Raw genomic sequence first — 54,595 nt, 5'->3', positions numbered from 1 at the left:
GGCAAGGCTCTCGGCGTCGCGCGCCTTCAACCCAACGCGGGCAACGCTGACCGGGGTGGTGGCGGCAAAAGGCAGTTCACTCATCAGATGCTCCGTTCGACCGGCCTGCGATGAAACTCCCAAGGCCAGAAGCCCCGCGCCGCCAATCATTGTACGTCGTGTCAGTTCCAAAGTCAGGGTTCCCGCACACGGCTGTTTCTTTTCCTGACCACAAATCGTCCATCGGCATCGTTCACACAAGACGCGAAGAAGCGAACATCGTGTTCACTATTGTGATCACGAACGCTGTTCATGCCCGTTGCACGAAGCGACGCCGCTCGCTATCTCAGCGCCATGAAGGTCAAGGAAGCAGATATTCTCATCGTGCCGGGTTACACCAATTCCGGCCCCGACCATTGGCAGAGCCGCTGGCAGTCGAAGCTGTCGACGGCACGCCGCGTCGAGCAGACGGAATGGTCGAAGCCGGTGCGCGAGGACTGGACGGCGAGCGTGGCCAAGGCGGTCAACGAAGCCGAGCGGCCGGTCGTCATCGTCGCGCATTCGCTCGGCGTCGCCGCGGCGGTGCAGGCCATTCCACAGTTCCGGATGCCGGTTGCCGGGGCCTTCTTCGTAGCGCCGCCCGATGTCGCCAATCCCGAGATCAGGCCCAGACACCTGATGACCTTCGGCCCCTATCCGCGTGAACCGCTGCCCTTTCCCTCGATCGTGATCGCCAGCCGCAACGATCCGTTCTGCGCCTTCAATGTCGCCGAGGATATTGCCGGAGCATGGGGTTCGCGGTTCATCGACGCCGGCGAGACCGGTCATCTCAGCGAGGATTCGGGCTTCGGACCATGGCCCGAAGGCTCGATGACCTTCGCCAAATTCCTGACGGATCTGAAACCCTGAGCGTCCTCAGGAGCCGATCGAATCCCTGACGCTCTTGATCAGGGTTTTGGCGCCGAGCCCGATCAGCGCGTGTTCCGATCCCATGGCCAGCAGGCGATAGCCCATCGACACGACCCGCCCGGCAATTGCTGGCTCGACAACATAGATCGCCGCATGTTTTCCAGCCTTGCGGGTGCGCTCGGCGACCGACGCCACTGTCTCCATCATGCTTTCCAGCGTCGAATTGATCGTCGTGCCGTTGCTCCAAGCAATCGAGAAATCCGACGGGCCTAGGAAGATGCCGTCGATGCCCGGCGTGTCGAGAATGCCGTCGAGCGCATCGAGGGCCGCGCGCGTCTCGACCATGGCGAAAGCCATGGTGCGCTGATTGGTGTCGCGCAGCCACTCGGCCTGGTCGCCCTTGCCGTGACGCGGAAAGGCATAGGTCGGACCCCAGGAGCGCTCGCCGAGCGGCGGGTATTTCATGGCGGCTGCGAACAGTTTGGCGTCCGCCACCGAATTCACCATCGGCGCTATGACCGCCTCGGCGCCGAAGTCAAGCGCGCGGCTTGCCATGTCGAAACGGCCGACGGGAATGCGCACCAGCGCCGGCTTGCCGGCAGCGAGAACCGGCACCAGGCCTCGCAAAACGCTGTCTTCGTGATGTCCGCCATGCTGCATGTCGAGCGTAACGGCATCAAACCCCTGCTTGGCGACGATTTCGACAGTCAGGGCATCCGGCACGCCGGACCATGCGGTGAGCAGCGTTTCATCGGCCGCCAGGCGGGACTTCAGGGACATGGACTCTTTCCTTGTTAACGATCGCAGTTTCAGCCGGAAACCGCGGCAAAGGCAAAGAAAAACCGCCCGGATGGGTCGGGCGGTCGATTGGTCCAGTCATTCTTTTGTCTGTCGCAGGTTCCGTGTCGTAAAACCGTGGGACACTTTTGCGGAACCTGCTTCGGCCCGGATCAGGTGTTCTTGATCTGCTCGATCGCCTGCGCCATCAGCTCGTCCATGGTGCGGCGGATCTGGTGGTCCGACTGCTCGACGCCGGCCGCATCGAAATCCTTGCGGATCTTGCGGAACACGTCGTGATCGCCGGCTTCCTCGATATCGGAAACAACCACTTCCCTGGCATAGGCGTCGGCGTCAGTGCCGGATTTTCCAAGCTTTTCGGCGGCCCACAGGCCGAGCGCCTTGTTGCGGCGTGCCGATGCCTTGAACCGAAGCTCCTCGTCGAATGCGAATTTGCGCTCGAAGCCTTCTTCGCGGTCTTTCATGCTGCTCATAGGCGTCCCTCCGGTCAAATTCGATTCGCTGGTTGTGAATATGTGTGTTGCCGAAGCACAAACCAAAAGGTCGCGGGCCGGTCAATACGCTTCGTCGCATGCTGCGCTGCGGCATTTCAGTCCCGAAAGCGGTTGATTGGAAGGATTTGCGGATTGAGCAAACGATGTGATTGGGATAGACCCGGCATTGAACCCTACCGTAGCCGCACTATTTCAGGCAGACGGACAGGAAATGGTCGCTTGCCGCCTGTCCGGAACCCCAGAGAAAAAATCAGATGAAAAATCGCCGCCGCATTTATGAAGGCAAGGCCAAGATCCTCTATGAGGGACCCGAGCCGGGTACGCTCATTCAGTTCTTCAAGGACGACGCAACCGCGTTCAACAAGAAGAAACATGAAGTCGTCGACGGCAAGGGCGTGCTCAACAATCGTATTTCCGAGCACATCTTCAACCACCTCAACCGCATGGGCATTCCGACCCACTTCATCCGCCGGCTCAACATGCGCGAGCAGCTGATCAAGGAAGTCGAGATCATTCCGCTCGAAATCGTGGTGCGCAATGTCGCCGCCGGTTCGCTGTCCAAGCGCCTCGGCATCGAGGAAGGCACCGTTCTGCCGCGCTCGATCATCGAATTCTATTACAAGGCCGACGCGCTCGACGATCCGATGGTGTCGGAAGAGCACATCACCGCGTTCGGCTGGGCGAGCCCGCAGGAGATCGACGACGTCATGGCGCTGGCCATCCGCGTCAACGACTTCCTCTCCGGCCTTTTCATGGGCGTCGGCATCCAGCTCGTCGACTTCAAGATCGAATGCGGCCGCCTGTTCGAGGGCGACATGATGCGCATCGTCGTCGCCGACGAGATTTCGCCGGATTCCTGCCGCCTGTGGGACGTGGCTACGCACGACAAGCTCGACAAGGACCGTTTCCGCCGCGACATGGGCGGCCTCGTCGAAGCCTATCAGGAAGTTGCCCGCCGCCTCGGCATCATGAACGAGAACGAGCCGCCGCGCCCGACCGGCCCGGTGCTCGTCGCCTCGACCGACGGCCTCAAAGGCAAGCCGCACTGACAGCGGCTTGCACCTCGATATTCAGAACAGGAGCATGTCCAGCGTGATCAAGGCCCGCATTACCGTCACCCTCAAGAACGGCGTGCTCGACCCGCAAGGCAAGGCAATCGAACACGCGCTGTCCGGCCTAGGCTTCGGCGGTGTCGGCGCAGTGCGGCAGGGCAAGGTGTTCGACGTAGAGCTGGCGGAAAGCGACAAGGCCAAGGCCGAGGCTGATCTCAAGGCCATGTGCGACAAGCTGCTGGCGAATACGGTGATTGAGAATTATAGTGTGACACTTACCTGAGGTTGTGTCGGAGGCACGATGCCGGAAGTCACGAATGAGCTGATGTTCGAGCTTCTGAAGCGCGTGCATCATGAAATCGGTGAGCTCGGTCAGGACGTTTCCGAGACGAAACGGGAACTGAACGTGATGCGGGGTCACACGGTGGCAACGCAAAGCGACATTCATAACATCTATGGCGTTCTCGCCCGACAGGACGAACGCCTTGAACGTATAGACAGACGTCTCGACCTGCGAGAACTCGCCGAAGCCCAGAGGCCTTACGAACCAAAATGAAATCAGCCGTCGTCCTTCTGCCCGGCCTCAACCGTGACCGCGACATGATCGCCGCACTGACCAAGATTTCCGGAACACCGCCGGTCACCGTCTGGCAGACCGACACCGAAATCCCCGATGTCGACCTGATCGCCATTCCGGGCGGCTTCTCCTTCGGCGACTATCTGCGCTGCGGCGCGATCGCGGCGCGCATGCCGGTCATGCGGGCGGTTGCCGAAAAGGCAGCCCAGGGCGTGACGGTCATCGGTGTCTGCAACGGCTTCCAGATCCTGGTCGAGGCCGGCCTGCTGCCGGGCGCCTTGATGCGCAACACCTCGCTGAAATTCGTCTGCCGGCAGGTGAAGCTCGAAATCACCAATGCCAACACCATGTTCACCCGCCGCTATCAGCCGGGCCAGATCATCCGCTCGCCGGTGGCGCATCACGACGGCAATTATTTCGCCGACGCCGATACACTTGCCCGTATCGAGGGCGAAGGCCAGGTGGTGTTCCGCTATGCGGACGGCACCAACCCCAATGGCTCGATCAACGACATTGCCGGCATCATCAACGAGCGCGGCAATGTGCTCGGCCTGATGCCGCACCCGGAAAACCTGATCGAAGCAGCCCATGGCGGCACCGATGGCCGTGGACTGTTCGAAAGTGCCCTCGGCATCGCTGCCTGAAATCACCGAAGCGAACAGCTTGAAAACAGCCGGACATTCCTGTCTCTTTACAGGGGCAAGTCCGATTCATTGGGGAGAGAGACGGTCATGAAACTCTATTCGCGGCCGTTGTCGCCCTACTCGTCGATCGTGCGCGCACTGGCCTACATCAAGGACGTGCCGCTCAAGATCATCGCGCCGCCACCTGGTTTTCCGATCCCGGAAGCGTTTCGCGCCATCTCGCCGATGAACCGGGTTCCTGTGCTGATCACCGGTTCGGGCGAAACGATCGTCGAATCGGTGGTTATCGCGGAATATCTCGAGGAACGGTTTCCGGACCCGGCGCTGCTGCCGGCCGATTCCAAAGATCGTGCGCTGGTGCGCATGTTTGCCCGCATCACCGATCTCGATGTGCTGACCCCGACGATGAAGCTTTTCGAGCTTCATTTCGTGCCGAAGCGAAACATTGCCGAGATCGACGCACAATTCGTCCGCCTACACCACGGATTGGCAGCGATCGAGGCGCGCATGGCGCAAGGCCCCTTCGCACTCGGTGACGACATCAGTTTCGCCGATGCCTGGCTGACGCCGACGCGGTTCATCTTCAACAATTTCCGGGCCATGACAGGACGCCACGACCTGCTCGATGCCTATCCAAAGTTCGACGCCTACGAACAAATCGCCTCGCAGCACCCGGCATTGTCGCGGGTGTGGGGCGAAATGACCGACGGCCTGAAGATCTTTCTGTCCGAGCTTGAGATGGGTGCCGCTTGATCAAGGACAAGACGATCGCGCTGGTCGCCGCGGCGGGCTTTGTGCTGGCATCCTGCCAGTCGACCCCGAAGAGCACGCCCGTGCCCTCGGGCAAAAGTGCATCGCTGCTGGCCATGGAACAGGTGGCGATCGCTGCCCATAAATGCTGGATCGCCAGCAAGGACCCGGCCTTCAAACAGTATCAGATGGCCAATGAACTGAACTCGTTCAGCGGCACGCCGCGTTTCCTGCTGGTGCCGGCCAAGCACTATGGCGGCAAACCGCTGCTGGTCGTGCAGGCGCAAGGCAATTCAAGCCGCGTCGAAATGTTTGGACCGCTGATGAACGACCCGCTCGGCGCCCGCATCGGCTCCGACATTGCCCGCTGGCAAGCCGGCAATCCGGCCTGCGCCGCAACGGCCTAGACCATGGGCCGCTTTCTGCAGATAGCGGGGCTGGTCATCGGTCTGGCCGGGCTTGTGCTGCAGTTCTGCATCAGCATTCCGGCGTCGATGGAAGCTGGCCGCAGCCTGCTCGGCTCGATCATTTTCGTTCTCAGCTTCTTCACCATCCTGACCAACATCGGCGTGGTGCTGGTCCACACCTCGCTGCTGTCGTCGACCGGCTATGCGTGGCTGCCGGCCTTCGCCGGGCCACGGATGCGGGCCGGCGTTGCCGCTTCGATCGCGCTGGTTTTTATCATCTATGCCACGGTCCTGGCACAGCTTTGGCAGCCGCAGGGACTGTTCCTGCTCTGCGACGTCCTGCTGCACTATGTGACGCCGGTGCTGTTCGTACTGTGGTGGCTGATATCAGGCGCCGACGGCCGGACGCGCTGGAGCGACATTTCCTGGTGGATGCTCTATCCCGTCGCCTATCTGATCTATGCGATGGCGCGAGCACCGCTTGCCGGCGAGGTGCCCTACCCCTTCCTGGACGTCGCCAAGAATGGCGCGATCAGCGTCGCCATCTCGGCGGCGGCCATCACCGGACTTTTTCTCGTGCTGTGCGTGGTCGCCGTCCTTGCGGACCATGCTATTGCACGCAGCAGGGCATCGAGCGTCCGTTAGCTTTCAGTCCCAGAAAGGCCTGATGCCCTCGCGGTGGGCATTGCAGCGCGAGACGCCGATATCCTTGAGCTGATCATCGGTCATTTCCAGCAGCGCCAGCCGGCTGCGGCGGCGCTCCAACAGATGGTCGATCCATCTCGCCAGCGACTTGACCACGTGCACCAGACGGCTGACAAAGCCGCTCCGGCCCGATGGACGTGTCGATTGGCCTGATAACTCGGCTCTCGAATGACGGATTGTCGCGATTGTATTCATTTTCTTTCTACCAGAATTCCAAATTGTACCCTTTTTGGCACGCTCCTGATATGTATTGACTCATATAAGGGTGCAATATACAAAATTGTCACCATGACAAATTGGCTTCCCGATCTCACTGCCGGCTCCGGCCCGCTGTATCAGCGCCTGGCGGATTCCATCGAAACGGACATCGATCGGGGCGTGATCGACGCCGGCGCAAAACTGCCGCCGCAACGCGACCTCGCCTACGACATCGGCACCACCGTCGGCACGGTCGGCCGGGCCTATCAATTGCTGCGCGAGCGCGGGCTGGTGAGCGGCGAAGTCGGGCGTGGAACCTATGTGCTCGGCCAGCGCGCCGATGGCGCGAAACCGGACTTGCTGGCTCCGGACGTCAGCGCGGAAGGCACTCGCCATATCGATGCGCCCAGGGGCAAACTGCGTTTCGACAGCACCGCAGCACCTGATATCGGCCAGGGCGACATTGTCGCCGGTGTCCTGTCGCGCACCGCACAGGACCATCCGCATGAGATTTCAAGCTACACGCGGGATTTCCCCGACCGCTGGTACGAAGCCGGCGCCCGCTGGCTGTCACGCAATTCGTTTCGACCAGCCGCTGACGCCATTGTCCCCACGCTCGGCACCCATGCCGCGGTGATGGCGGCGATCGCGGCACTCACCACCCCTGGCGATTACGTTGCCTTCGAGCACCTCACCTATTCGCAGATTTCGCGCAGCGCCGGCCTTATCGGCCGGCGCACCGCGCTGGTGGCGTCGGACAACGAAGGCATCGATCCCCAGGATTTCGAGCGCGTCTGCGCGCAAAAACATCCGAAGATGATCTTCCTGATGCCGACGGCGCAGAATCCCACGCTGGTGACCTTGTCGGCGGCGCGCCGCGAGGCGATCGCGCGTGTCGCACGCGAATACAATGTCATCCTCATCGAGGACGATCTCTATGGTCATCTGACCGATGATCCGACGCCGTTGCTGGCCGAATATGCCCCCGAACGCACCATTGTCGCAGGCGGCCTGTCGAAGTCGGTCGCGGCCGGTGTGCGCGGCGGCTGGCTTTCCTGCCCGCCCGCCTACCGCCATCGCATCCGCGTCGCCCACAAGATGATGACCGGCGGCATGCCCTTCCTGCTGGCGGAGGTGAATACAAGGCTGGTTTTGTCTGGTCAGGCGGATGAGATACGCAAGCGCAGTATCGCCGAAATCAACGCCCGCATCGCCATCGTGCGCGAGACTTTGGCCGGCTTCGCGTTCAAGTCACATGACAGGGTGCCCTTTGTCTGGCTGACCCTGCCCGACCCCTGGCTTTCCGGCACCTTCAAGAACGCCTGCCTTGAGCATGGCGTGCTGATCGACGATGAGGACGAGTTCAAGGCCGGACGTTCCGAGCAGGTTTTCCATGGCGTCCGCTTCGGCGTTTCACAGCCAAGACAGCGCAAGGACATCGCCGAAGGCGTTGCGGTGATCCGGCGACTTCTCGATGAAGGCCGCGCCGGCTACGACAGCTTCTCCTGAGCCAGCTCGCGACTGACAGGCCCAAGCGTTGGTTTGGCGCAGAGCAGCCCCTATAAAAACCTGGCTCTCAGATCAGCCCTCTGCCTTGAAGTTCTTGGCTTCCTTCTCGGCCTTGTCTTTCCCGTGCTTCTCAGCCAGTTCTTTGGCTTGCCCAGGCGAAACGTCGGTGGTCTCCGCGATATGCATAGCCTCCTTGTCCGAGAGCCGATTGTCTTTCTTGCCTTGCTTGGTGGCCATGGTCCAAATCTCCTGATTGGTTGCAGACCTAACGGCCGGGATGTCATCCCGTTCCCAATGGCGGTACAGAAGCCCTTCCTTGTAGCTTTCCGTTGTTTTTCAGCATCCGATGGGGTGTATTGGCTCCCAAGCTTGCGATAAGACGGGACTCAACTCCCAACGCCCCGGATACAAATCGCCGCCCATGACCATTTCCAATTCCGTGCCGATCACCCCCGAGCTCATTGCCTCACACGGGCTGAAGCCCGACGAGTATCAGCGTATTCTCGACCTTGTCGGGCGCGAGCCGAGCTTTACCGAGCTCGGCATTTTTTCGGCGATGTGGAATGAGCACTGCTCCTACAAATCCTCGAAGAAATGGCTGCGCACGCTGCCGACCACCGGGCCGCAGGTCATCCAGGGTCCAGGCGAGAATGCCGGCGTGGTCGACATTGGCGACGGCGACTGCGTGGTCTTCAAGATGGAGAGCCACAACCACCCCTCCTACATCGAGCCCTACCAGGGTGCGGCGACCGGCGTCGGCGGCATCCTGCGCGACGTCTTCACCATGGGCGCGCGGCCGATCGCGGCAATGAATGCGCTGCGATTTGGTGCGCCCGATCATCCCAAGACCAGGCACCTCGTTTCAGGCGTGGTTTCCGGCGTCGGCGGCTATGGCAACGCCTTCGGCGTGCCGACGGTCGGCGGCGAGGTGAATTTCGACGCCCGCTACAATGGCAACATCCTGGTCAACGCTTTTGCAGCGGGGATTGCCAAGACCGACGCGATCTTCCTGTCGGAAGCCAAGGGCGTCGGCCTGCCGGTCGTCTATCTCGGCGCCAAGACCGGCCGCGACGGCGTCGGCGGCGCCACCATGGCCTCGGCCGAATTCGACGACAAGATCGACGAGAAGCGCCCGACGGTCCAGGTCGGCGACCCCTTCACCGAAAAGTGCTTGCTGGAAGCCTGCCTCGAACTGATGGCCTCGGGCGCCGTCATCGCCATCCAGGACATGGGTGCGGCCGGCCTCACCTGCTCGGCGGTCGAGATGGGCGCCAAGGGCGACCTCGGCATCGAACTCGATCTCGACAAGGTGCCGGTGCGCGAAGAGCGCATGAGCGCCTACGAAATGATGCTGTCGGAAAGCCAGGAACGCATGCTGATGGTGCTGCGCCCGGAAAAGGAAAAGGAAGCCGAGGCGATCTTCCACAAATGGGGGCTCGACTTCGCCATCGTCGGCAAGACCACCGACGATCTGCGCTTCCGCGTGCTGCACCAGGGCGACGAGGTTGCCAACCTGCCGATCAAGGATCTTGGCGACAAGGCGCCCGAATATGACCGGCCGTGGGTCGAGCCGAAGAAGCCGGCGCCGCTGGCCGCCGATGATGTTCCGCAGGCCGATGTTGCCGACGCGCTGCTGAAGCTGCTCGGCGGCCCCGATCTGTCCTCGCGCCGCTGGGTCTGGGAGCAGTATGACACGCTGATCCAGGGCAATTCGCTGCAACTTCCCGGCGGCGATGCCGGTGTGGTCCGGGTCGAAGGCCATGCCACCAAGGCGCTCGCCTTCTCCTCCGACGTGACGCCGCGCTATTGCGAGGCCGACCCCTACGAAGGCGGCAAGCAGGCGGTAGCCGAATGCTGGCGCAATTTGACCGCCACCGGCGCCTTGCCGCTGGCCGCCACCGACAACCTCAATTTCGGCAATCCGGAACGGCCCGAGATCATGGGTCAGCTGGTTGGCGCGGTGAAAGGCATCGGCGATGCCTGCCGCGCGCTTGGCTTCCCGATCGTCTCGGGCAATGTCTCGCTCTACAACGAAACCAACGGCCAGGGCATTCTGCCGACCCCGGCCATCGGCGGCGTCGGCCTGATCGCCGACTGGTCGAAGATGGTGCGGACCGGCTTTGCGGCGCAAGGCCAGATGATCCTGCTGGTCGGCGCGCCCGCGTCCTGGGGAACCCATCTTGGCCAGTCGGTCTATTTCAGAGACATCCACGGCCGCACGGATGGCCCGCCGCCGCCGGTCGATCTAGACCATGAAAAACGCGTCGGCGACCATGTGCGCGCTCTCATCGCATCCGGCATCGTCACGGCGGCGCATGACGTTTCCGATGGTGGCATCGCCGTGGCTTTGGCCGAAATGGCGATGGCGTCCGGCATCGGCGCGACCGTTCCCGGGCTTGTCGGCACCGATCCGATCCCGGTCTGGTTCGGTGAGGATCAGGGCCGTTATCTGCTGACGCTGTCGATCGACCCGCACGGCGATGAATGGGACGCCATTCGCAAGCAGCAGAGCGAACTAGGCATTTTCGCGCCGTGGATCGGCTCGACCGGCGGCAGCGCGCTGAAGCTTGGCGAGGCGCGGGCAATCCCGGTCAGCGAATTGACCGGGGCTCACGAAGGTTGGTTCCCCCGCTTCATGGATCAGGCCAGTTGACCACACTGGCTGCCCGAGCACTGCTTGCAGTCGTTTTCTGGCCGTCGCTGTTCTTCTTCTGGTTCCTCGGGCCGTTCGTCTTTTTCCTGCTGTCGACGACCTCAAGCGAGGTTTGCGCCCAGCTGGAAACGCGCGCGCAGTTTCTTGCAGCGGCCAATGGCGCCGTCCCGATGCTCGTCGCGCAAAACCTCATCTACGCGGTCCCGATCATCTGCCTGGTGCTCTGGGGCCGCCTTTTCCCGGATCCGGAACGGGCAAGGCACATCGTCACCTGCATTAAGCTTTTCGCCGCTGCGGTCATCATAGGGGCGCTGTGGGAATACGGTTCGTCGCTTGTCTGCGACGGCTACGGACAACCGTTCTTCTCGCCGGTCTGGCAAATGACGAGTTATCTCCCCATTGTCAGCCTCGTGCTCAACGCGCCGCTCTATGTGCTGGCCTTCAGCCTTGGCCGCGCTTTCTCGACCCGCGAGGACGCTGTAGAGGATGAAGCTAGCCCACCGGCCTAGGTCTTCCCCGAGGTTTCCGGACCGTCTGGCCCTTGGCGGGACAGAACGGCTTCAATCCGAACCGGAAAGGCTTTAGGCTCGCCCGACTCTCATCTTATGGCCGGCTACCCGGCCGCTCGAAACAGGATTTTGCAATGGCAATGGATGCCCACGACATCGAAAAACTAATCAAGGACGGCATTCCGGACGCCAAGGTGACGATTCGCGATCTCGCCGGTGACGGCGACCATTATGCGGCCGAGGTGGTGGCCGAGAGCTTCCGGGGAAAAAGCCGCGTGCAGCAGCACCAGATGGTCTACGACGCGCTGAAGGGCAATATGGGCGGCGTATTGCACGCACTGGCGCTGCAGACCAGCGTTCCCGACTGAACCTCAAGACCGGCGCTGTTCAGATTTTGACCAGCATCGCCGTGAGGTACATGAAGCCAACTCCGGCTGCCAAACCAGCCATTGCGCTCGGTGCAAACAATGCGCGTGTGCCGTCTCCCCGCTGGCGAAACTGCATCGAAACAAGCTCGACGATCACCTGCAGGATTGCCCCTGCGCCGACAGCCAGCGCCAGCGCCGACCATTGCGGGGCGTAGGCGAGGCTGCCTATCCACAGGCCGACGACGGCGGGCCCGCCCGCGAGCAGCGTCAGTCCGGCGAAAGTCCGCAATGACGGGCGCTGCTTCAGGATCGGGGCAGCGATGCCGATGCCCTCGGTAATGTTGTGCAATGTAAAGCCGAGCACGAGGAAGGTACCCAGCCCCGCCGCGCCCGAGGCGAAGGCGGCGCCGATCGCCAGCCCTTCGCCGAGATTGTGCAGGCCGATGCCGAGCGCGATGAAGGTGGCGAGCGCCAGACTGGTCGGCGTCCCGCTCCGCCGGCCTGCAGCCATCAGCAGGAGGAAACTGGCGGCGGCGGCAAGCACAACCATCGTTGGACCCTGGAACAGGGCTGCGGCTTGCCCGGCCAGTTCGAAAGCATCCTCCAGGGCGTCGACGAAAAGGAAGGCGAGCAGCCCAACGGTCAGCGACAGAAGAAAGTCCATGCCGTCCCTTCCGACACCGCGGAGCGCGGGATAGAACATAAGGCCGATCGCCACCGGCAGGATGCCGACGAAGGCGCCAAGCACCGCCTGCGCGGCGAAGCTCAGCGAATCGCGTGTCGGCGTGGGCACGGCTACGGCAATCTCGTGCCCGAACGTCGTCCCGGTGCTGGTTACGACGTTGATCGCATGCGCCTCCCCCACCACCCAGGGATATGGCAGGCTGATCCACGCCGTGGCGCCGCGCGCGATCGGGCCCGGCGGATCCTGGGTGAACTGCCAGTAAGCATCGTCGACCTGGACCTGCGCAACGGTCATCGCTTCCGATCCGCCGCCCCGGACAAGGACCCGGATGCCGTCGGCCCCCAGGATCGTCCGCTCGAAGGTGAGGTTCTCGACCGGCGGCGCGCCATTGCGGAAGCTCGACAGCGGATCCGAGGAGGCCAGCCAGGCGATCGCCAGCCCGAGCACGGCGAGCGGCAGCGCGATCCAGAACAGATAGGTCCACCTTGGGCGGTCGGCACGTGTGTCGGCAAGGGGCTGGCTCAGATCGCTCACGACACGGCCTCCACGACGTCGAACATTCCGGACCAGCCGAGTTCGGTAAATTCCGACTGATGGGGATGGAACATATAGAGGCCCGGTTCGTGGTCCCGGAAATGGAACTCGAGGATGCCGCGCTCGGCCTGGCATTGGGTGATCAGGTCCACGGTCTTGAGCGTGGGAGTGAGCGTCGTGCCCTGATTGTAGTAGTCGAAGAAATTGGCATGCAGGTGGAAGGAATTGATCGGATCGAACTCGACGACATTGACGAGATAGATACGGACGGGCTTGTCCTTCAGCACCCGGATCGGCTTTTTCGCATAGGCGTGGGCGACCGTGTTGACGGCGTAGACCTCGTTCTCGTTGTCGAAGTTGGTGTCGAAGGCATTCATCACCATGACGAACTCCTGCCAGCCGGCATTCTCCGGCGTGCCGAGCAGGCGCGATCGGGCGACCGCTTCGTGCTCCGGATGCCGGGCCGGATCGGGGTCAATAACGAAGGCGCCGTACATGCCCTTCTGGATGTGCCGCTTCAGTGGCAGGGCGTGGCAGTGATACAGGTGACAGCCGAACGGCCTCGCATCGAACTCGTAGACGAACTCCTCGCCCGGGCCGATCAGGCCGGCGCCCGGAACACCGTCCATGCGTGCGGCATGGATACCGTGAAAATGCATCGAATGCGGATGCGAGCCTTGGTTGCGGAAGACGATCCTCAGCCGCTCGCCTTCGGTCGCACGCAGCGTCGGTCCTGGCACACGGCCATTGTAGGTCCAGGCCGGGAACATGATGCCGGGCGCGATCTCGATCTCCTTGTCCTCGGCCGTGACCTCGAAGGTACGAAGCGTCCGCCCTTCCGGCAGCATTGACACCGTTCCGGTGTACCAGTCGCTCAGCAGCTTCGACGGATCGAAGCCGTTGCGTGCGTCGTCTACCTCGCCAACCGTGATCATGGCGCCATGGGCTGAGAGATGCGCCGGCGGCCTTTCAGCGGCAGCAACCGCCGGCATCTCGTGACCGGCGTGGCTTGTCTGACCGCGGGCGGCATTCGCCGCAACCACGGTGCCGCCGGCAGCCGCAAGGCCACCGGCCAGAAGCAGCCTTCGATCGAACTTTCGCTCCAGCCAGAGTTTCCCCTCGCCCATGCCAGCATCCTCCATGCAAATCAGACTTGCGCTCACAATAGCGCAAGCTTCAAGAGTTAGCTACAGCTATATTTCGGCTTTGTCGTCACCCGGCAGCAGGCGTCTTCGCCGACACCGCGATGATCGTCCTCGCCGGATAGTTACCGCCGACGAGCATCCTCTGGCCATTCGACAGTGCCGAAACCGCCCCGTCGAGGAACAGCGCATTGGGATAATTGAGTGCGTCGCGGAACGGGCACGCGAAGCTGCCGAGACTGACCTGCGACCGCGAGATCGCCAGCACGACGATGTCGCCATCACGCACACCGACTCCGTTGCGGGTGTAGCGCGAGGTGCCGCTTTTCTCGAAGCGAGGATGGGATTGTCCGTCGATCACCGGCATCGGGCCGGACTGGTTGGCGAATGCCACATCCGGCCTGGCGGCGGCGTAGGCGTTCTTTTCCATGATGCTGGGCGGGCGCTGCGGCTGCCTGAACCACCAGATCACGGCCGCTGCCGCGAGCAGAATGCCTACAAGGACCGCCGCACCATACCGCCTTTTCATCGCGCCCCGGGGCGAGGAAGCCCACCTGTTTGGCCCAATATCAGGCGATCCTTTGCGCCATTTCCGCGGCGGCGGCGCAAACATCTTGTTTCGGGCAACCTATGGGTTTATTTGATGGCTATGTTTCCAGCCTGACTCCCACAGGCGTGAAAGGATCGTCCATGAGCGGTATCAACGACTACATCGACAACGAAGTGAAGGGCAACGACGTCGTCCTTTTCATGAAGGGCACGCCCGGTTTTCCGCAATGCGGATTTTCCGGCCAGGTCGTCCAGATCCTCGACTATATCGGCGCCGACTACAAAGGCGTGGATGTGCTGACCTCTGCTGAACTGCGCCAAGGCATCAAGGAATATTCCAACTGGCCGACGATTCCGCAGCTCTACGTCAAGGGTGAATTCGTCGGCGGTTGCGACATCATCCGTGAAATGTTCCAGGCAGGCGAACTGCAGACGTTCCTCGTCGAAAAGGGCGTCAGCGTCAAAGGCGCCGCCTGATTTCTGTTTTTCTGCATGTCGTCCTTTCAAAACTGCCGCACAGTTTTGGGCGACATGCACTAAGGCGCCAGGGCAGCCCCACCTCGGCAATCTTTATGTCCTGAACTCAGGACCCAAGACGAGCCAATGCGCCGGCCCGCCGGCGCATTTTCGTTTGAAAGATCGGACTTGCCGTGGACCAGCCAAAATCAGCGCCGCAACCGGCAAGCAAACTGCCCATTCCACGCTGGGAGTTCATCGCGCTGTGCGCCGCGCTGATGGCGCTGAACTCGCTGGCCATCGACATCATGCTGCCGGCTCTGCAGCAGATCGGCGCCTCGCTCGGCGTCGAAAACGAAAATCACCGGCAGTACGTCATAACGGCCTACATCCTGGGCTTCGGCGGCGGCCAGCTGTTCTTCGGGCCGATCTCGGATCGCTTCGGACGTCGTGCACCGCTGGTCGCCGGACTGGTGATCTATGTCGCCGCGGCCGCGGCGGCCGCCATTGCACCAAGCTTTGAAACACTTCTGCTGTGCCGGGCCGTGCAAGGCATCGGTGCGGCCGCCACCCGCGTCATCGCCGTCTCGATCGTGCGCGATACATTCGACGGGCGGCGCATGGCCGAGGTGATGTCGCTGATCTTCATGGTGTTCATGGCGATACCAGTCATTGCTCCCGGCATCGGCCAGTTCATCATGCTGTTTGCGACTTGGCATTGGATCTTCGTCACCATGGCCGTCGGTGCGCTCATTGTCTCGGCCTGGTCGCTGCTGCGCCTGCCTGAAACATTGCATCCCGAACATCGCCGGCCGCTGACCGTCAACTCCATTGTCGGCGGGTTTCGCATCGTGCTCACCAACCGCATTGCGATCTGCTATGCCTTCGCCAGCACCTTCATTTTCGGCGCCATGTTCGGCTTCATCGCCTCGGCGCAGCAGATCTATGTCGACATCTTCAACGTCGGCGAGATGTTCCCGGTCATCTTCGCCGGGGTTGCGGGCGTACTTGCCTTCTCCAACTTCCTGAACTCGCGCCTTGTCGGCCGTATCGGCATGCGCCGCTTGTCGCAGAGCGCGCTGCTGCTGTTCCTGGTCATCAGCCTTGCCTGGCTGGTCGTCTCGCTGGAAATGAAGATGCCGCTCTGGCTGTTCATCACCTTCTTTGCCAGCGCCATGCTTCCGTTCGGTGCGCTCGGCGCGAATTTCAACGCCTTGGCCATGGAGCCGCTCGGCCAACTGGCGGGCACGGCGTCGTCCATCCTGGGTTTCATGCAGACGTTTCTCGGCGGCATTCTCGGCACGCTGATCGGTCAGGCTTTCAACGGCACGGTGACGCCGCTGGCCGCCGGCTTCTGCAGCGTCTCGGTCGCAGCGCTGCTGATGATCTTCATCGCCGAGCGCGGCAAGATGTTCCAGCCGCAGAACCCGCCCGTTCTAGGGCACATCACCGACTTGCACTGAATTGGTGTTTTTGCGCATGTCGCTCTTCCAAAACCGGGGCCACTTTTGGGCGACCTGCATCAGGACGCGCCTTCAAGAGCCGCGGTGAAGCGAGGGGCAAGCATACGCCCCGCGATTGCTCCTCCCATGCTGTCCGAAAAGGGCAATGGCAGAGCGTCATCGAGTGCCCTGAGGATAGAAGCCACGAACGCCCGGCTGAGCTGGGCATCGGTCCCCAGGTCGGAATACGTGGCGCGAGGCTTGCCAATCAGTGTACCGTTGCGGCGAAGCGAGAACCGCAGCGTCAGGGACATGCCCGCGGTTCCGGGCGGCGGCTTCCAACAAGCATAGATAGCGTCCGACATCTCCTTTATCGTGTCGACAGGATCTGGACTGCGACAGCTGCGCTCTTGCGATCTTGCTTCGTGGGAGCCGGCAAACAAGGCGGCAGCAAGAGCCGCCGCGACAATTGCGAACCGAGGTTTCATCGAGAGCCTCCGGATTTGCGTCAGATTGCATAGCTCTTTCAGCTGGCCGCAGGAATTGATCCTATTGCGCCCAGAGCTCGCGGTGCAATTCGTGCCAGCTTTCCCGATCGGGCGCGACAAGCAGGCCGCCGCCGAGATGCGAGGGCAGATAGGCGCTGCCGTCGAAGCGCGCGGCATGGCCTCCGGCCTCGGCATGGATCAGCACGCCGGCCAGATGGTCCCACGGCATCAGCTTGTTGTAGACGACGAAGTGGGCATGGCCGCTCGCCAACAGGCGATATTCGTGCGCCGCGCAGCGATAGGCGAATTGCGACAGGATCTTCGTCTGGTTGCGCGCCAGCCGCGACCGCTCCGGCTCGGGCATATATTGCCAGGAGACCGAGCCGGTCATTTCCGTGATCGGCGCGGGTGCCGCGACATGCACCCTCTCGATGCTGCCATGCGCATGCCGGATATGGCTGCCGGCGCCCTTGGCGCCGATCAGCCAGTCCTTGCCGACCGGATCGTGGATGATGCCGGCGACGGTCTCGCCCTTGACCACGACCGCCAGCATGACGCCGAACAAGGGCACACCGGAGGCGAAGTTGAACGTGCCGTCCACCGGGTCGATGACGAAAGCCAGATCGGCATCGCCCAACCCATTTAACAGCGCTGGATTGTCGGAACAGGCCTCCTCGCCGAGGGGTAGCGCTCGCGCAGCCACGCGGTGATGAGCCGTTCGGCATTGACGTCGGCTTCGGTCACCAGGTCGGCGGCCGAGGTCTTCTGCCGGATGTCGCCCTCGCCCAGCCGGCGAAAGCGTGGCATGATCTCGGCAAGTGCCGCCTCGGCCAGAATGCCGGCCAGCCAGTCGATCGCGGCGTCGTCAAATGTCATCGGAAATGTCTTGCCTTGCGCTGAGGGTCTCGTTGAGCGCCGCGAAATCGAACAGTTTTCTGTCAAGCAGATGCGATGGCCTGCTGTTCGACAGCGCGCGCAGCATCGTGTCCTTGCGGCCGGGCATGCGCTTTTCCAGGTCCTCGAGCATCGCCTTCATGGCGTTGCGCTGGAGACCTTCCTGGCTGCCGCAGAGATCGCAGGGAATGATCGGGAATTGCATCGCGGCAGCGAATCTTTCCAGATCGACCTCGGCGCAGTAGCTCAGCGGCCGCAGCACCATGACGTCGCCGTCGTCGTTGAGCAGCTTTGGCGGCATGGCGGCGAGACGACCGCCATGGAACAAGTTCATGAAGAAGGTTTCGAGAATGTCCTCGCGATGGTGGCCGAGCACCAGCGCCGAGCACCCCTCCTCGCGCGCAATGCGGTAGAGATGGCCGCGCCTGAGACGCGAGCAGAGCGAGCAATAGGTGCTGCCCTGCGGCAGCTTGTCGGTGACGACGGAATAGGTGTCCTGATATTCGATGCGATGCGGTATGGCGTATCTGTCGAGATAGTCGGGCAGGATGTGCTTTGGAAAGTTCGGCTGACCCTGGTCGAGATTGCAGGCCAGCAGATCGACCGGCAGCAGCCCGCGCCATTTGAGGTCGAGCAGCACGGCGAGCAGGCCATAGGAATCCTTGCCGCCCGACAGTGCAACCAGCCAGCGCTGGCCGGGCTTCACCATCGAGAAGTCCTCGATCGCCTGTCGGGTCAGCCGCAGCAGCCGCTTGCGCAATTTGTTGAACTCGACCGAGGACGGCACATCGGCAAACAGCGGATGAAAGCCGCCCTCGATGTCGCTGGCTGGTTCAAGCGATTCGGCGTCTGGCAGCATGTTCATGGCGTCAGTTCCAAAATCCGGGAGCAACGACTGTCCGGCGCTTCGTTGCGCCTGGAATTAGCGGACCTGGCAGACAAAGAAAAGGCAGACAAAGAAAAGGCCGCCTCGACGGGCGGCCTTTGCATAGTATCGCAGAACGCGCTCGTTTAGCGCGAATAGAATTCGACGACCAGGTTCGGTTCCATCTGTACGGCGAACGGAACGTCCGCCAGGCCGGGGATGCGCGAGAAGGTCGCGACCATCTTGTTGTGATCGGCTTCGATGTAATCCGGCACGTCGCGTTCGGCCAAGCCGACCGCTTCGAGAACGATGACCAGCTGCTTCGACTTTTCGCGCACTTCGACGACATCGCCCGGCTTGCAGCGATACGAGCCGATGTTGACGCGCTTGCCGTTGACGTTGACGTGGCCGTGGTTGACGAACTGACGGGCGGCGAAAATGGTCGGCACGAACTTGGCGCGGTAGACGACCGCGTCGAGACGCGACTCGAGCAGGCCGATCAGGTTCTCCGAGGTGTCGCCCTTGCGGCGGTCGGCCTCTTCATAGACCTTGCGGAACTGCTTTTCCGAAACGTCGCCATAGTGACCCTTCAGCTTCTGCTTGGCGCGCAGCTGCAGGCCGAAATCGGAAAGCTTGCCCTTGCGGCGCTGACCATGCTGGCCGGGGCCGTATTCACGCTTGTTGACCGGGGACTTCGGGCGGCCCCAGATGTTTTCGCCGAGACGGCGGTCGATCTTGTACTTCGCGGATTCGCGCTTGCTCATCGCATTCCCTTTTCAAAACAATACACCCGGAACCTCATGGTCCGGGTGAAGGAAACGCGCCCTCCTCTGGCCTCCGTTTTCGAGACCTGACAGGGTTTTCCCACGCAACGCGGCGGAAAACCCACGGGACACGTCAGTTCAAACAAGATAGTAGAATTGAGTTTCCACGCATCTTGCGCACATAAAGAAAACCACCGGGCATTGCGGCCCGGTGTTGGCGCGCTGATTAAACGGAGATTTAACCGGTGTCAAGCTTGTGGCTGGCGTCGGCCATGGCGACGATATAGCGTCTTTGGGTTGAAGACAGTGCTGGATGTGGCGGGAGGTTGCGCCAACGGCATTAGGAAGGGACTGGAGCAGAGGAGCCACAATTCGCATGAAGAAGTTCTTTCTTACCCTGACGGGAGCCGCGGTGTTGGCGGGATCCATGGCGGTCATGACGCCGGAGCCGGCAATGGCGCGGCATTGGCATGGCCACCGGCACCACGAGGTCTGCCGCATCGTGGTCAAGAAGAAGGTTGTCTGGCGGCACGGCCACAAGAAGGTCATCCGCTACAAGGTCAAGCGCTGCTGGGGGCGCTGGTAAGCTCCGGTTCGGTCTCAGGCGGCCAACATAATCATTCAAAGCCCGCGGTTTCGGCCGCGGGCTTTTTGATTCCGGTTCGTGTTCTCGTGGACGATCTGATTTATCCGCTGCGAAGCGCAGAACCCTAGTGTTTCGATTTCTTCTCCGGCAGCCCCTTGCGCTTCGTCTCTGCGAATTCCTCGAGCTGCTTTTCGCTCATCGATTCGTACATTCCCTTGGAAGCGCCTTGGAGTTCGCTCTTCTTCGTCTCGCCGCGCTTGGCCGACAAGGCTGCGCCGGCGGCCTTCTGCTGGGCTTTCGAGGTGGCTGGCATGGCAGTTTCTCCCTTCATTGCCTGGGAGAAAACGCAACGAGCCAGCCAATGTTCCGGATTCAGGCGACCGTCAGGCCAAAGCCCTGCATCAGCCTACCGGTGGCGAAATCCACCTTGCCGGAGGTAAAGACGGCAATGTCAGGCTCGCCCACCGGCAGCGGCCCGTCGACCGGCGCAAGCAGCGACATGGCGCGGCGGGCGATCGCTTCGGCCGGGTCGATCCAGTCGACCGGCCAGGGTGCGGTCTTGCGCATGCGATTGGCCAGGAACGGATAATGCGTGCAGCCGAGTACGACGATATCGGTGCGGGCGCCGTCCTTCTCGACGAAACATGGCGCGATCTCCTCGCGCACGATCTCCTCGTCGACGAACCCCTCGCGCATGTAAATCTCGGCCAGCGGCGCCAGCCGGTCCGAGCCGACCAGCCGTACGTGGCATTTCTGCGCCCATTTGCTGATCAGGTCGCGCGTGTATTGACGCTTGACGGTGCCGGGCGTCGCCAGAACCGAGACGAGCCCGGAGCGCGTGCGTTCCGCCGCCGGCTTGATCGCCGGCACCGTGCCGACAAAGGGATGACCGGGGAATTTATCGCGCAACGCGTCGATCACCAGCGTCGACGCGGTGTTGCAGGGGATGACCGAAATCTCGGGCCGGAATTTTTCCAGCAGCGCGCCGAACAGGCCAAGGATATGGGCGTTGAGGGCCGGTTCCTCCCAGGCGCCATAGGGGAAGGCGGCGTCATCGGCGACATAGACAAAGCGGCGGTCGGGCATCAGCACGCGCGCCTCACGCAGCACGGTGAGCCCGCCAATGCCCGAATCGAACATCAGGATCGGCCGCTCAGTCATTGTCCGTTCCTTTTCCGCCGAGCGGCGGTATGTCATCGTCCTTGCCGGTGTCGGCCAGGCGATTGCCTTCCGCCTTGCGGGCACGCGCGGCAGCCGCGGGCAAGCGCCTTGGATCGTCGCCCGGAGAACCGTCGCCGCGCGGCATCGCCGGCGAAAACCTGTCGAGCGACGAGATGATACCGCGCAGCACCTTGAGCTCCGGTTCGGCAAAGCCGGCGCGCGTCAGCACCGCGCGCAGATTGTCGACCATTTTCGGCTTCTTGGGTGCCGGGCGGAAATAGCCGCGCGCTTCCAAGGCGCCTTCGAGATAGGCGAAGAAGCCGTGCAACTCTTCCTTGCTTGCCGGCTTCATGTCCGGACCGGAAAAATTGGTTTTGGTCTCGTCTTCCAGGCCGGACTTCATCCATTCGTAGGACATCAGAAGCGCGGCCTGGGCAATGTTGAGCGAGGAGAAATCGGGATCGACCGGGAAGGTCACGATCTCATCGGCAAGACCGACCTCGTCATTGTAGAGACCGAAGCGCTCGCGGCCGAACAGGATGCCGGTGCGCTGGCCCATTGCGTGACGCGCCCGCAGCACCCTGCCCGCTTCCACCGGGCCGCGCACGGATTTGAAGCCATCGCGCTGCCTGGCCGTGGTCGCGAAGACAAAGTTCAGGTCGGCAAGCGCCGAGGCCAGATCGTCGAAGACAGTGACGGCGTCGATGACATGATCGGCGCGGCTGGCTGCCGCGCGTGCCTTCTCGCTCGGCCAACCGTCACGCGGATTGACCAGGCGCAGCTCGACCAAGCCGAAATTGGCCATGGCGCGAGCGACCATGCCGATGTTCTCGCCGAGCTGCGGCTCGACGAGGATGATCGCCGGGCCGGCGGTCATGAGACCGCGCTGAAAGTCCGTTCCTGCCATGTGTTCCAGATGATTGCGCTACGAAGACTCCGCGTCCTGCCATATCGATACGGCTTTTTGAAGAGCGGGAGGCCGCTTGGCCGACAAATACCCTTATGTCACCCTTGGTACGCGCGAAGAATCCAGATGTCTTCACCGGCGGGCTCGCGCAAATGGCCGCGCATGTACAAGCAGAGGCGCCGCACGCTCCGCCCCCTCAAAAGATTGGTGGAATGCGGCATCGCACCCGTACCTTTAACGACAAGACATCCGTCTTTATTACTGCCTAGTAACTCGACCATGGCGCCCCAAACCGCCGACAAATGTCCCAACTGTCCCAACTGTCGGCTTTGACGATATTTCCCGCCGTAGAAATCATCTACGATCCGAATGCATATTTATTTACGATGACGCATCGCGTCACTGGAAAATCAAATTAGAAAGCGGTAATATCCAAGCCGCTTGGGGTTCAATGTATATCGACGAATGGTATCTGGAAGGCGGAGTGTGTCTTGCACACTCCCGTCATTTATTTTTGCCCCAAGCGTTTCAATACGGGTTTCAACGGCCGACGCAGGCGTTGGCCAAACTCTAGGAGGGGCAAATGAAAGTGGTACGGTTTTTCCTTTCACTCGCTGTGTTGCTTGTGGCGTCAGTCTTCCTGATTGCACCGGCTTCCGCGCAAGCGACACGGACGTGGGTTTCCGGTGTTGGTGACGACGCCGATCCGTGCAGTCGAACGGCACCTTGCAAGACGTTTGCCGGTGCCATCTCGAAGACGGCGACGGCCGGCGAGATCAACTGTCTCGACCCGGGTGGCTTTGGCGCGGTCACCATCACCAAATCCATCACCATCGACTGCAAAACGACGGAGGGTGGCGTGCTTTCGTCCCTCACGACTGGCGTCGTCGTCAACACGCCTGCCGGCTCCGTAGTGCATCTTCGCGGCCTCGACATAGACGGCGCGGGCAATGGGATCGACGGCGTGCGCATGATTGGTCAAGGTCAACTGCATATCGAGGATTGCAACATAGAGAGAGTTACCAGCAACGGCGTCGAATTTGCCGCCAACGGAAACAGCGAACTTTACATAAGCAACACGCGGATAGCCGAGGCAACCGCTGGAGGTGTTCTCATCAAATCGTCCGTGGCCGCTGGAATTAATGCCATCCTTTCGAAGGTGGAAATTACCAATAGCGGCAATGGCATTCTTGTTGACGGCACTGGCAACACCCTTGCCATGAACATGACACTGACCAACAGCCTGGTCAGCGGCAACACCGGCAACGGGGTGGCGATCAAATCCATCGCCGCGGCATCGCCGGTGCGCGCGACGATTGTCGGCACCACGATCAGCGCCAATGCCGGCGTCGGCGTCAACGCCAACGGTGCTGCTGCCAGCGGCAACGGAAGCGCCATCGCCTTTCTTGGCGGATCGGCCGTGTTCGGCAACGTCACCGGAGCCAGCAATACCGGCAGCGGCGCCGTCCAGTCGTTCAAGAACAACATGATCTCCGGCAACGTAACCGACGGCACGCCGATCACGGCATTCCCGGGTCCCGGCGGTACGCCGCTGCAATAAGCGCCTGCCGCCTCCGCGGCAGCATGAAACAAAGGCGGTGCCGGCAGCCTCTCAAGAGGTGGTGCCGGCATCGCCTTTTTTGCGCTTGCCATAGCAACCGCCTGCGTCTTCCGTGGTCGCCAGTTCGTATCGCTCGACCATGGCGCCCCAAACCGCCGACAAATGTCCCAACTGTCCCAACTGTCGGCTTTGACGATATTTCCCGCCGTAGAAATCATCTACGATCCGAATGCATATTTATTTACGATGACGCATCGCGTCACTGGAAAATCAAATTAGAAAGCGGTAATATCAAAGCCGCTTGGGGTTCAATGTATATCGACGAATGGTATCTGGAAGGCGGAGTGTGTCTTGCACACTCCCGTCATTTATTTTTGCCCCAAGCGTTTCAATACGGGTTTCAACGGCCGACGCAGGCGTTGGCCAAACTCTAGGAGGGGCAAATGAAAGTGGTACGGTTTTTCCTTTCACTCGCTGTGTTGCTTGTGGCGTCAGTCTTCCTGATTGCACCGGCTTCCGCGCAAGCGACACGGACGTGGGTTTCCGGTGTTGGTGACGACGCCAATCCGTGCAGCCGAACGGCACCTTGCAAGACGTTTGCCGGTGCCATCTCGAAGACGGCGACGGCCGGCGAGATCAACTGTCTCGACCCGGGTGGCTTTGGCGCGGTCACCATCACCAAATCCATCACCATCGACTGCAAGAACACTGAAGGGGGCGTGCTTTCGTCCCTCGTGAACGGCATCATCATCAACACGCTTGCCGGCTCCGTAGTGCATCTTCGCGGCCTCGACATAGACGGTGTGGGCAATGGGATCGACGGCGTGCGCATGATTGGTCAAGGTCAACTGCATATCGAGGATTGCAACATAGAGAGAGTTACCAGCAACGGCGTCGAATTTGCCGCCAACGGAAACAGCGAACTTTACATAAGCAACACGCGGATAGCCGAGGCAACCGCTGGAGGTGTTCTCATCAAATCGTCCGTGGCCGCTGGAATTAATGCCATCCTTTCGAAGGTGGAAATTACCAATAGCGGCAATGGCATTCTTGTTGACGGCACTGGCAACACCCTTGCCATGAACATGACACTGACCAACAGCCTGGTCAGCGGCAACACCGGCAACGGGGTGGCGATCAAATCCATCGCCGCGGCATCGCCGGTGCGCGCGACGATTGTCGGCACCACGATCAGCGCCAATGCCGGCGTCGGCGTCAACGCCAACGGTGCTGCTGCCAGCGGCAACGGAAGCGCCATCGCCTTTCTTGGCGGATCGGCCGTGTTCGGCAACGTCACCGGAGCCAGCAATACCGGCAGCGGCGCCGTCCAGTCGTTCAAGAACAACATGATCTCCGGCAACGTAACCGACGGCACGCCGATCACGGCATTCCCGGGTCCCGGCGGTACGCCGCTGCAATAAGCGCCTGCCGCCTCCGCGGCAGCATGAAACAAAGGCGGTGCCGGCAGCCTCTCAAGAGGTGGTGCCGGCATCGCCTTTTTTGTTCCCGCTTGCTACAGCAGCAACCTGCGTCTGCGCAGCAGCCGGTTTGCACCGTTCGGATCGCTTTGCTATAGGCGAGGTCCCCATTCCCGGCGGGGCCGGCCCGCAATCAATCAACTTTCGAACGAGGCATTCTTTCCATGGCGAAGATCAAGGTGGCGAACCCGGTCGTCGAACTCGACGGCGACGAGATGACCCGCATCATCTGGCAGTTCATCAAGGACAAGCTGATCCACCCTTATCTCGACCTCAAGCTCGAATATTACGACCTCGGCATCGAGCATCGTGACGCCACCAACGACCAGGTGACCATCGATTCGGCCAACGCCATCAAGAAATACGGCGTCGGCGTGAAATGCGCGACGATCACTCCCGACGAGCAGCGCGTCGAGGAGTTCAAGCTGAAGAAGATGTGGAAGTCGCCGAACGGCACCATCCGCAACATCCTCGGCGGCACGATCTTCCGCGAGCCGATCATCATGAAGAACGTGCCGCGCCTGGTGCCCGGCTGGACCAAGCCGATCATCGTCGGCCGTCATGCCTTTGGCGATCAGTACCGCGCCACTGATTTCCGCTTCCCCGGCAAGGGCAAGCTGACGATCAAGTTCGTCGGCGAGGACGGCAAGGTGATCGAGCATGATGTCTACGACGCGCCGGGCGCCGGTGTCGCCATGGCCATGTACAATCTCGACGACTCGATCCGCGAATTTGCCCGCGCCTCGCTCAACTACGGCCTGCTGCGCAATTATCCGGTCTATCTGTCGACCAAGAACACCATCCTCAAGGCCTATGACGGCCGCTTCAAGGACATCTTCCAGGAGGTCTACGAGGCTGAATTCGAGGCCGAGTTCAAGTCGAAGAAGCTTTGGTACGAGCACCGCCTGATCGACGACATGGTGGCCTCCAGCCTGAAATGGTCGGGCGGCTATGTCTGGGCCTGCAAGAACTATGATGGCGACGTGCAGTCCGACACGGTGGCGCAGGGTTTTGGGTCGCTCGGCCTGATGACTTCGGTGCTGATGACGCCGGACGGCAAGACGGTGGAAGCAGAAGCCGCGCACGGCACAGTCACGCGTCACTATCGCCAGCACCAGAAGGGCGAGGAGACCTCGACCAATTCGATCGCCTCGATCTTCGCCTGGACGCGCGGCCTCGCCCACCGCGCCAAGCTCGACGACAATGCCGAGTTGAAGCGCTTTTCCGAAACGCTGGAAAAGGTCTGCATCCAGACCGTCGAGTCCGGCTTCATGACCAAGGACCTGTCGCTCCTGATCGGCCCCGACCAGCCCTGGCTCTCGACCACCGGTTTCCTCGACAAGATCGACGAGAACCTGCAGAAGGCGATGGCCTGACCGGCAATCGGCATGGGCAAGCCCATCGTCTACGGGGCGAACTACAGCGTCTACGTGCGCATCGTCCGCCTCGTGCTCGCGGAAAAAGGCATCGACTACGCGCTTGTGCCGGTCGATGTCTTTGCCGCCGAGGGCATTCCCGCCTGGTATTTCGAGCACCATCCGTTCGGCCGCATCCCGGCCTTCGAGCATGACGGATTTCGGCTCTTCGAGACGAGCGCGATTGCTCGCTATGTCGACGAGGCGTTCGACGGGCCGAGCCTTCAGCCGACGGAGTCTCGCGACCGCGCAAGAATGAACCAGATCATCGGCATGCTCGATGCCTACGCCTACAGATCGATGGTCTGGGATGTCGCCGTCGAGCGGCTGGAGAAGGAGGCACCCGACGAACTCCTGATCGCCAGCGGGCTTTCACAGGCGAGCAAAGCGCTTCAGACACTCTCCAGGCTGAAAGCGCCGGGGCCGTGGTTGCTGGGCGATCAGCTGACACTGGCCGATTTGCACGCAGCGCCGATCATCGGTTATTTCGTCAAGGTCGCTGAGGGGCAAAGCCTGTTGGCCGAATTTCCTGAAATCCAGGCCTGGTGGGGCCGGATTTCAGCGCGCGCCAGCTTTGCCGCGAGCGCTCCGGCGGCCTGATCGGCCTGCGCCAACCTTCATTCAGGAAGGTAGATTTCCGCCTTCATGAAGGTCTTGGCGCGGCCCAGGATCAGCACGCGATCTCCGGCCAGGTCACACAAAAGGTGCCCGCCGCGCGGCGAGCACTGGAACGCCGACAGACGGGTTTTGCCGAGTTTTTCAGCCCAGAACGGTACCAGCGTCGCATGGATGGAGCCGGTCACCGGGTCCTCGGGGATGCCGGCTCCGGGAACGAAATAACGGGAGACGAAATCATGCGTTTGCCCGCGCGCGGTGATGACCAGGCCGAGTGGATGGAAGGCGCCGATCCTGAGCAGATCGGGAACGAAAGACCGCACGGACGCCTCGTCGGCAAGCTCGACGAACAGGTTCTCGAAATTACGAAAGCCCACAACCGGATGCCGGGACAAAATCTCCCGCAGCGCCAGCATGGTCTCGCCATCGACAGGCTGCGGCGGAAAACAGGGCAGATCGAGCTGATAGGCACCTTGCCGCTGTGAGACCCGTAGCTCGCCCACCCGTGTAGCAAAGGCCATGTCATCAGCCACATTGTGCTCAGAGGCCAACACATGAGCGGTCGCCAGCGTGGCGCGGCCACAGAAGTCAACTTCATGAACCGGCGTGAACCAACGCAGATCCCAGCCTTTGCCGTTGCGCCGCGCAAAGGCGGTTTCGGCAAGATTGTTCTCGTTTGCGATGGCCTGCATGACATCGTCCGCCAGCCAGTCCTGCAAGATAAGGACGGCGGCGGGGTTGCCCTGAAAGGCGCGCTCGGCAAAAGCGTCGACCTGATACATGGTCAGCGTGGGCACGGCATCCTCCAGATGTCAGCCAGGCAGCCGGCTGTCGGCCGGCCACGCGTCGCGGATGCTGGTTTAGGCGGCCTCGCCGATTGCAGCCCTTACCGCCGCAATCGCATCGGCGGCCTTGGAAGCGTCCGGGCCACCGGCCTGGGCCATATCGGGCCGGCCGCCGCCGCCCTGCCCGCCCAATGCGGCGGAGGCGACGCGCACCAGATCGACGGCGCTGAAGCGGCCGACGAGGTCGTCAGTGACGGCGACCACGACGCTGGCCTTGTTGTCTTCCCCCGAGCCGACGAAGACGACGACGCCGGAACCGAGCGAGGTCTTGCCGGCGTCGGCCAGCGGCTTCAAATCCTTCGGCGAGACACCGGAGACCGCCTTGCCGAGGAAGCCGACGCCCGCCACGGTCTCGTTCTCCGACGGCGCACCCGCCCCTGCACCGCCGCCCAGCGCCAGCTTCTTGCGCGCTTCGGTCAGTTCCTTTTCGAGCTTCTTGCGCTCATCGAGCAGCGCCTCGACGCGCGCCGGCACGTCGGCTGGCGAAATCTTCAGCACGGCTGCCGCCGCCTTCAACCGCCTGTCCTGCTCGTCGAGATGTTTGCGCGCCGCCTCGCCGGTCAGCGCCTCGATGCGCCGCACGCCTGCGGCGACCGCGCTGTCCGACACGACACGCACAAGACCGATGTCGCCGGTCGCCCTGACATGGGTGCCGCCGCAGAGCTCGACCGAATAGGGCCGGTTGGCCTTGGCGCCATGCACGCCGGTGCCCATCGACACGACGCGCACTTCATCGCCATACTTCTCGCCAAACAGCGCCATGGCGCCTTCGGCAATGGCATCGTCGACCGACATCAGGCGCGTGGACACCGGGCTGTTCTGGACGACGATTTCGTTGGCCATGCGCTCGACCTCTTCGAGATCCTCTGGCGAAATGGGCTTGTTGTGCGAGATGTCGAAGCGCAGGCGCTCAGGCGCCACCAGCGAGCCCTTCTGCGCGACATGGCCGCCCAGCACCTCGCGCAGCGCCTCATGGATCAGGTGCGTCGCGGAATGGTTCGCACGCAGCCTGGAGCGGCGCGCATGATCGACCTTCAGCTCGACGGCTGCGCCCGTCTTGACGATGCCGCTGGCCACCCTGCCGATATGGACGAAAAGCCCATCGGCCCTCTTCTGCGTATCGGTGACCTCGATCGAGAAGCCTTCGCCTGAAATAACGCCGGTGTCGCCCATCTGGCCGCCGGACTCGGCATAGAACGGCGTCTGGTTGACGACGATCGCCACCGCGTCGCCCTTGCCGGCGCTGTCGACGGTCTTGCCGTCACGGACAAGCGCCTGGATGATGCCTTCGGCCTGCTCGGTCTCGTAGCCGAGGAATTCGGTGGCGCCCGCCTTCTCGCGCACCGGGAACCACACCGTCTCGGTCGCGGCCTCCCCGGAGCCCGTCCAATGCTTGCGCGCCTCAGCCTTCTGCTGCTCCATGGCATTGGTGAACCCGGCAAGGTCGACCGAGATGCTGCGCTGGCGCAGCGCGTCCTGTGTCAGGTCGAGCGGGAAGCCGTAGGTGTCGTAGAGCTTGAAGGCCGTTTCGCCGTCCAGCATGTCGCCGGCACCAAGCTTTTCCGTCGCCTCGGAGAGCAGGCCGAGGCCGCGCACCAGCGTCTTGCGAAACCTGGTCTCCTCGAGCTTCAGCGTCTCGGTGATCAACTGTTCGCCGCGCAGCAGTTCCGGATAGGCCTGGCCCATTTCGCGCACCAGCGCCGGCACCAGCTTCCACATAAGCGGCTCGCTGGCACCGAGCAACTGCGCATGACGCATGGCGCGGCGCATGATGCGGCGCAGGACATAGCCCCGGCCTTCGTTCGAGGGCAGCACGCCGTCGGCCACCAGGAAGGAGGACGAGCGCAGATGATCGGCGATGACGCGGAAGGACGCGACCGTCTCCTTATCGGGACCATGTCCGATAGCGGACGCCGCCGCGTCAATCAGATGACGGAACAGATCGGTCTCGAAGACGCTCTCCACTCCTTGCAGGATGGACGCCATGCGCTCCAGGCCCAGGCCGGTATCGATCGACGGGCGCGGCAGGTCGATGCGCTCCTCCTTCGTCACCTGTTCATACTGCATGAACACCAGGTTCCAGAATTCGAGGAAACGGTCGCCGTCCTCTTCCGGGCTGCCGGGAGGTCCGCCCCAGATGTGTTCGCCGCGGTCAATGAAGATCTCCGAGCACGGTCCGCACGGTCCGGTGTCGCCCATCGCCCAGAAATTGTCCGATGTCGCGATGCGAATGATGCGGTCGTCCGAAAACCCGGCGATCTTCTTCCAGAAGCCGGCCGCCTCGTCGTCCGTGTGATAGACGGTGACCAGCAGCTTGTCCTTGTTCAGCCCGAATTCCTTCGTGATCAGGTTCCAGGCAAGCTCGATGGCGCGCTCCTTGAAGTAGTCGCCAAAGGAGAAATTGCCGAGCATCTCGAAGAAGGTCAGATGGCGCGCGGTGTAGCCGACATTGTCGAGATCGTTGTGCTTGCCGCCGGCGCGAACGCTCTTCTGGGCGGTCGAGGCGCGCGAATAGGGCCGCTTCTCCAGACCGGTGAAGACGTTCTTGAACTGCACCATGCCGGCGTTGGTGAACATCAGCGTCGGATCGTTGCGCGGCACCAGCGGGCTCGACGCGACGATCTCGTGACCCTCCTTGCGGAAGTAGTCGAGAAACGTCGACCGGATTTCGTTCACGCCACTCATGAATGCTGCCTTTTCGGAAGGGCCGCCGGCAAACCGGCGGAAATGGGCTCTGCGTTTTAGAAGATAGGACTTGGCCTTTTAGCCGCCGCGCTTCACCCTGTCCAGAAACACGGAATTGGTCCAATCCGCGGCCTTTGCCGGCTGTTCGAACCGGCCTGGATTCGCCGCCGAAACGCAAAAACCGCCGGCGCTAGGCCGGCGGTTTCAAAACGCAATAACGCGGAACTCGATTACATAAGCCTGAGATAATAGAACGCGATTATGGCCGAACTCCGGCCGAATCGCGCGAGGCTGTCACATCGCGCCGGATTCTTCCTCGAAACCGTCGTCGCCACCTTCGGAGCCGCCATTCTCAAGGAATTTCTCGGCGATCAGCCCGGCATTTTGCCTGAGCGCCAGTTCGATCTCGCGCGCGGTGTCGGGGTTGTCGCGCAGGAACAGTTTGGCATTCTCGCGGCCCTGGCCGAGACGCTGCGAATTGTAGGAGAACCAGGCGCCCGACTTCTCGACCACGCCGGCCTTGACGCCGAGATCGACCAGTTCGCCGGTCTTGGACACGCCTTCACCATACATGATGTCGAACTCGACCACCTTGAAGGGCGGCGCCAGCTTGTTCTTGACCACCTTGACGCGGGTCTGGTTGCCGACGACCTCGTCGCGGTCCTTGACCGAGCCGATGCGGCGGATGTCGAGGCGCACCGAAGCGTAGAATTTCAGCGCGTTGCCGCCGGTGGTGGTTTCGGGCGAACCGAACATGACGCCGATCTTCATGCGGATCTGGTTGATGAAGATGACCATGGTGTTGGAGCGCGAGATCGAAGCGGTCAGCTTGCGCAGCGCCTGGCTCATCAGGCGGGCCTGCAGACCGGGCAGCGAATCGCCCATCTCGCCTTCGATTTCGGCGCGTGGCGTCAGTGCCGCGACCGAATCGACCACCAGCACGTCGATGGCGCCGGAGCGCACCAGCGTGTCGCAGATTTCCAGAGCCTGCTCACCGGTGTCGGGCTGCGAGATCAAGAGGTTTTCGAGATCGACGCCAAGCTTGCGGGCATAGACCGGGTCAAGCGCGTGCTCGGCATCGACGAAGGCGCAGATGCCGCCCTTCTTCTGCGCTTCGGCCACGGTGTGCAGGGCCAGCGTCGTCTTGCCCGAGCTTTCCGGCCCGTAAATCTCGACGATGCGGCCGCGCGGCAACCCGCCGACGCCAAGCGCGATGTCGAGGCCAAGCGAGCCGGTCGGCACCGTTTCGATCTCGACGACCTGCTCGTTCGCGCCGAGCCGCATGATCGAGCCCTTGCCGAAAGCCCGCTCGATTTGCGACAGCGCCGCATCCAGAGCCTTTGATTTGTCCACTGCCTTGTCCTCTACAAGCCGCAAAGAATTCTGAGCCATGATACATCACCCCTTGGTCGTCAATGAAGGCCGGACAATCCGTAATCCCTGCCAATTTGTACCTTTTTTGTTCTCGTTTGGCAAGAGGGGGTCAAATGTCTGAAAAACAAACAATATCCGGATTTGTTCTTTTTTCGTCCCAGGGAACTCGTACAGGGTGCATCCCGCATTGGGCCAGACGGCTCGGTTGTTTCGATCTGCCGAATCGCTGGCTTGCATGCGAAGCTTCGTCACGCAGCCTAGCGCTTGTGCGGCTGGAATAACAAAGGTCATATCGCCGGCATGCTAAAATCCGCGAAAATACTGGCCATAGGCGGCGCCCATATCGACCGGCGTGGCCAGGTGTCCGGCGCTTACGTTCCCGCCGCCTCCAATCCCGGCACGATGCGCGAGGATGTCGGCGGCGGCGTCTTCAACGCTTCGCGCAGCGCGGTGCTCCGTGGCGTCTCCGCGTCGCTCATGTCGGTGCGCGGCGGCGATGCCGCTGCCGATACCGTGTCACGCGCCATCGCCGAGGCAGGCATTGCCGACCTTTCCGCCGTTTTCCTCGATCGCACCACGCCGAGCTATACGGCGCTGATCGACCGCGAGGGCGAACTGATCGTCGGCTTTGCCGATATGGCGCTCTATGATTTGGCGTTTCCCAAGCAGATCAGGCGCTCCAAGGTGCGGGAGGTGATCGCTGCCGCCGATGCCGTCTTCTGCGACGCCAACCTGCCGACGGCGGCACTGGAGCGGTTGGTTCCGCTTGCCGCCGGCAAGCCTGTCTTCGCCATTGCCATTTCGCCGGCCAAGATCGTGCGTTTGAAGCCGGTCCTCGGCAATCTGGCCGTCGTCTTCATGAACCAGCGCGAAGCGATCGCACTGGCAGACCTGGACGCTGCGACTTCCCCGCAAGACATCGTCGCCGGGCTGAGACGCGCAGGGCTCAAGAGCGGCGTGGTGACGGCGGGCGGCAGCCCCATGCTGGGCTTCGATGAAGCCGGCGCCTTCTCGATCCTGCCGCCGCCACCAAGAAAGGTCGCTGACGTCACCGGCGCCGGCGATGCGCTGGCGGGCGCAACGGTCGCTGCCTTGCTGCGCGGCCTGCCGCTGCGGGTGGCCCTGCGCGAAGGCATCGCCGCGGCGACGCTTGCCATCGAAAGCGCCAACGCCGTTCCCGAGTTCACCGCCGCAAGCTTCGCGGAAGCGCTGGCTCTTGTGCCGGATGCGCAGGAAGTGGCATGAGACCGGCAAATTCATAGTGCCGCAGTGTTGCCGAGCGTCCCGATGGACGCGCCGCATTCCGGATTGGAGATCGAGATGACCCCAGAAACCGCCCGCCCCTTCATCGACATCCATGCGCCGGTGGCGCAGGCCCTGGCTGCTGGCCGGCCGGTGGTGGCGCTGGAAAGCACCATTATCACCCATGGCATGCCCTACCCCGACAATGGCGCCATGGCGGCCGATGTCGAAAAGATCATCACCGATGGCGGCGCCGTGCCGGCGACGATCGCCGTGGTCGGCGGCCGCATCAAGATCGGGCTTTCGGACGGCGAGCGCGAATCGCTGGCGATGACCGGGGACGCCATGAAACTGTCGCGCGCCGACCTCGGTTTTGCCGTGGCGCAAGGGCGCACCGGCGGCACCACGGTCGCCGCAACCATGATCGCGGCGCATATGGTCGGCATAAAAGTGTTCGCCACCGGCGGCATCGGCGGCGTGCACAAGGGCGCCGAAAAGAGCTTTGATATTTCCGCCGATCTCGACGAACTGGCACGCACGCCGGTCATCGTTGTGTCGGCCGGCGCCAAGGCCATCCTCGACATCGAAAAGACGCTGGAAGTGCTGGAAACGCGCGGCGTGCCGGTGATCGGCCATGGCTGCGAGACGATGCCGGCCTTCTGGTCGCGGCATTCGCCGTTCCGCGCTCCGCTGACCCTGCACAGACCGGAAGAGATCGCGCATTTCTACCAGACTCGGGCAGCGCTGGGGCTCGCCGGCGGCATGCTGATCGCCAATCCGGTGCCCGAGAACCACGAAATCCCGGCCGAAGAAATGGCTGACTATATCGAAGCCGCGCAAAAGGCCGCCGAGGCGCTCAACGTGACCGGCAAGGCGGTGACGCCCTTCCTGCTGTCGAAGATCCTCGAACTGACCGGCGGCAGGAGCCTGAAGACCAACATCGCGCTGGTAGAGAACAATGCGCGGCTGGCGGCGAGGATTGCGAAGGCGCTGTAGGGCACTGCCGCCAAGGTCGGCGGGACAGCACCCCCCTCTGTCCTGCCGGACGTCTCCCCCGCAAGGGGGGAGATCGAATGTCATCAACGCCTCCGCCAATCTTCAACGTTGAAAAAAGCAGGCAGACGGTGAAGCTGCCAATCTCCCTCCTTGCGGGGGAGATGTCCGGCAGGACAGAGGGGGGTGCTGTCCCGCCAGCGTCCCAAGGCTGACATCACTTCCCCGCCCGCCGCCCCGCCTCATAAGCACGCCGTGCCCAGACCGTCATCTCGTCGGGATCATCGAAAGCGCTGTCGGGAATGCTCCAATAGGGCATGGAGACCAGCTTGCCGTGGCGCGAGCCGGTATAGGTCCATTGCGTGCAGCCGGCGACCTCGAACTCGGGCGCGCTTTGCTCGTCGGCCTTCAGCAGCAATTCGTCGCGCAGCACGATGGCGACGATGACGCCGTCGAAATAGATGCCCTTGCCACCGAACAGCTTGCGGATGCTGACCGGGCCCAGGCCCTCGAACAGTTCGGCGATGCGTTCATTGTCCATGCCGCGATCATGTCACCGGCATTTGGCCTTGTCATCGCCGCAACCAAAATCATGCTGACAGGTTGAGAGCCATCCGTCGGAGTTTTTGTCATGCCGCTTCTGCTCAAAGGATCCTGCCGCTGCGATGCCGTCCGTTTCGAGGTGGTGAGCCACACGCCAGCGCCGTTCATGCTGTGCTACTGCTCGATCTGCCGCAAGCAACAAGGCGGCGGCGGGTTTGCCATCAATCTCGGCGCCGACAACGAGACGCTGAACATAAGGGGCAAAAGGAGCCTCGGCGTTTACCGCGCCAGCATTGAGGACGATGAGCATCCGCATTGCGAGATTTCTACCGGCGAACGCAATTTCTGCAAAAAGTGCGGCTCGGCGCTGTGGCTCTACGATCCGACATGGCCGGAACTGGTGCATCCCTTCGCTTCGGCGATCGATAACGACTTGCCCATTCCGCCGAGCCGGGTGCATCTGATGCTGAAATACAAAGCGAATTGGGTCGAGCCAGTGGTTGGCAAGGGCGACAAGACGTTCGACGTCTATCCCGAGGAATCGATCGCCGACTGGCACAAGCGGACGGGCATGTGGGTGGAGTAGCGTTCTTCGCCCCGTAAACGGCGAAGGAAGATCAGGCCGAGGCGCGTGCTTCGGCCAACGCCTTCAGATCGGCCGGCTTCAGTTCGACGGACTCGCCGCAACCGCAGGCCGAACTCTGGTTCGGATTGTGGAAGGTGAAACCGGTGCGCAGCGTCGTCTGCTCGAAATCCATCTCGGTGCCGAACAGGAAAAGTGCGGCCTCAGGCGCGACATAGACATGCGCGCCGTCGCGCTCGATATGGTCGTCCTTGGTGTTGGGTTCTGTCACCAGGTCGACAGTGTATTCCATGCCGGCGCAGCCGCCCTTCTTAATGCCCAAGCGGATGCCATGCGCGTTGTCGCGTGTGGCGACGATCTCGCGCACCCGGTCGGCGGCCTTTTCGGTCATCGTGATGACGGCAAAGCGTCCCATGTTTTTCCTTCTCCATTCCATGCAGGTTCAAGGCCTGCCGAATGATTCCTCACCTAAAATGGTGAAGTTTTACTACTGGCGCAAGTGTACCAACTCTTACCGGGCTCGACGCTAGTACCAGCCCACCGCGACCTGCGCCTCTTCCGACATGCGGTCAGCCGACCAGGGCGGGTCGAAGGTCATGTTGACCTCGACGCCGGACACGCCTTCGACGGCGCCGACGGCGTTTTCCACCCAGCCGGGCATTTCGCCGGCGACCGGGCAGCCGGGGGCGGTCAGCGTCATGTCGATCTTGACCGAGCGGTCGTCCTCGATGTCGATCTTGTAGATGAGGCCAAGCTCGTAGATATCGGCCGGAATTTCCGGATCGTAGACGGTCTTCAGCGCCGAGACGATGTCGTCGGTCAGCCGCGCCAGTTCGTCGGCGGGAATGGCTGATCCTGAAACCAGCGCATTGGGCGCGGTTTCCGGAGTGGTCTCGGCTGTGATGCTCACATCATCCATGGTCGTCACCCAAAAAAATCGTCATCCGAAGAATTTGCGCGCTTTTTCAAGCGCCTCGGCCAAAGCGTCGACTTCGGCCCTGTTATTGTACATGCCGAACGATGCCCTGCATGTGGAGGTTACGCCGAAGCGTTTCAACAGCGGCTGGGCGCAATGGGTGCCGGCGCGGACAGCAACGCCCTGCCGGTCGATCACCATCGACACGTCATGGGCATGAATGCCTTGCAGTTCGAAGGAGATGATGGCGCCCTTGCCGGGCGCATCGCCGAAGATGCGCAGCGAGTTGATGGCGCGCAGCCGCTCATGCGCGTAGTTCTTGAGGTCTTCCTCGTGGGCGGCGATGCGCTCGCGGCCGACCTTCTCCATATAGTCGAGTGCCGCGCCCAGCCCGATCGCCTGGACGATCGGCGGCGTGCCGGCCTCGAAGCGGTGCGGCGGATCGTTGTAGGTGACGATGTCTTCCGTCACCTCCTCGATCATCTCGCCGCCGCCCATGAACGGGCGCATGCCGGAGAGAATGTCCTTCTTGCCGTAGAGGACACCGATGCCCGAGGGGCCGTAGACCTTGTGGCCGGTGAAGGCGAAGAAATCGCAGTCGAGATCCTGCACGTCGATCGGCATGTGCACGGCGCTCTGGCTGCCGTCGACCAGCACCGGAATGTTTTTCGCATGCGCAATACGCACGATTTCCTTGATCGGCGTCACCGTGCCCAGCGCATTCGACATCTGGGTGATGGCGACCAACTTTGTGCGGTCGGTCAGCCGCTTCTCGAATTCCTCGATGTGGAAGACGCCGAGATCGTCGACCGGCACCCAGACCAGTTTGGCGCCCTGTCGCTCGCGGATGAAATGCCACGGCACGATGTTGGAGTGGTGCTCCATGATCGACAGCACGATCTCGTCGCCCTCGCCGATGTTGGGCATGCCATAGCCAAAGGCAACCGTGTTGATGGCCGAGGTCGTGTTCGAGGTGAAGATGATGTTGTCGGTGCTTGGCGCGTTGAGGAAGCGGCGCACCGTCTCACGTGCCTTTTCATAGGCGTCGGTCGCCGCATTGGAGAGGAAATGCAGGCCGCGATGGACGTTCGCGTATTCCTGGGCATAGGCGTGCTGGATCGTATCCAGCACCACCTGGGGCTTCTGTGCCGAGGCGCCATTGTCGAGATAGACCAGCGGCTTGCCATAGACTTCCCGCGACAGGATCGGGAAATCGCGGCGGATCGCTTCGACGTCGTAGAAATCTCCGATCTTGCCCGGTGCGTTCATCACTTCACCCGTGTGCCACGAACCAGCCGTCGAGCTTCGCTTCAAGCGCCTCGACGATCGTCTCGTCGTCCAGTTCCTCGATAACCTCGGCGACGAATGCCTTGACCAGAAGGCCGCGTGCAGTCTTCTCGTCGACGCCGCGCGCCATCAGGTAGAACAGATGGTCGTGGTCGATTTCGGTGACCGTCGCGCCATGGCCGCAGATGACGTCGTCGGCGAAGATTTCAAGCTCCGGCTTGGTCGAGAACTCGCCGTCATCCGACAGCAGCAGCGTGTTACAGGCCATCTTGGCATTGGTCTTCTGCGCATATTGATGGACGTTGATGCGGCCCTGGAAGACGCCACGCGCCTTGCCTGTCACCACGTTGCGGATCACTTCCGTCGAGGTCGTGTGCGGCACGGTGTGGTCCAGCACCATGGTCACGTCGGTGTGGGTGTCGCCGGCCAAAAGGTTGATGCCGCGCAGCTTGAAATCGGCGCCTTCACCGGTCGTCTTGACCACGATCTCCTGGCGCACGAGCCTGCCGCCGGCGTTCATGAAGAACACCGTCAGCTTCGAGTTCTTGCCGAGATGCGCCTTGAACTGCGCCAGATGCGTGGCCGTTTCCGGCTGTTCCTGAACGATCAGCCACGTCACCTCGGCGCCCTCGCCCAGCACCAGCTGGCTGACCGAGCTGACCAATGCAGCCCCGTCGCCCGCCTGGCGCTCGACGATGACCGCCCTGGCGCCGGCGCCGACACGCACCGGCAGCCGCACATGGGTCTGGCCGCCAGCCTGCAGGTTCTGCAGTTCGATCGGCTTTTCGAGTTCCGTGCCGTCGGCGATGTCGATGAAATAGCCGTCGGCAACGAAAGCCGTGTTCAGCGCGCCGATGGCGTCGTCACTGCCATAGGGATCGAGCCCTGGCGCGATGCTGCCGTCGATCAGCTTTTCCGACAGAGGCTGGAAGGTGACGCCTTCAAGGACTGGCACCTTCGCGTCGGACTTGCCGTTCAGGATCGACAACACAGTGGAGCCGTCGACGATCGGTGCAAGGGCTTTGGCCATGGCGGCCGGGTCGAAGTCCGGCACCGCATTCAAGAGCCGGCGCAGGTCGGTATAGTGCCAGGATTCGACGCGCCGCGTCGGCAGGCCGTGCTTGATCGCCTCGATGGCGTCGTCGCGCTTCAGCATCACCGCGCCGTCGCCCGGCAGCAGCGACAGCCGGTCGCCGAACGCGTCGATCAACGCTGTTTCGGCCGGTGTCCGCTGCGGTTGTGTGTGCATGTTCATCAGCGTTGCCTCTGGCATCTCACGCGGCTTCGCCGATCACACCGGCGTAGCCATTGGCCTCGAGGTCAAGCGCCAGCGACTTGTCGCCCGACTTGATGACCTGGCCCTTGTAAAGCACGTGCACGCTGTCCGGCACGATGTGCTCGAGCAGGCGCTGGTAGTGGGTGATGACGACGATGGCGCGGTCGGGCGAACGCAAAGCATTGACGCCGTCGGAGACGATCTTCAGCGCATCGATGTCGAGGCCGGAATCGGTTTCGTCGAGCACGCACAGTTTCGGCTCCAGCAATTTCATCTGCAGGATCTCGGCGCGCTTCTTCTCGCCGCCGGAGAAGCCGACATTGAGCGGCCGTTTCAGCATCGCCATGTCCATGCTGAGCGAGGCGGCGGCTTCCTTCACCCGCTTCAGGAATTCCGGGATCTTCAGCGGCTCCTCGCCGCGCGCCTTGCGCTGCTCGTTCATCGCCACTTTCAGGAATTCCATGGTCGCTACGCCCGGTATCTCCATCGGATACTGGAATGCAAGGAAGATGCCCGACGTGGCGCGCTCGGCCGGATCCATTTCGAGGATCGACTGGCCGTTGTAGAGGATGTCGCCTTCGGTGACCTCATAGTCCTCGCGGCCGGCAAGGATATAGGACAGCGTCGATTTACCCGAGCCGTTCGGGCCCATGATGGCGGCGACCTCGCCGGCTTTCACCGCCAGGTTCAGGCCGCGGATGATTTCGGTGCCGTCATCAACGATGCGGGCATGCAGGTTTCTGATTTCAAGCATTCTCTTGTTTCCTGAATATTTATCCGGTCAGCCGACCGAGCCCTCAAGCGAAATGCCGATCAGCTTCTGCGCCTCGACGGCGAACTCCATCGGCAGTTGCTGGATGACGTCCTTGACGAAGCCGTTGACGATCAGCGCAATCGCTTCCTCTTCCGGGATGCCGCGCTGCATGACGTAGAACTTCTGGTCCTCGGAAATCTTCGAGGTCGTCGCTTCGTGCTCGAACTGCGCGGTCGAATTCTTGGCTTCCATGTAGGGCACGGTGTGCGCGCCGCACTGGTCGCCGATCAGCAGCGAGTCACAGTTGGTGAAGTTGCGGGCGTTGGTCGCCTTGCGGTGCGCGGAAACCTGGCCGCGATAGGTGTTCTGCGAGAAGCCGGCGGCGATGCCCTTGGAGATGATGCGGCTCGACGTGTTCTTGCCGAGATGGATCATCTTGGTGCCGCTGTCGACCTGCTGATAGCCGTTCGACACGGCGATCGAATAGAACTCGCCCGAGGAATCGTCGCCGCGCAGGATGCAGCTCGGGTACTTCCAGGTGATCGCCGAGCCGGTCTCGACCTGCGTCCACGAGATCTTCGACCGGTGGCCACGGCAATCGCCGCGCTTGGTGACGAAATTGTAGATGCCGCCCTTGCCCTCGGCGTCGCCGGGATACCAGTTCTGCACCGTCGAATATTTGATCTCGGCATCGTCGAGCGCCACCAGTTCGACGACCGCCGCATGCAGCTGGTTCTCGTCGCGTTGCGGCGCCGTGCAGCCTTCGAGATAGGAGACGTAAGCCCCCTCCTCGGCGATGATCAGCGTGCGCTCGAACTGGCCGGTGTTCTTCTCGTTCATGCGGAAATAGGTCGACAGTTCCATCGGGCAGCGCACGCCCTTGGGCACGAAGACGAACGAGCCGTCGGTGAACACGGCGGAATTCAGCGTCGCGTAGTAATTGTCGGAGGTCGGCACGACCGAGCCGAGATACTTCTTCACCAGCTCCGGATGTTCGCGGATGGCTTCCGAGATCGAGCAGAAGATGACGCCGGCCTGCGCCAGTTCCTTCTTGAAGGTGGTCACGACCGAGACGGAATCGAACACGGCGTCGACGGCGACGCGGCCCGACTTATAGACATTGTCACTGACTTCCTCGAGTTCCGAGACGTCGGTCTTCTGCACGCCGGCGAGGATTTCCTGCTCCCGCAGCGGAATACCCAGCTTCTCGTAGACCTTCAGCAGTTCGGGATCGACGTCGCTGAGCGACGTCGGGCCGGGCGTGCTCTTGGGCGCCGCATAGAAGTAGATGTCCTGGAAATCGATCTTCGGATAGTGAACGCGCGCCCAGGTCGGCTCGTCCAGCGTCAGCCAACGGCGATAGGCTTCCAGACGCCATTCCAGCATCCAGGACGGTTCGTCCTTCTTGGCCGAAATGAAACGGATGATGTCTTCGCTCAGCCCCTTGGGGGCCTTATCAACAGCGATTTCGGTCTGGAATCCGTATTTGTATTGGTCGACGTCGATCTTTCGGACCCGATCGATCGTGTCCTGCACAGCAGGCATATGCGTTCTCCATCCACGCCGGGGTCAAGGCCCGACAGTTTTCAAACTATGGCACCGCCGAAATGAACGCCGAAGAAGCGTTCGCGGCAGCGTAAGTTCCATATAGTGCGCCCCGACCGGAAATTCACCCGGCCAATATGGAATGCACGGCTCTACCAGGCCGAAAGGCCCAAATTCGTCCAACCGCTCAAGCGGCCTTTTCCCTGGCGGCTTGCCGTGCCGCGATACCCGCCAGCGCGGCGCGGAACAGCTCGACCTCCTGGGCGCCGGTCGCCGCACCGATCGACACGCGCAAGGCGCCAAGACTGTCACCGTAGCCCATGGCTTTCAGCACATGGCTCGGTCCAACCTTGCCCGACGAACAGGCAGAGCCGGCCGACAGCGCCACACCGGCCAGATCGAAGGCAATCTGCGCGGTTTCAGCTTTGACGCCCGCAATAGCGAAGAATGTCGTGTTGGCAAGCCTTGGCGCGCCGGTTCCGAAGATTTCCGCCTGCGGCACCAGCGTTTTCACGATGGCCTCGATCTCATCGCGGCGCTGGCGCACCGCGTCCATGGCAGGCAATCCGGTCAGCGCCTCGCGTGCGGCCGCGCCAAAACCGGCAATGGCGGCGAGGTTTTCGGTTCCCCCCCGATGACCCTTTTCCTGGCCACCGCCATTGATCAGCGGCTTCGGCATCATCAGGTCCGAAGCGGCGACGATGGCGCCGACGCCCTTGGGACCGCCGATCTTGTGCGAGGACAGAATCAGATAATCGGCGTAACCCGCTGACATGTCGATAGAAACGCGGCCCGCGGCCTGGACCGGGTCGACGACGAGGATGCCTCCCGCAGCCTTGACGATTTCGGCGATACGATCGATCGGCTGGATGACGCCGGTCTCGTTGTTGGCGGCGTGTATGGCGACCAGCGGCAAGCCATCGGCCTTGTCATGCGCTGCAAGCGCTGCAGCCAGGGCCACGAGATCGGCGATGCCATTGGCGTCGACGCCGATCCGGGTTACCTGCGTTGTCGGGAAGCGTCCGCCATTCAACAGGCAGGGATGATCGGCCTCGGACACGTAAAGCCGGCTCATGCGCACAGCACCGCGTCCCATCTGCCAGTCTGATGTCAGCAGCGTCGAGGCGGCTTCCGTCGCGCCGGAAGTGAACACGACATGCTCCGGCTTGGTGTTGACGAGTGCCGCCACGCCACGCCTTGCGGTCTCGACCAGGCGGCGTGCTGCCCGCCCCTCGGCGTGGACCGATGACGGGTTGGCGGCGACATCGAGGGCCGCGACCATAGCCTCACGGGCCGCGGCAAGCAGCGGCGCACTGGCATTATAGTCGAGATAGGCGCGTATTGCGGCCATTTTCGTCCAGTTGGTCCCGTCAGAAGCCATTCCGCCGACGTATCGCGTTATTTCCTTGAAATTCCAAGGCGAGCCGTCCTATTTACGCGGCTTGCGGCGCGGGTGGCCGGGCTCGATGTCTTGCCACTCAGTTTTGAACAATTCTAAACTAGCTTCTAAGAAGACGCTCGCCCTGCGTCAAGGCCAGAGGAAGACACGTTCCGGGCGCCGCGCATTCGTATACCCAAGTGGAGTATTTCATGCCTGAGGTCATTTTCACCGGTCCTGCCGGCCGCCTGGAGGGACGTTACCAGCCCTCCAAGGAAAAGAGCGCGCCGATTGCCATCGTCCTGCACCCGCACCCGCAGTTCGGCGGCACGATGAACAACAAGATCGTCTACGACCTCTTCTATATGTTCCAGAAGCGGGATTTCACCACGCTTCGCTTCAATTTTCGCGGCATCGGCCGCAGCCAGGGCGAGTTCGACCACGGCACCGGCGAGTTGTCGGATGCCGCCGCCGCTTTGGACTGGGTGCAGTCGCTGCATCCGGATTCCAAGAGCTGCTGGGTCGCCGGTTACTCCTTCGGCTCCTGGATCGGCATGCAGCTTCTGATGCGCCGGCCGGAGATCGAAGGCTTCATCTCGATCGCGCCGCAGCCCAACACCTATGATTTCTCGTTCCTGGCGCCCTGCCCGTCATCGGGCCTGATCATCCATGGCGATGCCGACAAGGTGGCGCCGCCGAAGGATGTGCAGGGTCTGGTCGACAAGCTGCACACGCAAAAGGGCATCACCATCACCCAGAAGACCTTGCCCGGTGCCAACCATTTCTTCTCCAACGACGCCGACCTGCTGCTCGAGGAGTGCGCTGATTATCTCGATCGCCGGCTGGCCGGTGAATTGTCGGATCCGCGGCCGAAGCGGCTGAGATAAGCAAAGAAAGCAGGGACGGCGATGTACGAACCTCCTCAATTCAGGGAAACGCGGCCGGAAATCCTGCACGGGTTGATCCGGACGCACCCGCTGGGCCTGTTGGTTTCCAACGGACCCGAGGGGCCGGTCGCCAATGCCATCCCGTTCCTGCTCGACGCGGATGTCGGCCCGAACGGCAGGCTGAGGGCGCATCTGGCGCGGGCCAATCCGCAATGGCGCCTACTGGCCGACAATCCGGCTTCACCAGTGCTGATCGTCTTCCAGGGCAGCGATGCCTATGTGACGCCGTCCTGGTATGAGACCAAGCGCGAAACCGGCAAGGTGGTGCCGACGTGGAATTATGCCATCGTGCAGGTGCGCGGCATCGTCAAGGTGATGGATGACCAGGACTGGCTGGCGCAGCAGATCGCCGATCTGACCGCGTCCCAGGAAGGCGCTCGCGCCGCGCCCTGGGCGGTGACCGATGCGCCGGCGCCGTTCATCCAGTCGCAGATCAAGGGCATTATCGGGCTGGAAATCGAGATCAGCGAAATCCACGGCAAGTGGAAGGTCAGCCAGAACCGGCCGGTTGCCGATCGGGTCGGCGTTGCGCAAGGACTCGAAAGCGAAGACCACCAATCGCCCGGCATGGCCGGCCTGGTCAGGTCCTATGGCGGTCTGGAAGGCAACTAAGCTTCGAGCGCTCAGGCAGCCTTCCCTCTCGGCCCAATCAGCCAAAACGTTTTCTTGCGGACCGGCAATCCCGACGGCATCGGCCGAAAGATGAAGCCGAGCCGGGCAAAGACCAGCCCGCAAGCCAACGCGAAGGCGCAGCCAAGGCCGAAGCCGGCGACGGTGTCGCTGGGATAATGCGCGCCGACGAAGACCCGCGTCGAGGCGATGCAGGCGGTGATCGCCAGGGCGATGTACCAGCGCCTTGGAAACAATAGCAGGGCAACCCCGAACACCGCGCCCATCGTCGTGGCGTGACCCGACGGAAAGCCGGCAAAGCGCGCATTGAAAGCGAAGGGGTGCAGGGACAACACCCCGAATTCACTGAAATACATCGGCCGAGCCCGACCGATCGCATATTTCAGCACATTGACGGCGAGGCCGGACAGGCCGGCGGCGCCCAGTACCAGAAAAGCCAGGCAGGTCCAGTTGTAGGCGAGCATCAGCGAGCGCCTGGAGAGGCTTCGCCAGTCTGTCAGGTTCGCGGCGACGAGCAGAAGCGCCGACGGAATGAGATACCAGCCACCCAGGCCGAACTGCGTGAAAAAATCGGCCAGATGGACGAACCCCGGCGACCATTGGTCGCGAAGCATTCCGGCAGGGGTGTCGAGGCGAACAAATGCTGCCGCCGTCAGCAAAACCCAGACCAGCACCCAGACCGACCACAAAATGTTCGGATATCTGGCGGGGCGAGCGGCAAAGCGCTTTCTTGTGATCTGCATCGTATCGCGAAAATTGTCGAGGGACCGGCGCCCTACCCCAAGGAGCAGGCTGAAAACGGAAGGGCGCGATTTCACCAGCATTTGAAATTCGACCCCATTGTTGCCGTCATGGGCATCGGCGAGCCGTCATGGGGCCACACGATAGAGGCCGAGCGACAGTTTGTCTCCCGACGAATAGTTGAGCCCGTCGACTTCGGCAACGCGGGTCGCCGACTTGCCTTGCGCCGCCAGCAGCCCATTCAGTTTCTGCTCGTCCCCGATTTGTGCCAGCGCCAGCGCGCAGGCCGGATCGGCAAGCAGATGTTTGGCGACGCCATCGACATCGGTCAGGACGGTTTTGGTGCCCACCAGGAACACCAGGCTCGGCTCGTGATATTCCGCCGAGGCGAGCACCGTGGTGTCGCAAGGCCTGTTGGCTTGGACCGCGGCCTCGATCGCCGGGCTCAGCCAGATCGGCTTCAGCGAAGGCGCGATGACGCCGAACAACAGCCCATAGGTGATGCCCGCACAGACCGCGATGGCGCCGATGCGGCGCAACGGCACTTGCAGCTGGCGCGAAAAGGCAAAATAGCCGGCCGCCAGTGCTGCCGCGGCCGCCGGAATGCTCCACCAGGAGAAGGTGCCGGTGAGGTAGATCGGCGCGCCGACACAGACTGCCGCAAGGCCGAGGCTGACCACGGCAAGGCCGAATGCGGTCGACCACCACAACCAATCCTGCCAGCGCCTGAGCGGCGCATTCGCCTCCTGCGGCGACAATGTCAGCAGCCAGCCGATCAGCAGTGCCATGCCGGGATAGGCCGGCAGGACATAGTGCGGCAGCTTGGTCGGGATCAGTTCGAACACCAGCCAGAACGGAATGTACCAGGCGAGGCAGAAACGCAGCCGCGGATCGTCGCGCAGCCGGTTGAGGGCCTGCAGCCCGGCGCCGACCGCGATCAGCCCGAAGGGCCACATGAACAGCGAATAGGTCAGCATGTAGAAACCGGGCGGCAGGCCGTGCGATTCCTCGCCCGACGCCACCTTGGCCACCATGTCCTTGCCGACGGCATCCTGGAGAAAGGCCCCGCCGCTCTTCCAGGTGATGAGGGCGACCCAGGGCAGCACGATAAGAAGCACCAGGGCGACACCGCGCACGAGCTTCAGCTTCAAGAGCCAGCGCCAGTCGCGTTCGAAGGCAAACAGCGTAGCGACCGTCAGCACCGACAGCAGCGGAGCGACGGGTCCCTTGATGAGGATCCCCAAGCCTTGAGCCGCCCAGAATATCCATGGCAGATGGGCGGCTACCGGTTCGTTCCGGCGCGCCGCCAGATAGATCTGGGCGAGCGCGCCTTGCGCCGCCACGCAGCAGGCCAGCAGCATGGCGTCGGTCTTGGCGTCGCGGCCCTCGAAGGCGGTCGCGAAGATCGCCGCCATCATCAGGCCGGCGGCAAGACCTGCATTGGCACCGAAGAGCTTTGTGCCCGTCCAGGCGATGCCGACGACGGCCAGGGCTATGCCAAGCATGGAGACGAGGCGGTAGACCCAGATCGGCGCCGCCGCCCCCTCGCCGCTCAGCGCCACGGCCGCCGATTGGAGCCAATAAATGCCGATCGGCTTCTTGTAGCGCGAGGCATCCTGAAAACGGATGTCGACATAGTCGCCGGTTTCGACCATCTGCTTGGTGGCCTGGACAAAACGGGATTCGTCGCGGTCGACGGGCGGAAGGCTCGCCAGCCCGCTGAACGTCATCAGCAGGCTGAACAGAAAGAGGATGAGATAGTTCCTGTTCATCGCGGAGCTTTCCGGATCTGATCTGCGGGATAGCCCCGTCGCGGCGCTTCAGGCCCTGCCCCTGCGCGGCGCCTCAATACGCCAGCCAAAACGGCGAAGCAAGGATTCGCAACCATCCGCGCGGGCCGCAAAACGGGAAACCACTTTTGCTGATCGCGCTTGGATGCTAAACGCGCGCGTTCATGCACACCCGGGCCACAGCGGCCGGGCGCTTTCGGGAAAGAAACAATGTCCGCCTTCAAATCCGATTTCCTGCGCACGATGAGCGAGCGCGGTTTCATCCACCAGACTTCGGATGATGCCGGCCTCGACACTATCTTCGCCAAGGAGACGGTGACGGCCTATATCGGCTTCGACGCGACCGCCAAAAGCCTGCATGCCGGCTCGCTGATCCAGATCATGATGCTGCACTGGCTGCAGCAGACGGGTCATCGGCCGATCGCGCTGATGGGCGGCGGCACCTCGATGATCGGCGACCCGTCGTTCAAGGACGAGGCGCGCAAGCTGCTGACCCCGCAGGACATCGACGACAACCTCGCCGGCATCCGCCGCAACTTCATGCCCTACCTCAAATTCGGCAGCGGTCCTGACGACGCCATCATGGTCAACAACGCCGACTGGCTGATGGAAATCAACTACGTCAATTTCCTGCGCGACGTCGGCCGTCACTTTTCCGTCAACCGCATGCTGGCCTTCGATTCCGTCAAGCTGCGGCTCGATCGCGAGCAGTCGCTGTCGTTCCTCGAATTCAACTACATGATCCTGCAGGCCTATGATTTCGTCGAGCTCTACAAGCGTCTCGGCTGCCGCCTGCAGATGGGTGGCTCCGACCAGTGGGGCAACATCATCAACGGCATCGATCTCGGCCGCCGCATGGAGGACGCGCAGCTTTATGCGCTGACCACGCCGCTGCTCACCACCTCGTCCGGCGCCAAGATGGGCAAGTCTGCCTCGGGCGCGGTCTGGCTCGATGCGGACATGCTGAGCCCCTATGAATTCTGGCAGTACTGGCGCAACACCGAGGATGCCGACGTTGCCCGTTTCCTGAAACTCTACACGACGCTGCCACTGGACGAGGTCGCGCGGCTCGAGCGGCTAGGCGGGGCCGAAATCAATGAGGCCAAGAAGATCCTCGCCACCGAGATCACCGCCTTGCTGCACGGCCGCGCAGCCGCGGAACAAGCCAGCGATACGGCACGCAAGACGTTCGAGGAAGGCGCGCTTGCCGAATCGCTGCCGACCGTCGAGGTCGACAAGGCAGCGCTCGAAGCCGGCGTCGGCGTCCTGTCGCTGCTCGTCACCGCCGGACTGGCGGCGTCGAACGGTGAGGCGCGGCGGCATGTGCAGGGCGGTGCGGTGCGCTTGAACGATGAGCCGGTCAGCGACGAGCGCCGGTTGGTGACTTCAAAGGATTTGAGTCCGGAAAACGTCGTAAAGCTCTCACTCGGCAGGAAAAAGCACATTCTGGTGCGGTCGGTTTGAACTCGTTCACCGGTATTCGAAGATCGACCTGAATATTCCAGGCGCGATCACCGACAGCGGATTGATGTCCAGCAGCGGCTTGTTGGCATTGCCCTTGAGCCGGTAGGTAACGCCGATCAGGCCGCGGTCGCGGCCATTACCGAGCAGCGCGCCAACGATGGGCAATTCGCCGAAGATGCGATTGAGGCCATAGACCGGCATGAACGTGCCGGTCATGTCCATGTTGTTGTTCTGGTCGTAGAGCGTGCCCTGGAACGTCGTGCCGATGCGCGGGCCACGCAGCACGCCATTGGCGATTTTCAGGTAACCGCTGCCCTTGTCGATCTCGGCGTAACCGCGCTCGAACTTCACCCGTGACGTATCCAGCTTGCCCTTGACCGCCTGATTGAGGCTGCGGCTGTCGCCGGCCGGCGTGGTCGAGACGATGGAGGCCAGCTTCGGTTCGTTGACGACAAAAAAGTTGCTGATGTCGACCTTGCCCTTCAGCGATCCGTCGCTCGGCCCCGCCAGCGCCAGGGTGATCGCTCCGCCTTCCATATGCTCGTAGATGTTGAGGAACCTGAGAATGGCGCCGGCGTCCGCGGACTGCATGTTGAGCGCGCGCCGGCCGGCTCCGGTGGTGTTGCTGATTGATATGGCGGCGCCCGAACTTGCCGTGGCGTTGACCTTCAGCCCGTTCACCCGTGAACCGGCCGCGCTGTAGTCGAGCTTCAAATTGGACAATTGCTCGTCGTGGAAACCGGTCAGCTGATCGACATCGGCGCTGACGGAAATGGCATCGGAACCGGTCGTCTTGGTGGCCGTATCGACGTCCGAGGTGAACTGCTTGATGAGCGAGCGGGCATCGAGCGCGTTGCCTGATATGTCGACCGCATAGCCCTTGCCGGATCGCTTCACCGATACCGCGACGTCGTCGCCCCTGTTCAAGGTGACCTTGCTGAACCGCGCCGAAGACAGCGCGCCATTGACCAGCACGATGCTGCCGTCGATGGAGAAGGTCTTTCCGTCGAGATCGAAGTCGGACAGCGTCGTGGTGTCGCCGGACTTGGTCATGACGAAGGTGACATTGGCGGGAACCCCTGCCCCCTTGCTCCAACCCGCCCAGGGAATGTCCAGCCTGGCGTTGGTCAGATCGGCCGAAACGTTCTGGTCGCCGCTGCCGCTCTTGTCGATCGCGACCTTCACCGTTCCGCCAAGCAGCGGCTTCAGGCCGGGCATGGCGGCGGCGCGGATCTTGTCGTCGAGCACCAAGGCCACCTTGCGGCTGCGCTCCGGCCCGTCATCCCTGAGCGGCTCGATCAGATCGAGTTCGGCCGGAATGCCGTTCAGCAACGCCTTGGCGGAGATCACCGCCTTTACAGGGTCGACCGTGATCGAACCATCGGCATCCGTCACGGTCTGGCCCTCGAAAGGCTTGGCCAAGGACATACCGGTGTAGTCGAGCGACACCAGCCAATCGAGCTTCGAGGAGTCGACGCCGGACTGCAGCGGAATATCCGCCTTGACGTGGCCGGTGACGCTGCCCGACAGGTCTTCCGGCAAAAGGCCGACATGGCGCATGGCGTTGATCGGCTCGTAGGATGCGAGTTCGGCGACGGCGGACGCATCGCCGTCGACGTCGATGTCGAGCGCGCCGACGACCGGCGGGCGGTTGGCTGCCTTGACCGTCAGCGTGCCGTTGCTGGCCGCGACGGTGCGGCCGCTGGGCATATAGACGGTGCCCGAGGACAGGGAGATATCGACATCGTTGCCGTGGAAGCCGACGACGCCAACCGCGTCGCGGATCGGCGGGATGCGGCCGGCGGTATCGAAGCGCGATCCTTCGATCTGGAAGCGGCCGAACACCTCGTCTGCGGACAGCGGCACGCCGTTGCCCAGGCGGCCCGGCACGACCTGGAACTGAAGATTGGCGTCGACGACGCGGCCGCCGAACAGATTGGCCAGCACCCACAGCCGGGCATTGCGCGCCGAAAACCACGGCCATAGCTGCTTGACGTGAGACACCTGCATGTCGTGGATGTTGAACGCAAGATTGATCCCCGGCGCCTTGCCATCGACGAACGCCACGGCGGCGGTGCCGAGCACTTCGCCGGAGGCGGCCGACCGAAGCGCGATCTGCTCGGCGACCAATTTGTGGCTCACCGTGTTGTAGACACCGGCAATCCGAGCGAGGAAGGTGAGCGCCGGCTCAGGCGACTCCGAAGGTGCCAGCGACGACCCGTCACTGGTCAGGTCGTAGCGATAGGACGGTTCCTCACCGGTCGCGCCGCTTGCCGGCTTCGGCCCGATCGAACCGGCGAAATCGAATATCGACCGGCCGGTCCTCAGCAGCAATCTGTCGACCTGGACCTTGTTGCTGCCAGCGACAAGCGTCGCATTGACATCGACGTTGGCCGGCAGCAGCCCGCGCGTGCCAAGGTCGAGGACGGAACCCGTCGATGACAACGCGGCCGTCAGCCGCGATGCATTCATGCCGAACCCTTCCGATCCTGTCAGCTTCAGAGCGACCGCGCCCAACTTGCCGGCCGTGGTGTCAGCAACCCGAGTGGTAACACCGGCATCCGCCAGATCGATGCTCGCATCCAGCGCCGTGACGCGGTGCGCCGCGATATCGCGGGTGGCGGAAGCGCCAACGGTAACCGACCTGCCGTCGACATCCGCCGTGGAGGAAAACTGCATGCCGCCCGGTCCCGACTGCACGACGGTGGCGTCGGTGACTTTGATCAGCTTGATCGTTCCGGTTTCGCGCAGCACGAATTCGACATTGCGAAGATCGATCTGGCGCAGCGAATCTTCCCGCACGGCATCGAGTGCGCGGTTGACGTTTGCGAACACCGCATTGGACAGCTTCTCCGGATCGATGAGGCCGTCCGCATTGCGCAGGGCCGCAGTCCAGTCGCCGCCGGACGGCATCGCCGCCACGACAATGCGGGCATCGGAGATCCTGGCGCTGGTCAGCCGCACATCCCCCCACAGCAGCGGGACCAGGCGCACGCCGAAGCGCACGCGGCCGGCATCGGCCATCGGCTTGCCGTCGGCGGTTTTCAGGCTGACGTCGCTGACCTGGAGCGCGATGAAACTCGAACTGTCAAGCGTGATGCGGGCCGGCCCGACCGCGACATTGACATCGACACCCGCCAGTTTCTCGAGAGCCGTTTCCGCCTCGGTGCGAAGTCGGTCGGCCCCGATGCCGGAGGCGCCAACCAGATAAACGAGCACAGCCGCCAGCAGCACGAAAGCGACCAGACCGGCGAACAGCCGCGACAACATGCGAAAGCCGCGTCCGATCGACGCCTGACCGAGCGGCGGCACGCGGCAGGCGGACGGAAAGGCCCCCAGGTCGGTGATCTCATCACGCCTGAACCGGATCTTCTCGTGCTGCGGTTGCTCCTGATCCACGCAATTTTCCGTTGTACGAACTCGATCGTGGACGAATCCCCGCTCGACACTATATCGGTGTGGCTTCGCGCGTAACCACAAACAAGGGCATCGGTATGGCTGACCTCGACGTAGGCGATCTTGCGCCGCAATTCGACCTGCCACGCGACGGCGGCGGATCAGTCAGCCTTGCCGCATCCCTAGGCAAGCCCATTGTGCTCTATTTCTATCCGCAGGACGACACAACAAGCTGCACGCAAGAGGCAATCAGCTTCTCGCAGCTGAAGCCGGACTTCGAGAAGGCCGGCGCGGTGGTCATCGGCCTGTCGCCAGACGCGGTCAAGAAACACGACAAGTTCAAGTCGAAATACAATCTCACCATCGACCTCGCCGCCGACGAGGAGCGCAAGGTGATCGAGGCCTACCATCTGTGGGTCGAGAAATCGATGTACGGCCGCAAATATATGGGTGTCGAGCGCGCGACGTTCCTGATCGGCCGCGACGGGCGGATCGCTGGGATTTGGCGCAAGGTCCGCGTCAAGGGCCATGCGGAAGAGGTGCTCGAGGCCGTTCGAGCGCTTTGAGGTTGCGGCACTGCCAACCGCGCCTTCCCTCCCACAACCTCTTACCCGCCTGACGGGCAATCGCCGACGGCAAGCCGGCGCTGCAAGCCTTTGTTAACCCTAATAATGTGTAATCAAGCAGTCGTGGTGTCGTAAACGAAAGCTTGGTCCCGTGAACGCAACCGGTCAGTCAGCAGTCTTCGGCAGGCGCAAGGAGCCCCATACGGTCATCATCGCCCGGGGCAACGAGATCAGGCACTTCACGATCCGCCCCTGGCTCGTGGCCTTTATCGGCTCGGCGCTCGCCGCCATTGCCATCGGCTACCTGATGGCCACCTCCTATCTCGTGCTGCGCGACGATTTGATCGGCGCCACCACGGCGCGGCAGGCGCGCATGCAGCAAGCCTATGAAGATCGCATTTCGGCGCTTCGCGCCCAGGTCGACCGCATCACCAGCCGCCAGCTGCTCGACCAGCAATTGATGGAAACCAAGGTCAGCGAACTGCTTGAACGCCAGAGCCAGCTGAGCCAGCGTCACGGTCGCCTTGGCCCGCTGCTCGAACGCGCCGAGAACGAAGTCAGCGCGGCGCCAGCCGAAGATCCGGCAGCGGTTGCGAAGCCGGATAAACGCGCCGAAGTGACCGGCAGCATCAACCCACCCGCGCGGAACTATACGGTCGCCAGCCTGAGCGCCGACCTCGGTGCCGGCGACACCAGGCCGTTCTCGCTGTGGTCGACGCGCTCCGATCCGATGCCCAACGATTCAGCCGCAGATCGTGCCGACAAGCTCTTCGTCTCGATCAACCAGTCGCTGAAATCCATCGAAAGCGATCAGCTCACTCGCATCAGCACGCTTGCCGACAACGCCTACAAGAGCGCCGACGCGATCACCCAGGCGCTCGCGGCGGCTGGACTGCCCGTCGACAGCGACTTCGGCAAGGGCGATAGCGATGTCGGCGGACCGCTGATCCCGCTCGACAGTTCGATGATGTTCGACAGCAAGGTCAAGGAACTCGACGAAGCGCTTGACGCGCTCGACCACCTCAAGAAGGAAGCACGCCAGCTGCCGCTGACCAATCCGGCGCCGGGCCGCTCCGTCACCAGCCCGTTCGGCGTGCGCACCGACCCCATCCTCGGTACCGCAGCACTCCATTCCGGCATGGATTTCAGGGCGCCGATCGGCATGGCCGCCAAGGTCACGGCGCCCGGAATCGTCACCAAGGCAGGCTGGAACGGCGGCTATGGCCGCATGGTGGAAGTCGACCATGGCAATGGTTTTGCGACGCGCTACGGGCATCTCAGCGAGATCGACGTGACCGTGGGCGAGAAGCTGGACGCCGGCGCCGTCATCGGCAAGACCGGCAGCAGCGGCCGCTCGACCGGCCCGCATCTGCACTACGAAGTCCGCCACAATGGCGAAGCGATCGATCCCCTGCGCTTTCTCACCGTCGGCAAGAAGGTCGCTCAGTATCTGTAAGCGATTTCGGGATTCTGCTCCATGCGGCCGATGGCCGATCGTGGCCGTTGATGGACCATGAGCGCTTTCCACCGTCCGTTGGTCAGTTTTCCCGTTGCATCGACAGAAACGACGTCGCTGCCGAAACCAGGGTGGCCGCGCCGACCTTCAAGGCGGCCTCGTCAACGCGAAACCGGGCATGATGGAGCGGAAAGACCGATCCGACCTCCTCGTTGCGGATTCCGAGCCGGAAGTAGACCGACGGGCGTTTCTCGCTGTAGTAGCCAAAGTCGTCCGCGATGGTCCATCCAGGCGTGTTGAGAACATTGTCGGCGCCGATACAGGCCGTGGCGCTGGCGACAATCAACTCGGTCATCTCGACATCGTTGACGACGCCGGGTTCGCCCTTGTGGATATCGACCTGCACATTGGCGCCATGGGCCGTCGCTATTGCCTCCAATATCGCACGAACGCGCCGCCAGGACCGCTCGCGGGTGGCGTCGCTGCCGCTGCGGATGGTGCCTTTCAGTGTGACCTTGCCGGCGATCACGTTGTAGGCATTGCCGCCGTTGATGCCGGTGACGGAAATGACCAGCGGATCGTACGGGTCGATCTCGCGCGAGACGATTTTTTGCAGTTCGCTCACCATGGAGCAGGCCACGGCAATCGCATCGATGCCCTCATACGGTTTTGCCGCATGCGCGGCCGAGCCGGTGACGACAACGTCAAATGTATCGCAGGCCAGAGTGTAAGGGCCGGAATTGACGGCGATCTTCCCGGACGGCGAGTACGGATCGACATGGACGCAGATCGCGGCGTCGATGTCGTCGAGAAGCCCCTCTTCCACCACACGCTTGCCGCCCGACGGTTCGTCTTCCTCCGCCGGCTGGAAGATCAGGCGGACTGTTCCGCCAAAACTGTCCCTTGATTGGTGAAGATGCGCGGCAACCGCAAAGGCCATCGATGCGTGGGCGTCGTGGCCGCAGGCATGCATCACGCCGGAATTTATCGAGGCATAGTCGACACCGGACTCCTCCTCGATCGGCAAGGCATCGATGTCGGCGCGAATGGCCACCTTTCGATTTGACGGCTTGCCGGTGCCGACAATATC

56 protein-coding genes and 1 pseudogene (2 of these 57 only partly in view) are annotated in these 54,595 nt (G+C 62.4%); 27 read left to right on the top strand and 30 right to left on the bottom strand.

All coding sequences use genetic code 11. The features are described from left to right. Nucleotides 1-84 carry the start of a VOC family protein gene (locus ACFOJ9_RS13710; RefSeq protein ID WP_378979355.1) on the bottom strand. It extends 729 nt beyond the left edge of the window, so only the first 84 of its 813 coding nucleotides appear in the window; it begins with the start codon at nucleotides 82-84; its stop codon lies beyond the left edge, outside the window. 249 nt (nucleotides 85-333) lie between these two features. Here ACFOJ9_RS13710 and ACFOJ9_RS13705 point away from each other — a divergent pair, with 249 nt between their 5' ends. Beyond that, nucleotides 334-888 (top strand): RBBP9/YdeN family alpha/beta hydrolase, encoded by a 555-nt coding sequence (locus ACFOJ9_RS13705; protein ID WP_378987758.1) that lies wholly within the window; start codon nucleotides 334-336, stop codon nucleotides 886-888. A 6-nt stretch (nucleotides 889-894) separates the two neighbouring features. Here ACFOJ9_RS13705 and ACFOJ9_RS13700 read toward each other — a convergent pair whose 3' ends face one another. Further along, on the bottom strand, nucleotides 895-1,668 hold the full coding sequence (locus tag ACFOJ9_RS13700) for an HpcH/HpaI aldolase family protein (protein WP_378979354.1): 774 nt from the start codon (nucleotides 1,666-1,668) through the stop codon (nucleotides 895-897). Nucleotides 1,669-1,838: 170 nt separating this feature from the next. Then, nucleotides 1,839-2,159 carry a DUF1476 domain-containing protein gene (locus ACFOJ9_RS13695; RefSeq protein WP_378979353.1) on the bottom strand — a complete coding sequence of 107 codons (321 nt, stop codon included), beginning with the start codon at nucleotides 2,157-2,159 and terminating at the stop codon, nucleotides 1,839-1,841. 275 nt (nucleotides 2,160-2,434) lie between these two features. On the opposite strand from ACFOJ9_RS13695, the gene purC reads away from it, so the two are divergent. The 7 genes from purC to ACFOJ9_RS13660 all read left to right on the top strand — a co-directional run bounded on the left by purC (nucleotide 2,435) and on the right by ACFOJ9_RS13660 (nucleotide 6,255). Continuing rightward, the gene (gene purC, locus ACFOJ9_RS13690) at nucleotides 2,435-3,229 is read left to right on the top strand and encodes a phosphoribosylaminoimidazolesuccinocarboxamide synthase (RefSeq protein ID WP_378979352.1); all 795 of its coding nucleotides are present in this window, start codon (nucleotides 2,435-2,437) and stop codon (nucleotides 3,227-3,229) included. A gap of 43 nt (nucleotides 3,230-3,272) precedes the next feature. Then, entirely contained in the window at nucleotides 3,273-3,515 is a 243-nt protein-coding gene (purS, locus tag ACFOJ9_RS13685) for a phosphoribosylformylglycinamidine synthase subunit PurS (RefSeq protein ID WP_027028126.1), read from the top strand. An 18-nt stretch (nucleotides 3,516-3,533) separates the two neighbouring features. Next, nucleotides 3,534-3,788, top strand: coding sequence for a hypothetical protein (locus ACFOJ9_RS13680; RefSeq protein ID WP_378979351.1), 255 nt, complete (start codon nucleotides 3,534-3,536; stop codon nucleotides 3,786-3,788). Continuing rightward, complete coding sequence (gene purQ, locus ACFOJ9_RS13675) at nucleotides 3,785-4,453, top strand: phosphoribosylformylglycinamidine synthase subunit PurQ (protein ID WP_378979350.1); 669 nt, start codon at nucleotides 3,785-3,787, stop codon at nucleotides 4,451-4,453. Before ACFOJ9_RS13680 ends, purQ begins: the two co-directional genes overlap by 4 nt. Before the next feature lie 87 nt (nucleotides 4,454-4,540). Continuing rightward, nucleotides 4,541-5,206, top strand: coding sequence for a glutathione S-transferase family protein (locus tag ACFOJ9_RS13670; protein WP_378979349.1), 666 nt, complete (start codon nucleotides 4,541-4,543; stop codon nucleotides 5,204-5,206). Then, complete coding sequence (locus tag ACFOJ9_RS13665; RefSeq protein ID WP_378979348.1) at nucleotides 5,203-5,610, top strand: hypothetical protein; 408 nt, start codon at nucleotides 5,203-5,205, stop codon at nucleotides 5,608-5,610. The genes ACFOJ9_RS13670 and ACFOJ9_RS13665 overlap by 4 nt, the downstream gene beginning before the upstream one ends. A 3-nt stretch (nucleotides 5,611-5,613) precedes the next feature. After that, complete coding sequence (locus tag ACFOJ9_RS13660) at nucleotides 5,614-6,255, top strand: Pr6Pr family membrane protein (protein ID WP_378979347.1); 642 nt, start codon at nucleotides 5,614-5,616, stop codon at nucleotides 6,253-6,255. A 3-nt stretch (nucleotides 6,256-6,258) separates the two neighbouring features. On the opposite strand, the gene ACFOJ9_RS13655 is transcribed toward ACFOJ9_RS13660, so the two are convergent. Next, nucleotides 6,259-6,510 carry a DUF1127 domain-containing protein gene (locus tag ACFOJ9_RS13655; protein ID WP_378979346.1) on the bottom strand — a complete coding sequence of 84 codons (252 nt, stop codon included), beginning with the start codon at nucleotides 6,508-6,510 and terminating at the stop codon, nucleotides 6,259-6,261. Nucleotides 6,511-6,603: 93 nt separating this feature from the next. Between ACFOJ9_RS13655 and ACFOJ9_RS13650 the strand changes: the two genes are divergently transcribed. Then, a complete protein-coding gene (locus ACFOJ9_RS13650) occupies nucleotides 6,604-8,022 on the top strand; it encodes an aminotransferase-like domain-containing protein (RefSeq protein WP_378979345.1) in 1,419 nt (472 codons plus the stop codon). 72 nt (nucleotides 8,023-8,094) lie between these two features. Here ACFOJ9_RS13650 and ACFOJ9_RS13645 read toward each other — a convergent pair whose 3' ends face one another. Next, entirely contained in the window at nucleotides 8,095-8,259 is a 165-nt protein-coding gene (locus ACFOJ9_RS13645) for a hypothetical protein (RefSeq protein ID WP_168991916.1), read from the bottom strand. Nucleotides 8,260-8,443: 184 nt separating this feature from the next. Here ACFOJ9_RS13645 and purL point away from each other — a divergent pair, with 184 nt between their 5' ends. The 3 genes from purL to ACFOJ9_RS13630 all read left to right on the top strand — a co-directional run bounded on the left by purL (nucleotide 8,444) and on the right by ACFOJ9_RS13630 (nucleotide 11,552). After that, nucleotides 8,444-10,675, top strand: coding sequence for a phosphoribosylformylglycinamidine synthase subunit PurL (purL, locus tag ACFOJ9_RS13640; protein ID WP_378979344.1), 2,232 nt, complete (start codon nucleotides 8,444-8,446; stop codon nucleotides 10,673-10,675). Next, nucleotides 10,672-11,184, top strand: coding sequence for a hypothetical protein (locus ACFOJ9_RS13635; protein ID WP_378979343.1), 513 nt, complete (start codon nucleotides 10,672-10,674; stop codon nucleotides 11,182-11,184). Before purL ends, ACFOJ9_RS13635 begins: the two co-directional genes overlap by 4 nt. A gap of 134 nt (nucleotides 11,185-11,318) precedes the next feature. Then, nucleotides 11,319-11,552 carry a BolA/IbaG family iron-sulfur metabolism protein gene (locus tag ACFOJ9_RS13630; protein WP_010909092.1) on the top strand — a complete coding sequence of 78 codons (234 nt, stop codon included), beginning with the start codon at nucleotides 11,319-11,321 and terminating at the stop codon, nucleotides 11,550-11,552. Between the two features lie 19 nt (nucleotides 11,553-11,571). Here ACFOJ9_RS13630 and ACFOJ9_RS13625 read toward each other — a convergent pair whose 3' ends face one another. From ACFOJ9_RS13625 to ACFOJ9_RS13615, 3 genes are all read right to left on the bottom strand, one after another. Then, on the bottom strand, nucleotides 11,572-12,771 hold the full coding sequence (locus ACFOJ9_RS13625; RefSeq protein ID WP_378979342.1) for a ZIP family metal transporter: 1,200 nt from the start codon (nucleotides 12,769-12,771) through the stop codon (nucleotides 11,572-11,574). Further along, the gene (locus ACFOJ9_RS13620; RefSeq protein WP_378979341.1) at nucleotides 12,768-13,898 is read right to left on the bottom strand and encodes a multicopper oxidase domain-containing protein; all 1,131 of its coding nucleotides are present in this window, start codon (nucleotides 13,896-13,898) and stop codon (nucleotides 12,768-12,770) included. Before ACFOJ9_RS13620 ends, ACFOJ9_RS13625 begins: the two co-directional genes overlap by 4 nt. 85 nt (nucleotides 13,899-13,983) lie before the next feature. Beyond that, the gene (locus ACFOJ9_RS13615) at nucleotides 13,984-14,442 is read right to left on the bottom strand and encodes a phosphodiester glycosidase family protein (protein WP_378979340.1); all 459 of its coding nucleotides are present in this window, start codon (nucleotides 14,440-14,442) and stop codon (nucleotides 13,984-13,986) included. A gap of 161 nt (nucleotides 14,443-14,603) precedes the next feature. Between ACFOJ9_RS13615 and grxD the strand changes: the two genes are divergently transcribed. Together grxD and ACFOJ9_RS13605 are read left to right on the top strand one after the other, a co-directional pair. Further along, the gene (gene grxD / locus ACFOJ9_RS13610; RefSeq protein WP_111542518.1) at nucleotides 14,604-14,939 is read left to right on the top strand and encodes a Grx4 family monothiol glutaredoxin; all 336 of its coding nucleotides are present in this window, start codon (nucleotides 14,604-14,606) and stop codon (nucleotides 14,937-14,939) included. 173 nt (nucleotides 14,940-15,112) lie between these two features. Continuing rightward, nucleotides 15,113-16,381, top strand: coding sequence for a multidrug effflux MFS transporter (locus ACFOJ9_RS13605; RefSeq protein ID WP_378979339.1), 1,269 nt, complete (start codon nucleotides 15,113-15,115; stop codon nucleotides 16,379-16,381). Nucleotides 16,382-16,440: 59 nt separating this feature from the next. On the opposite strand, the gene ACFOJ9_RS13600 is transcribed toward ACFOJ9_RS13605, so the two are convergent. The 4 genes and pseudogenes from ACFOJ9_RS13600 to rpsD all read right to left on the bottom strand — a co-directional run bounded on the left by ACFOJ9_RS13600 (nucleotide 16,441) and on the right by rpsD (nucleotide 19,371). Beyond that, on the bottom strand, nucleotides 16,441-16,848 hold the full coding sequence (locus tag ACFOJ9_RS13600; protein ID WP_378979338.1) for a hypothetical protein: 408 nt from the start codon (nucleotides 16,846-16,848) through the stop codon (nucleotides 16,441-16,443). A gap of 61 nt (nucleotides 16,849-16,909) precedes the next feature. Next, nucleotides 16,910-17,724 (bottom strand): annotated as a pseudogene (locus ACFOJ9_RS13595) (inositol monophosphatase family protein). Next, a complete protein-coding gene (ttcA, locus tag ACFOJ9_RS13590; RefSeq protein ID WP_378979337.1) occupies nucleotides 17,714-18,607 on the bottom strand; it encodes a tRNA 2-thiocytidine(32) synthetase TtcA in 894 nt (297 codons plus the stop codon). The pseudogene ACFOJ9_RS13595 and the gene ttcA overlap by 11 nt, the downstream one beginning before the upstream one ends. Before the next feature lie 146 nt (nucleotides 18,608-18,753). Beyond that, nucleotides 18,754-19,371: a 30S ribosomal protein S4 gene (gene rpsD, locus ACFOJ9_RS13585; protein WP_023759539.1), complete on the bottom strand. Its 618-nt coding sequence runs from the start codon at nucleotides 19,369-19,371 to the stop codon at nucleotides 18,754-18,756. Nucleotides 19,372-19,747: 376 nt separating this feature from the next. Between rpsD and ACFOJ9_RS13580 the strand changes: the two genes are divergently transcribed. Further along, the gene (locus ACFOJ9_RS13580; protein ID WP_378979336.1) at nucleotides 19,748-19,957 is read left to right on the top strand and encodes a hypothetical protein; all 210 of its coding nucleotides are present in this window, start codon (nucleotides 19,748-19,750) and stop codon (nucleotides 19,955-19,957) included. 124 nt (nucleotides 19,958-20,081) lie between these two features. Here ACFOJ9_RS13580 and ACFOJ9_RS13575 read toward each other — a convergent pair whose 3' ends face one another. From ACFOJ9_RS13575 to ACFOJ9_RS13565, 3 genes are read right to left on the bottom strand one after another with little or no spacing between them, the layout of a single operon-like run. After that, entirely contained in the window at nucleotides 20,082-20,270 is a 189-nt protein-coding gene (locus ACFOJ9_RS13575; protein WP_292189293.1) for a DUF3008 family protein, read from the bottom strand. A gap of 59 nt (nucleotides 20,271-20,329) precedes the next feature. Further along, on the bottom strand, nucleotides 20,330-21,118 hold the full coding sequence (gene murI / locus ACFOJ9_RS13570) for a glutamate racemase (RefSeq protein ID WP_378979335.1): 789 nt from the start codon (nucleotides 21,116-21,118) through the stop codon (nucleotides 20,330-20,332). Then, nucleotides 21,111-22,025, bottom strand: coding sequence for an RNA methyltransferase (locus ACFOJ9_RS13565; protein ID WP_378979334.1), 915 nt, complete (start codon nucleotides 22,023-22,025; stop codon nucleotides 21,111-21,113). The genes murI and ACFOJ9_RS13565 overlap by 8 nt, the downstream gene beginning before the upstream one ends. Before the next feature lie 583 nt (nucleotides 22,026-22,608). Between ACFOJ9_RS13565 and ACFOJ9_RS13560 the strand changes: the two genes are divergently transcribed. From ACFOJ9_RS13560 to ACFOJ9_RS13545, 4 genes are all read left to right on the top strand, one after another. Continuing rightward, entirely contained in the window at nucleotides 22,609-23,586 is a 978-nt protein-coding gene (locus ACFOJ9_RS13560) for a right-handed parallel beta-helix repeat-containing protein (protein ID WP_378979333.1), read from the top strand. 443 nt (nucleotides 23,587-24,029) lie between these two features. Further along, nucleotides 24,030-25,007 carry a right-handed parallel beta-helix repeat-containing protein gene (locus ACFOJ9_RS13555; protein WP_378979332.1) on the top strand — a complete coding sequence of 326 codons (978 nt, stop codon included), beginning with the start codon at nucleotides 24,030-24,032 and terminating at the stop codon, nucleotides 25,005-25,007. 221 nt (nucleotides 25,008-25,228) lie between these two features. Then, nucleotides 25,229-26,440, top strand: coding sequence for an NADP-dependent isocitrate dehydrogenase (locus tag ACFOJ9_RS13550; protein WP_378979331.1), 1,212 nt, complete (start codon nucleotides 25,229-25,231; stop codon nucleotides 26,438-26,440). Between the two features lie 12 nt (nucleotides 26,441-26,452). Beyond that, a complete protein-coding gene (locus tag ACFOJ9_RS13545) occupies nucleotides 26,453-27,079 on the top strand; it encodes a glutathione S-transferase family protein (protein ID WP_378979330.1) in 627 nt (208 codons plus the stop codon). A 17-nt stretch (nucleotides 27,080-27,096) separates the two neighbouring features. On the opposite strand, the gene ACFOJ9_RS13540 is transcribed toward ACFOJ9_RS13545, so the two are convergent. The 3 genes from ACFOJ9_RS13540 to recA form a co-directional block, all read right to left on the bottom strand. Continuing rightward, nucleotides 27,097-27,876, bottom strand: a complete 780-nt coding sequence (locus ACFOJ9_RS13540) for a PhzF family phenazine biosynthesis protein (RefSeq protein WP_378979329.1) — start codon at nucleotides 27,874-27,876, stop codon at nucleotides 27,097-27,099. Nucleotides 27,877-27,954: 78 nt separating this feature from the next. Next, nucleotides 27,955-30,624, bottom strand: a complete 2,670-nt coding sequence (gene alaS / locus ACFOJ9_RS13535) for an alanine--tRNA ligase (protein WP_378979328.1) — start codon at nucleotides 30,622-30,624, stop codon at nucleotides 27,955-27,957. Between the two features lie 294 nt (nucleotides 30,625-30,918). Beyond that, a complete protein-coding gene (gene recA / locus ACFOJ9_RS13530; protein ID WP_057145834.1) occupies nucleotides 30,919-32,016 on the bottom strand; it encodes a recombinase RecA in 1,098 nt (365 codons plus the stop codon). 282 nt (nucleotides 32,017-32,298) lie between these two features. Here recA and ACFOJ9_RS13525 point away from each other — a divergent pair, with 282 nt between their 5' ends. After that, the gene (locus ACFOJ9_RS13525) at nucleotides 32,299-33,243 is read left to right on the top strand and encodes a carbohydrate kinase family protein (protein WP_378979327.1); all 945 of its coding nucleotides are present in this window, start codon (nucleotides 32,299-32,301) and stop codon (nucleotides 33,241-33,243) included. Between the two features lie 75 nt (nucleotides 33,244-33,318). Next, nucleotides 33,319-34,236 (top strand): pseudouridine-5'-phosphate glycosidase, encoded by a 918-nt coding sequence (locus ACFOJ9_RS13520; protein ID WP_378979326.1) that lies wholly within the window; start codon nucleotides 33,319-33,321, stop codon nucleotides 34,234-34,236. Nucleotides 34,237-34,450: 214 nt separating this feature from the next. On the opposite strand, the gene ACFOJ9_RS13515 is transcribed toward ACFOJ9_RS13520, so the two are convergent. After that, on the bottom strand, nucleotides 34,451-34,774 hold the full coding sequence (locus tag ACFOJ9_RS13515; protein ID WP_378979325.1) for a TfoX/Sxy family protein: 324 nt from the start codon (nucleotides 34,772-34,774) through the stop codon (nucleotides 34,451-34,453). A 90-nt stretch (nucleotides 34,775-34,864) separates the two neighbouring features. On the opposite strand from ACFOJ9_RS13515, the gene ACFOJ9_RS13510 reads away from it, so the two are divergent. Further along, nucleotides 34,865-35,362 (top strand): GFA family protein, encoded by a 498-nt coding sequence (locus ACFOJ9_RS13510; RefSeq protein ID WP_378979324.1) that lies wholly within the window; start codon nucleotides 34,865-34,867, stop codon nucleotides 35,360-35,362. A gap of 31 nt (nucleotides 35,363-35,393) precedes the next feature. Here ACFOJ9_RS13510 and sufA read toward each other — a convergent pair whose 3' ends face one another. The 7 genes from sufA to ACFOJ9_RS13475 form a co-directional block, all read right to left on the bottom strand. Beyond that, nucleotides 35,394-35,774 carry a Fe-S cluster assembly scaffold SufA gene (gene sufA, locus ACFOJ9_RS13505; protein ID WP_013532156.1) on the bottom strand — a complete coding sequence of 127 codons (381 nt, stop codon included), beginning with the start codon at nucleotides 35,772-35,774 and terminating at the stop codon, nucleotides 35,394-35,396. 111 nt (nucleotides 35,775-35,885) lie between these two features. After that, nucleotides 35,886-36,278, bottom strand: a complete 393-nt coding sequence (locus ACFOJ9_RS13500; RefSeq protein ID WP_378979323.1) for an SUF system Fe-S cluster assembly protein — start codon at nucleotides 36,276-36,278, stop codon at nucleotides 35,886-35,888. A gap of 21 nt (nucleotides 36,279-36,299) precedes the next feature. After that, the gene (locus ACFOJ9_RS13495; RefSeq protein WP_378979322.1) at nucleotides 36,300-37,544 is read right to left on the bottom strand and encodes a cysteine desulfurase; all 1,245 of its coding nucleotides are present in this window, start codon (nucleotides 37,542-37,544) and stop codon (nucleotides 36,300-36,302) included. 4 nt (nucleotides 37,545-37,548) lie between these two features. After that, entirely contained in the window at nucleotides 37,549-38,817 is a 1,269-nt protein-coding gene (gene sufD, locus ACFOJ9_RS13490; protein WP_378979321.1) for a Fe-S cluster assembly protein SufD, read from the bottom strand. A 19-nt stretch (nucleotides 38,818-38,836) separates the two neighbouring features. Further along, a complete protein-coding gene (gene sufC, locus ACFOJ9_RS13485) occupies nucleotides 38,837-39,592 on the bottom strand; it encodes a Fe-S cluster assembly ATPase SufC (protein ID WP_378979320.1) in 756 nt (251 codons plus the stop codon). A 27-nt stretch (nucleotides 39,593-39,619) separates the two neighbouring features. Continuing rightward, complete coding sequence (gene sufB, locus ACFOJ9_RS13480; RefSeq protein WP_378979319.1) at nucleotides 39,620-41,137, bottom strand: Fe-S cluster assembly protein SufB; 1,518 nt, start codon at nucleotides 41,135-41,137, stop codon at nucleotides 39,620-39,622. Between the two features lie 187 nt (nucleotides 41,138-41,324). Next, complete coding sequence (locus ACFOJ9_RS13475) at nucleotides 41,325-42,488, bottom strand: cysteine desulfurase family protein (protein ID WP_378979318.1); 1,164 nt, start codon at nucleotides 42,486-42,488, stop codon at nucleotides 41,325-41,327. 239 nt (nucleotides 42,489-42,727) lie between these two features. Here ACFOJ9_RS13475 and ACFOJ9_RS13470 point away from each other — a divergent pair, with 239 nt between their 5' ends. Both ACFOJ9_RS13470 and ACFOJ9_RS13465 read left to right on the top strand, forming a co-directional pair. Then, entirely contained in the window at nucleotides 42,728-43,402 is a 675-nt protein-coding gene (locus ACFOJ9_RS13470; protein ID WP_013532163.1) for an alpha/beta hydrolase, read from the top strand. 21 nt (nucleotides 43,403-43,423) lie between these two features. Further along, a complete protein-coding gene (locus ACFOJ9_RS13465; RefSeq protein WP_378979317.1) occupies nucleotides 43,424-44,074 on the top strand; it encodes an FMN-binding negative transcriptional regulator in 651 nt (216 codons plus the stop codon). Nucleotides 44,075-44,085: 11 nt separating this feature from the next. Here ACFOJ9_RS13465 and ACFOJ9_RS13460 read toward each other — a convergent pair whose 3' ends face one another. Together ACFOJ9_RS13460 and ACFOJ9_RS13455 are read right to left on the bottom strand one after the other, a co-directional pair. Continuing rightward, a complete protein-coding gene (locus tag ACFOJ9_RS13460; RefSeq protein ID WP_378979316.1) occupies nucleotides 44,086-44,835 on the bottom strand; it encodes a phosphatase PAP2 family protein in 750 nt (249 codons plus the stop codon). Nucleotides 44,836-44,961: 126 nt separating this feature from the next. Then, nucleotides 44,962-46,605 carry an ArnT family glycosyltransferase gene (locus ACFOJ9_RS13455; protein ID WP_378979315.1) on the bottom strand — a complete coding sequence of 548 codons (1,644 nt, stop codon included), beginning with the start codon at nucleotides 46,603-46,605 and terminating at the stop codon, nucleotides 44,962-44,964. A 228-nt stretch (nucleotides 46,606-46,833) separates the two neighbouring features. Between ACFOJ9_RS13455 and tyrS the strand changes: the two genes are divergently transcribed. Then, on the top strand, nucleotides 46,834-48,087 hold the full coding sequence (tyrS, locus tag ACFOJ9_RS13450) for a tyrosine--tRNA ligase (protein ID WP_378979314.1): 1,254 nt from the start codon (nucleotides 46,834-46,836) through the stop codon (nucleotides 48,085-48,087). Nucleotides 48,088-48,093: 6 nt separating this feature from the next. Here the strand turns inward: tyrS and ACFOJ9_RS13445 are convergent, their stop codons facing one another. After that, a complete protein-coding gene (locus ACFOJ9_RS13445) occupies nucleotides 48,094-51,486 on the bottom strand; it encodes a hypothetical protein (RefSeq protein ID WP_378979313.1) in 3,393 nt (1,130 codons plus the stop codon). A 95-nt stretch (nucleotides 51,487-51,581) separates the two neighbouring features. On the opposite strand from ACFOJ9_RS13445, the gene ACFOJ9_RS13440 reads away from it, so the two are divergent. Both ACFOJ9_RS13440 and ACFOJ9_RS13435 read left to right on the top strand, forming a co-directional pair. Further along, nucleotides 51,582-52,049, top strand: a complete 468-nt coding sequence (locus ACFOJ9_RS13440) for a peroxiredoxin (RefSeq protein ID WP_378979312.1) — start codon at nucleotides 51,582-51,584, stop codon at nucleotides 52,047-52,049. Between the two features lie 151 nt (nucleotides 52,050-52,200). Continuing rightward, complete coding sequence (locus ACFOJ9_RS13435) at nucleotides 52,201-53,505, top strand: M23 family metallopeptidase (protein ID WP_378979311.1); 1,305 nt, start codon at nucleotides 52,201-52,203, stop codon at nucleotides 53,503-53,505. Between the two features lie 82 nt (nucleotides 53,506-53,587). Here the strand turns inward: ACFOJ9_RS13435 and ACFOJ9_RS13430 are convergent, their stop codons facing one another. After that, nucleotides 53,588-54,595, bottom strand: the 3' portion of a protein-coding gene (locus tag ACFOJ9_RS13430) for a M20 metallopeptidase family protein (RefSeq protein ID WP_378979310.1). It continues 225 nt past the right edge of the window; the window shows 1,008 of its 1,233 coding nt (coding positions 226-1,233); its start codon lies off the right edge, out of view; it ends in the stop codon at nucleotides 53,588-53,590.

Source organism: Mesorhizobium cantuariense, from assembly GCF_042647205.1.
GTDB lineage: Bacteria > Pseudomonadota > Alphaproteobacteria > Rhizobiales > Rhizobiaceae > Mesorhizobium > Mesorhizobium cantuariense.
The sequence above is the reverse complement of the archived record's forward strand: the minus strand, read 5'-3'. Positions and strand labels throughout refer to the sequence as shown.

What these genes read in the sequence shown, in the direction of transcription:
- ACFOJ9_RS13705 (WP_378987758.1), top strand. Translation starts at nt 334, where the DNA reads ATGAAGGTCAAGGAAGCAGATATTCTCATCGTGCCGGGTTACACCAAT.
- ACFOJ9_RS13700 (WP_378979354.1), bottom strand. Translation starts at nt 1,668, where the DNA reads ATGTCCCTGAAGTCCCGCCTGGCGGCCGATGAAACGCTGCTCACCGCA.
- ACFOJ9_RS13695 (WP_378979353.1), bottom strand. Translation starts at nt 2,159, where the DNA reads ATGAGCAGCATGAAAGACCGCGAAGAAGGCTTCGAGCGCAAATTCGCA.
- purC (WP_378979352.1), top strand. Translation starts at nt 2,435, where the DNA reads ATGAAAAATCGCCGCCGCATTTATGAAGGCAAGGCCAAGATCCTCTAT.
- ACFOJ9_RS13680 (WP_378979351.1), top strand. Translation starts at nt 3,534, where the DNA reads ATGCCGGAAGTCACGAATGAGCTGATGTTCGAGCTTCTGAAGCGCGTG.
- purQ (WP_378979350.1), top strand. Translation starts at nt 3,785, where the DNA reads ATGAAATCAGCCGTCGTCCTTCTGCCCGGCCTCAACCGTGACCGCGAC.
- ACFOJ9_RS13670 (WP_378979349.1), top strand. Translation starts at nt 4,541, where the DNA reads ATGAAACTCTATTCGCGGCCGTTGTCGCCCTACTCGTCGATCGTGCGC.
- ACFOJ9_RS13660 (WP_378979347.1), top strand. Translation starts at nt 5,614, where the DNA reads ATGGGCCGCTTTCTGCAGATAGCGGGGCTGGTCATCGGTCTGGCCGGG.
- ACFOJ9_RS13655 (WP_378979346.1), bottom strand. Translation starts at nt 6,510, where the DNA reads ATGAATACAATCGCGACAATCCGTCATTCGAGAGCCGAGTTATCAGGC.
- ACFOJ9_RS13650 (WP_378979345.1), top strand. Translation starts at nt 6,604, where the DNA reads ATGACAAATTGGCTTCCCGATCTCACTGCCGGCTCCGGCCCGCTGTAT.
- ACFOJ9_RS13645 (WP_168991916.1), bottom strand. Translation starts at nt 8,259, where the DNA reads ATGGCCACCAAGCAAGGCAAGAAAGACAATCGGCTCTCGGACAAGGAG.
- purL (WP_378979344.1), top strand. Translation starts at nt 8,444, where the DNA reads ATGACCATTTCCAATTCCGTGCCGATCACCCCCGAGCTCATTGCCTCA.
- ACFOJ9_RS13630 (WP_010909092.1), top strand. Translation starts at nt 11,319, where the DNA reads ATGGCAATGGATGCCCACGACATCGAAAAACTAATCAAGGACGGCATT.
- ACFOJ9_RS13620 (WP_378979341.1), bottom strand. Translation starts at nt 13,898, where the DNA reads ATGGGCGAGGGGAAACTCTGGCTGGAGCGAAAGTTCGATCGAAGGCTG.
- ACFOJ9_RS13615 (WP_378979340.1), bottom strand. Translation starts at nt 14,442, where the DNA reads ATGAAAAGGCGGTATGGTGCGGCGGTCCTTGTAGGCATTCTGCTCGCG.
- grxD (WP_111542518.1), top strand. Translation starts at nt 14,604, where the DNA reads ATGAGCGGTATCAACGACTACATCGACAACGAAGTGAAGGGCAACGAC.
- ACFOJ9_RS13600 (WP_378979338.1), bottom strand. Translation starts at nt 16,848, where the DNA reads ATGAAACCTCGGTTCGCAATTGTCGCGGCGGCTCTTGCTGCCGCCTTG.
- ttcA (WP_378979337.1), bottom strand. Translation starts at nt 18,607, where the DNA reads ATGAACATGCTGCCAGACGCCGAATCGCTTGAACCAGCCAGCGACATC.
- rpsD (WP_023759539.1), bottom strand. Translation starts at nt 19,371, where the DNA reads ATGAGCAAGCGCGAATCCGCGAAGTACAAGATCGACCGCCGTCTCGGC.
- ACFOJ9_RS13580 (WP_378979336.1), top strand. Translation starts at nt 19,748, where the DNA reads ATGAAGAAGTTCTTTCTTACCCTGACGGGAGCCGCGGTGTTGGCGGGA.
- ACFOJ9_RS13575 (WP_292189293.1), bottom strand. Translation starts at nt 20,270, where the DNA reads ATGCCAGCCACCTCGAAAGCCCAGCAGAAGGCCGCCGGCGCAGCCTTG.
- murI (WP_378979335.1), bottom strand. Translation starts at nt 21,118, where the DNA reads ATGACTGAGCGGCCGATCCTGATGTTCGATTCGGGCATTGGCGGGCTC.
- ACFOJ9_RS13565 (WP_378979334.1), bottom strand. Translation starts at nt 22,025, where the DNA reads ATGGCAGGAACGGACTTTCAGCGCGGTCTCATGACCGCCGGCCCGGCG.
- ACFOJ9_RS13560 (WP_378979333.1), top strand. Translation starts at nt 22,609, where the DNA reads ATGAAAGTGGTACGGTTTTTCCTTTCACTCGCTGTGTTGCTTGTGGCG.
- ACFOJ9_RS13555 (WP_378979332.1), top strand. Translation starts at nt 24,030, where the DNA reads ATGAAAGTGGTACGGTTTTTCCTTTCACTCGCTGTGTTGCTTGTGGCG.
- ACFOJ9_RS13550 (WP_378979331.1), top strand. Translation starts at nt 25,229, where the DNA reads ATGGCGAAGATCAAGGTGGCGAACCCGGTCGTCGAACTCGACGGCGAC.
- ACFOJ9_RS13545 (WP_378979330.1), top strand. Translation starts at nt 26,453, where the DNA reads ATGGGCAAGCCCATCGTCTACGGGGCGAACTACAGCGTCTACGTGCGC.
- ACFOJ9_RS13540 (WP_378979329.1), bottom strand. Translation starts at nt 27,876, where the DNA reads ATGTATCAGGTCGACGCTTTTGCCGAGCGCGCCTTTCAGGGCAACCCC.
- alaS (WP_378979328.1), bottom strand. Translation starts at nt 30,624, where the DNA reads ATGAGTGGCGTGAACGAAATCCGGTCGACGTTTCTCGACTACTTCCGC.
- recA (WP_057145834.1), bottom strand. Translation starts at nt 32,016, where the DNA reads ATGGCTCAGAATTCTTTGCGGCTTGTAGAGGACAAGGCAGTGGACAAA.
- ACFOJ9_RS13525 (WP_378979327.1), top strand. Translation starts at nt 32,299, where the DNA reads ATGCTAAAATCCGCGAAAATACTGGCCATAGGCGGCGCCCATATCGAC.
- ACFOJ9_RS13520 (WP_378979326.1), top strand. Translation starts at nt 33,319, where the DNA reads ATGACCCCAGAAACCGCCCGCCCCTTCATCGACATCCATGCGCCGGTG.
- ACFOJ9_RS13515 (WP_378979325.1), bottom strand. Translation starts at nt 34,774, where the DNA reads ATGGACAATGAACGCATCGCCGAACTGTTCGAGGGCCTGGGCCCGGTC.
- ACFOJ9_RS13510 (WP_378979324.1), top strand. Translation starts at nt 34,865, where the DNA reads ATGCCGCTTCTGCTCAAAGGATCCTGCCGCTGCGATGCCGTCCGTTTC.
- sufA (WP_013532156.1), bottom strand. Translation starts at nt 35,774, where the DNA reads ATGGGACGCTTTGCCGTCATCACGATGACCGAAAAGGCCGCCGACCGG.
- ACFOJ9_RS13500 (WP_378979323.1), bottom strand. Translation starts at nt 36,278, where the DNA reads ATGGATGATGTGAGCATCACAGCCGAGACCACTCCGGAAACCGCGCCC.
- ACFOJ9_RS13495 (WP_378979322.1), bottom strand. Translation starts at nt 37,544, where the DNA reads ATGAACGCACCGGGCAAGATCGGAGATTTCTACGACGTCGAAGCGATC.
- sufD (WP_378979321.1), bottom strand. Translation starts at nt 38,817, where the DNA reads ATGAACATGCACACACAACCGCAGCGGACACCGGCCGAAACAGCGTTG.
- sufC (WP_378979320.1), bottom strand. Translation starts at nt 39,592, where the DNA reads ATGCTTGAAATCAGAAACCTGCATGCCCGCATCGTTGATGACGGCACC.
- sufB (WP_378979319.1), bottom strand. Translation starts at nt 41,137, where the DNA reads ATGCCTGCTGTGCAGGACACGATCGATCGGGTCCGAAAGATCGACGTC.
- ACFOJ9_RS13475 (WP_378979318.1), bottom strand. Translation starts at nt 42,488, where the DNA reads ATGGCCGCAATACGCGCCTATCTCGACTATAATGCCAGTGCGCCGCTG.
- ACFOJ9_RS13470 (WP_013532163.1), top strand. Translation starts at nt 42,728, where the DNA reads ATGCCTGAGGTCATTTTCACCGGTCCTGCCGGCCGCCTGGAGGGACGT.
- ACFOJ9_RS13465 (WP_378979317.1), top strand. Translation starts at nt 43,424, where the DNA reads ATGTACGAACCTCCTCAATTCAGGGAAACGCGGCCGGAAATCCTGCAC.
- ACFOJ9_RS13460 (WP_378979316.1), bottom strand. Translation starts at nt 44,835, where the DNA reads ATGCAGATCACAAGAAAGCGCTTTGCCGCTCGCCCCGCCAGATATCCG.
- ACFOJ9_RS13455 (WP_378979315.1), bottom strand. Translation starts at nt 46,605, where the DNA reads ATGAACAGGAACTATCTCATCCTCTTTCTGTTCAGCCTGCTGATGACG.
- tyrS (WP_378979314.1), top strand. Translation starts at nt 46,834, where the DNA reads ATGTCCGCCTTCAAATCCGATTTCCTGCGCACGATGAGCGAGCGCGGT.
- ACFOJ9_RS13440 (WP_378979312.1), top strand. Translation starts at nt 51,582, where the DNA reads ATGGCTGACCTCGACGTAGGCGATCTTGCGCCGCAATTCGACCTGCCA.